This is a genomic window from Thermoanaerobaculum aquaticum (assembly GCF_000687145.1).
GTDB lineage: Bacteria > Acidobacteriota > Thermoanaerobaculia > Thermoanaerobaculales > Thermoanaerobaculaceae > Thermoanaerobaculum > Thermoanaerobaculum aquaticum.
This window is the reverse complement of sequence record NZ_JMFG01000025.1, coordinates 1-57,671: the sequence shown is the minus strand read 5'-3', so window position 1 is coordinate 57,671 and position 57,671 is coordinate 1. Positions and strand designations below refer to the sequence as shown.

The window sequence follows — 57,671 nt, the reverse complement described above, 5'->3', positions numbered from 1 at the left end:
TGGTACGAGCCGCCAATGCCGGCCACGATTTGCCGCGGCTGCCCTTCGCCCAAGTCCACCTCCAGACGCACCAGCTTTTTGGACTTGGGCACCCGCTCGGCGGTCACCACCTTGCCCACCACCAGCTTGATCCTTGCAAACTCCTCAATGGAAACCAGCTCGCTCTGCTGGGTGCTTCCCTGCTCACTTACCTGTTCGCTCACCTTGACCTCCGCAAAAAAGGCCTTGTCGTCCACCTTGGGAAACAGCGGCCCCTGGTCGGGACCTAAAGCGGCCGACACCGGCAGCATACCCCACGCCAGTTGCTTTTTCCCCGCGTCGTCGGTTGGCAACGCATCAAAAACCTTATCCGCCGTGCCCGGCATGACCGGACTGATCATCACCGCCACCAGGCGCAGGCTTTCCAGGCAGTTGTACATGATGCGGGAAAGCCGCCCTGAGGCACCTTCCGCTTTGAAAATGCCCCACGGAGCCTTTTCGGTGACGTAGCCGTCCACCGCGGATAAAAGCTCCCAAACCGCCTCCAAAGCCCGGTGAAACTCGTAACCCTCCATGCTTTCCAGGTAACGAGCCACCGCTTCTTCAGCTTTGGCCCTCAAGGTGCTTTCGCCACAAGCTTCCGGCGGGGTCTTACCGTCAAAATAGCGACGGGCCATGGCCATTACCCGGGCAAAGGTGTTGCCCAGGCCGTTGGCGAGGTCGGCGTTGTAGCGGGAAAGAAAACCCTCGTCGGAAAAGCTGGCGTCCTGGCCAAAGGTCATTTCGCGCAGGAAGAAGTATCGCAGCGGGTCAGCCCCGAACTGGCCGATGAGGTAATCGGGCCGCACCACGTTGCCCAGGCTCTTGGACATCTTTTTTTCGTCCTTGAGCCACCAACCATGCCCAAAAACCTGCTTGGGAAGCGGCAACCCCGCAGACATCAAGAACGCGGGCCAGTACACGCAGTGAAAGCGCAGGATGTCCTTGCCCACAAGGTGCAGATCCGCAGGCCAAAAGCGCTGGAAACGGTCCTGGTTTTCGGAGCCAAAACCGAGGGCAGAAATGTAGTTGGTGAGCGCATCAACCCACACGTAAACCACGTGGCGGTCGTCCCCCGGCCAGGGAATGCCCCAGCGCAGGGAAGCCCGGGAAATGGAAAGGTCCTTGAGGCCTCCCTCCACAAAGCGCACCACCTCGTTGAAGCGCGAAGCGGGGCGCACGAAGTCAGGGTTTTCCCGGTAAAAGGCCAAAAGCTTTTCCTGGTAGGCGGAAAGCCGGAAAAAGTAAGACTCCTCGGCGAGACGCTCCACAGGATGCCCAAAGTCAGGACAACGGCCGTCTTTCAGCTGGGTTTCGGGGTAAAAGGACTCGCAACCCGAGCAGTACCAGCCTTCGTAGCTGGCCTTGTAAATGTCGCCGGCTTCGCTCATGCGGCGGATAAGCTCCCGCACGCCAGCTTTATGCCGCTCCTGGGTGGTGCGGATGAAGTCATCGTGGGTAATGGCCAGCTCCCGCCACAGCTCGTGGTAACGCCCCACCACCTGATCGGCCAGCGCCTGCGGCGGAATTCCCTGCTCGCGGGCGGCGCGCTCGATCTTTTGTCCGTGTTCATCGGTGCCGGTGAGGAAGAAAACCTCAAAACCCCGCATGCGCTTGAAGCGGGCCAGCACGTCGGCCACCACCGTGGTGTACATGTGCCCAATGTGCGGCAAATCGTTCACGTAGTAAATCGGCGTGGTGATGTAAAAAATACGCGCCACCCGGCACCTCCGTCAGAGGCTAGAGGATACCACTGCAACGGACCTGACGAGCCATCGCAAGGTCCAGAGCTTCCGAAAGCCTGCTTCGCCAAAGAAAAAAGCAGGGGCCCTTACGCCCCTGCCCAAGTTTGCCGGAGCTCACCGAGTATCAACCAGGGTCCTGTGGTCTCATTCGCACGGGTTTCCTAAAAAGGTTCGCCATTGAGCCAAGCAGGCTGCCCCAAAACCGCTTCTACCGACGGTCGCTCGCAGCACTGCCTTCCGGCAACGGGGTGAGTTGACCAATCCGTTCGCCATGCTCGGGAGCCCCTAGCACCACCGAAATGACCAGACCCGTTTTCTGCGATGGATCCTCGCCTACCTTCACAAGGTTGGCGGATACCGCTTCCGGCTTGAGGTTGTAAATGGCTCCATCGGCTGCATCAATAATGATGCCGATGATTCCGCCGAAGAGCAGGTTGCCGAAGAGCCATCCCGAAATGTGACGGGTGAGGACCATTTCGTAGGGTTGATAGCCCTCCAGCTCAATGCGAATGCGGTGATCGGTCTTGCGAGAAAGCTCCGCAACCATTGGGGTTTTGCCCAAGAGCTGGCCGTTGTCGTAGACCGTAGCTGCTGATGGGATACTGGTTATGCCCACGCTTTGGCGGGTGCCGTGAATGATGCTGGCACAAGCTATCAGGACCACCACACCAACCAACAAAAGCCCAAAACGTGTTTTTCTCATCATGGTTCCCTCCCTTCGCCGCCTACGTTAGGGAGGCATGGGGCATACTACGTGCCCCGGGAGCGAAAAACGCGAGAATGTTTGGCCGGGGCCTGAATAGGCTCGTCAGACGTGCTTCTTGGCCTTCTTTGCAGCGAAAGGATTAAATGAGCCTTGCCAAAGGTAGCTTTTCCACCGTGACGTATGCCGCTTATGCTGACGCCACACGGCCAAACCAAGCCCGCAGGTCGAGCAACTTACATGTAGCGGGCATCCTCCATAGCTTCAGCAATTAAAGTTAGCGCAGCAGCCTTCATGGCTTCGTCATCGGACACCCCACGCCCAGACCAACTGGCAATCGCGTGGGCCAACTGGTCTCTCTGCGTGGCTAATACCTGCGGCAGCCACTCCCGCTCCAGCCGGCGGCGCCAATCTTCGCCGGCTTCCGCGGCGGCGCGGCACAACAGCAGCAGCTCCTCCAAAACGTCAGCGGGCATTAGCTCTTCCCCACTCGCCGCCAGAGCGTGCCGGAAGGCGTGTCTTCAAGGATGATGCCGCGGTCGGCCAGCTGCTTGCGAATGGCGTCGGCGGTGGCAAAGTCCCGACGAGCCCTGGCTTCCGCACGTTTTTGAATGAGCGCTTCCACCTCCGCATCGGTTTCCTCGGTGGTCACCTCGGGAAACACGCCCAAAACCCCGTTGGCCAGGCGCAGTGCGGCTTTGGTGGCGCTCATGGCTTCGGCGGAAAGGCCGCCGGCATCCAGAGCCTGGTTCACCTTGGTGAGAAAGGTGTGCAGGGCCGCCAGGGCGCGGGCGGTGTTGAGGTCGTCGCCCAGGGCCTTTTCAAACTCCGCCACAAACTCTGAAGCGGCGGAAACCGGCAAATCGCCTTCGCCGCCGGCTGCTGGCGCATAGTGCAAGCGCCGGAGGGTGTTGCCAATGCGGCTCACCGCCGCTTCCGCAGCGTGCAGGGCATCAAAGGTGAAGTTGAGCTTTTGCCGGTACGGCACGGAAATCAGCAGGTAACGGATGGCCAGGGGGTCGTGCCCCCGCTCCAGAAGGTCCCGCAGCGTGAAAAAGTTCCCGGCGGACTTGGCCATCTTTTGCCCTTCCACCACCAGGTGCTCGGAGTGCAGCCAGTACTTGACGAAAGGCTTGCCTGTGGCTGCTTCCGACTGGGCGATTTCGTTTTCGTGGTGCGGGAAGATGAGGTCCACCCCGCCGGCGTGGATGTCAATGCTCTCGCCCAAAAGGGCAATGGCCATGGTGGAGCACTCCAAATGCCAACCTGGTCTTCCCGGCCCAAAGGGAGTGTCCCAGTAGGGCTCCCCAGGACGGGCCGCCTTCCACAGCACGAAGTCCCGCACGTCTTCCTTTTCGTACTCATCGGCGTCCACCCGGGCCCCGGGCTTGATTTGCGAGGGGTCCACCCCCGAAAGCTTGCCGTAGTCGGGAAAAGCGGCGATGCGAAAGTAAGTGGAGCCTTCCAGCTCGTAGGTGTAGCCCTTTTCTTTAAGCCGGGCAATGAGCTCCACCATTTGCGGGATGAAGTCGGTGGCCCGCGGGTAGTACTCCACCCGCTCGCAGCGCAAGGTATCAATGTCCTCGAAAAACGCGGCAATGTAGCGGTCGGTGTAGGCCCGCAGGCTTACCCCCTCGGCGTTGGCACCGCGGATGGTTTTGTCGTCAATGTCCGTGAGGTTCATCACCTGCCGGACCTGGAAGCCGGCCACCTTGAGCGTCCGCCGCAGCACATCCTCGAACAAGAAGGTTCGGAGGTTGCCGATGTGCACGTAGTTGTAAACCGTAGGCCCGCAGGTGTACATGCGCACCTCTCCCGGTTGCAGTGGGGTAAAGCGCTCTGCGGTGCGAGCCGCGGTGTTGGTGAAGAAAAGCTCCATGCCCCCTCCCGCGGGCATTCTAAACCGCTTCCCTTCAAAGCTACGGCAGGTAGGCGCCGGGCGGTGGCTCCTCCAGCCACTCGGTGGTGTAGCTTTCGGTCTTGGGAACCACGCACAGGAACTCCACCGGCTCCTGCCCGCGGTTTTCGTACCAGTGGGCACACCCTGCGGGAATGAAAACGGCGGCCCCTGGACCCACCACGTGCTCCTCACCGTCCAGAGCAATGGTCATGTGCCCGCGGATGACCACCTGTTCGTGCTCCAGGTCGGGATGCCGGTGTTCGGGGATGCGCCCCCCGGGAGCCAGGAAAAACCTGCGGGTGATAAAGTTGGGGACGCCAATTTCCGGCCCCAAAACCACGGCCATGGATGCCCCCCGTGCCCGGGCTACCGGTTTTGCCTCCACCTCCTGGGGGAGAACCACCCTGCCTTCCTTGGCCATCTCTCAGCCCTCCACCACTAGCATACTGGCCCCTGCCGAAGGTTGGTACACTGCGGGAGGAGGAGGGCTGGAAGTGCCGGATGAACAAAAGGTCATGGCAAGCTTTCCACGAAACCCCGAGGAAACCATGCAGATCTCGGTGTCCACGTTTAAAGGGCGAACTTACGTGGACATCCGCCTTTACTTCACCGATGCCGATGGGCAACTGAAGCCCACCAAGAAAGGCGTCACCGTGCCACCTGAGCTCTGGGACCAGTTCCGGGCGGGCTTGCAGGCGGCCGAAGCGGAGCTCGTGCGCCGTAACCTCTGGCACCCGGCGGACGAGGAATAAGGCGAAACCTCAGCCGACCGCGCGCGTAGAAGGACCGCGAGGAGGTCTTGGGGGGATGACCAAAAAACAAACGCTGGCGTGCTTTTCCTCGTGGGTTCTGGCGGCAGGACTGTGGGCTCAGGCCCCAAGCCCCACGCCAATCCCGGACTTTGCCGCCCTTGCCGGCAGCAGCAACCTGGCTTACGAGCGCTTGAGCTACCTTTGCGATCGCATCGGACCACGTCCAGCATGGAGCCCAGCCTATGCCCGCGCCGCTTCCTGGGCCGCTGAGATCATGAAGCAGGACGGCCTGGAAAACGTGCGGCTGCAACCGGTGGAGGTGCCGGTGTGGGAACGGGGATCCGCGCGCTTGCTCATGCTCCAGCCCACCCAGAGGGAGCTGCCGGTTCTGGCCCTGGGGGGCTCGGTGGGCACCCCAGGGGTGGAAGCACCGGTGGTAGTGGTCAGGAGCCTGGACGAGGTGGGCCCGCAGGTACAGGGGGCCATCGTGCTTTACGCCTTCCCCATGTCCAAGCCCCAGGATTACGGGGCGGGCTCGAGGATTCGCTCGCAGGGGGCCTCCCGCGCCGCGGCTTTTGGCGCCAAAGCCATGCTTTTGCGTTCGCTGGCCACCGCTAGCCTGGCCACCCCCCATACCGGCATGCTGCACTACGAAGAGGGGAAGCCGCAAATCCCCGCTGCCGCCATTAGCCAGGAGGACGCCGATTGGATTGCGCGGCTGGTCAGTTCCGGGGTAATACCGGTGCTGCGCCTGGAGCTGGGTTGCAAAACCGGTGGCAAAACCCTAGCCCACAACGTCATTGGCGAAATCCCCGGGGAAAAACGGCCCGAGGAAATCGTGCTTTTGGGTGCCCACCTGGACTCCTGGGACGTGGGACAGGGGGCCCACGACGACGGTGCTGGATCGGTTCACGTGCTGGAGGCCATGCGTCTTTTGAAGCTGGCGGGGGTACGACCCAGCCGCACCGTGCGGGCGGTGCTGTTTGCCAACGAGGAGTTCGGCATTGACGGTGGTAAGGCGTACGCCCGCGAGTTTGGGGCGCAAAAGCACATTGCCGCCATCGAAAGCGACATGGGGGGCTTTCTCCCGGCGGCCTGGAGCATCAACGCCCCACCCCAGCTGATGGGGTGGCTCTGGCCGCTTTTGGCCACCACTTCGCTTTCAGCACGTCCCGGGTGGGGCGGGGCTGACATTTCCCCGCTGGCCAGCCAAAGCGTGCCGCTCATTGGGCTTGCTCCCGATCCCACCCACTACTTCGACTACCACCACACCAACGCCGACACGCTGGACAAGGTCAACCCCGAGCATTTACAAGCTGGGGCTCTGGCTCTGGCTCGCTTAGCGTGGGTTCTGGCCAACGCCCCCGAGGTTAAATGACGGGCCTCCTGCTGCTCCTGGCTCTTGCTTCCCCCTCCCCCACGCCGGCCCCGGCAGCCAGAATCGTGAAGCTCACCGCCGATTTGCCCGACCGAAGCGTAGTTTTGGTAACCCTCCAGGCCCGGGGAAAGGTTCAAAAGCTTAAGGATTTCGCCAAGCAAAAGCTCTACGTAGGGACAAACCCGATCAACCTTCCGGGTTCGCCCGATGTGAGCTTGACCGGCGATGGCTTCGAGGCCCGGTTTCAGCTCCCTTACGCCTCGGTACCCGAAGCGGTGTTGAGCCACGATCCCCACGCCCTTCCCCTGCGCTGGGAAGCCCTCGACGCTTCAGGAAAACCCGTTCTCGCTGCAGAAGGCTCAGTAGATCTGGGGGATCCGGGGCAAGTTTCATTTTCACCCAGACGGGCGTACGAGCTCTTTGCCCGTTTGGACCGGCTGCAGCTTGCTCCAGGCCTGGCTCAAGTGGGTTTTTCAGCGCTCCTTTCCCTTTACAACCCCTTTAGCTTCGAGCTGGTGGTGAAGCGCATTGAGTACGAGGTCAAGGTGGGGGAAACCACGCTCCTTTCCGCAAACAGGCCGGGCATGCGCCTGCGACCGGGCCGGGCCAACGACGTGCTTTTGGAACAGGAAGTCCCGCTGGCTTCCCTAGGGGGTGCGGTGCAGTCCTTGTTGAACAACCCTTCCGTTGATTTCTCCGGCAGGCTGGTCCTGCGCACCCCTACGGGAGACCAGGTGATCCCCCTCCAGTTTGGCAGCCACTGAGGAAGCCTGGGAACAAACTGGTGCCTCGGTTGGCCACGTCGAGGCCTGCCCTTGTTGTTTTAACCGATTTTCGGCTCTTTCCAGTTGCGGCGATTTCACAAAAAACCCGCCACAGAGCGTGGGTCCCGCATTTTCTGAATCTTGGCTGGGCTCCGTTCTATTGAGCTTCTGCTGCACGCTCGTAGTGCTCGGTCCTGCAAAATCCCCGTTTCGGTTTTGCCAGATGAAAGGTGCTGCAGAAGTGGTGCCCAGGGACGGACGGGCGAGCCGCGGCGTGTACGCGGCGAGCGGGGGGTTCGGGGGGGTTCAAGGGCGCCGGGCGGGCGGATGGCTGGGCGCCCGCTCCCCCGAAAAGGAAAGCAGCGCCGACGCAGGGATTTTCCCCTTCGCTCCTCGCTCGGCTGCTCCGCTCCGGGACGTCCCTCGGCATCTGTTCGGGGGGACACTCGCGCGCTTCGCGCGCTCGCGGGCATCCTACGCGGGGGGCACGCTCGCAGCCCTCCCTCCCACCCGCGAGCGGCTTAGCCCCCCGCGCCCCCACGCCGGCGCCAGCAAAGCTGGACGCCAGCTCCTCTTCCCGCGCCCCCTCGTAGAGCTCGGTCCTGAAAATCCCGTTTCGGTTTTGCCAGGTAAAAGGTGCTGCAGGAGTGGTGCCCAGGGACGGAATCGAACCGCCGACGCAGGGATTTTCAGTCCCTCGCTCTACCGACTGAGCTACCTGGGCCCGCCAGGCGAGGCGAAGTATGAACGGATGGGGGGAAGTTGTCAACTGCGGGGTGCGAAATCAGGCGTCTCGGGGGCCTTGGACGCTGGCCAAAACCTCGTCGGGAACCTCCACCTCCACGCGCAAAAGCCCCTGGGCGTGGGTTTTCCCCTGGGCATCGGTGAGCAAGCTTTCGCTGCCCCCGCCTCCCAGGGAATCGTGCAGGATGAAGTTCAACGCCAACAGGTTGGGAACCTCGTAGCGCACCACCGGGCCGCGCACCACCTGCCCAAACACCTGCTTGACCCATTCCGGCGTGAGGTTTTCCCGCATCCACTGGTACGCCTGCGGGCTTCTGGCAATGAGCCCAACGTTGGAGGCACTGCCCTTGTCCCCAGAACGCCCCAAAGCAATGGTCTCCAAAGGAACCCGCACCATAACATCCCCCGGACCAAGAGTGTACCCCACGAGGCCCAACGCGAGGCCGCAAACTGGGCCTACAATGCCGCCGTGACCGAGGGTGATCGCTCCTTGTTGGCCTGCTCGCTGCTCGTGGTGGTTTTGGTGTTGTTTTACCCAGCGTTTTTCCTCGGGCAGGTGCTGGCACCCCAGGCAGCGCTTTGGAGCTATCCCCCGTGGAGCGAGCTGGGGGGACCCAACCCCTCTTTGCACCAGCCCACCAACCGCCTGGCCTTTTCCCTGGCCCCGCGCCTGGCCCTGATTCAAAGGGAAGGTGCGGCGGTGGCCCTGTGGAACCCGTATATCGGGGGCGGACGTATCGGCTGGTTGGGGATGGCCGCTGACGGTTACGGTCCTTTTTCGGTGCTGGCTGCACTTTTTGCCCGGGATGTGCAGCACTTTCAGGCTTTGGCTCTTTGCGTTGTGATTTTTTCCTTTGCCGGGATGTTCCACCTGGCCCGGAGGTACCTCGCTCCTTGCCCGGCAGTGGTGAGCGCTCTCGTGTACACCCTTTCCGGGCCGGTGGTGAGCGCGTGGCTGGACGTCCCCGGCACCGTGGCAGTAGTTGTTCCTTGGCTTCTGGTCTTCACCCTGGACCTTCCCCGCTGGGGAGCAGTAGCGGGGGCCGCGCTTTGTGCAGCCCTTCTGTGGGTCAGCGGCGGGTACGGTTTGCCGTGGCTTGTACTTCCCCTTCTGGTCGGCTTGCTGCGAAGCTCCCACCGCGTTGCCACCATGACCGCAGCTTTCTTGGCGGTAGTGGCCGGGTTAGCACTGGCTTTTCCGAGCCTTTTTCTCGCCTATTTCGGCGGAGAATCCCCGGGCTTTTGGTGGTTAGAAGGGCGTCCGCTCGCCGCTGCTTCGCCCTCCGATCTTCTCGCCGGCAACATTTCGGCTTTTGGTGCAGATAGGCCCTGGGTGTTCTTCGGGTGGCCGGTGGTGCTTTTGGCGGTAGTGGGCGTTGTTTCGAAATCCAAAGTTCGAGCCTTGGCGGTAGGGCTTGCCTTTCTCGGTGCCGTCGCTGCCTTTGCACCTACGGCTCTCTTGCCTGTTTTTTTTGCTTCTTTTAGGCCTACCCTGGCCCTGGCCTTGGGCCTTGCGCTCCTGGCTGGAGTGGGGAGCGAGCGCTTGCTGGCCCGGACCCCCGGCTCCTGGCAACCGGTGGTGTCCGGGCTTGTGGCGCTGGCCGTGCTGTTGCGGGCATTGCCGGCGGCGAGCCTGTGGCTTCCGTGGCATAGCCGGGAGCGGGCGCAGCTGCAGTGGGAAACCCCTGCCGTTCAAGGTTTTCAACCGGGGGACCTGGTGCTTCCTCTGGTGACGCTTTTTCCTGCCGACTCGGCGGCCATGGCGGGGCTCGCCGATGTGCGGGCCCGGAGCTTCTGGGGGGAGCCCAAGCTGCGCAGGCTATTGGCTCCGGCTCCTGACGGTTCCCTGCACTTTTCCCGGCTTTCCGATACCATGCTCGCCAAGCTGGGAGTGCGCTGGCTTCTGGAGCCCCGAGAGCTTTCCCTGGTAAGCGGCGAGCTGTTTTCCCGCCTGATTTTGGCCGAAAGCCAGGGCCAAAATTCCAGGTTTCCAGTTACGGTGCCAGAAGGAGCTACCCGCCTGGGCCTTAGAGCCCCCGCACCGCCTTCCTTCGTCCATTTGCTGCAAGGAGACCAACGCTGGGTGCTGAAGAGCGACGGAGCCCTGGCCCAGGAAGCCGAGGGTTGGTGGTGGTGGCTGGTGCCGGAAGGGGTGAAGCCGGGTCAAGCGTGGCTGGTTTTGGCCTCGCCCCGCCCCACCTGGGGTCGTGAGTTTCAGCTGGCCTGGGACTGCTCGGGATGGGAGCTGGCCCATGAAGCTAGCTCCTTGCGGCTCTGGCGGCAACGCTGGGCCTTACCCCTGGCTTTTTTCGAGGGTGAGGCCAAAGAGGCGAGCTCGGTCGAGCTTGTAGTGGCCACACCCCAAAAGCTGGTGGTGCAAACCGAAAGCCCTACCGGGCAACGTTTGGGGATCCGCTGGAAGTTCAGACCGCACATTCAAAGGGCCTTTCTCGATGGGAAACCCGCCGCTATGCAACCGGGCTTTTTTCCCTGGTCTGCTGTGGAGGTTCCGGCGGGAAGCCACCGGATCACCGTAAAGGCGTCGTTACCCCTTGCCGTTTGGCTTGGGCCGCTTGCGGCTCTCGCCATCCTCGCTGGCGTCCGAAAGGTGCGGCTATGAAGCTTGTGATCGTGATACCGGCTTTTAACGAGGAGCAAACCCTACCCCAGGTGCTGGCTGCCATCCCGCCCGCCATTCCGCCTTTTGCCGAGGTGGAAACCCTGGTGGTGGACGACGGCTCCACCGATGGCACCGCCAAGGTAGCTGTCGCTGCGGGCGCCTCGGTTCACCGTTTGCCGGTGCACCGGGGTTTGGCTGCCGCTTTTACCGCCGGGCTGGAGGAAGCCCTGCGCCGGGGGGCCGACGCCATCGTGAACTTGGACGCCGACGGTCAGTACGACCCCGCGGAGATCCCCAGGCTCTTGGCTCCGATCCTGGCCGGCGAGGCAGAGATGGTGCTGGGAGACCGGGGTGTGGGCACCCTCGCCCACTTTTCCCCGGCCAAAAGGGTGCTTCAGCGCCTGGGGGCTTGGGCGGTGAAGAAGATTTCGGGGTTGCCGGTGACCGATGCCACCACCGGTTTTCGCGCCTTTTCCCGCCGCTGTGCCGCCCGTCTTTCCTGCTTCACCACCTTCACCTACACCCTGGAAACCCTCATTCAAGCCGGCATTGCCGGCATGGCGGTGCGCTGGGTGCCGGTTTCTGCGCGGCCTACACCACGCCCCTCCCGGCTTTTCCGCTCCAACACCCGTTACGTGCTGATTTCCCTGGCCACCATGCTGCGTTTGGTGTTGCTCTACCGGCCCTTGCGGGTGCTGCTGGGGCTTTCGGCTCTGGGCGCCACCGCCGGTTTGCTGCTTTTTGGCAGGTTCGCGTACTTCTACTTTGCTGGCATTTCCCCCGCCGGCCACGTGCAGTCGCTGATCGCCGGCGCGGTGCTGCTTTTGGGAGCCTTTCAGCTGGCCGTTTTAGCGGTGCTGGCGGACCTGGTGGCGGTGAACCGCCGGCTTCTGGATGAGCTCCGCAGCCGGGAGCGGGAGAAGAAGTGAGGCGCTTCCGCTGGAAAGCGCTGCTGCTGGTCCTGGGCACCGTGCTTGCACTGGCGCTGTTTCTCGTGGCCCAACCCCAAGCTGTTCTGCAGCTTTTTACCGGCATTTCGGGTCCCACGCTGGTTTTGGCGTTTGTTTTGCACCTTGGCATTGTCGGCACCCGCGCCTGGCGCCTTAAGCTCCTGAGCGACCGCACGCTGGGTGTCGCTTCGGCTTTTTTCCTGTTTACCGCCTCCCAAGCCGTTTCTTCCCTCTTGCCCTGGCGTTTGGGGGAGATGGCTTTGCCGCCTCTCGCCCGCTGGACGATGCGCAGCAAGCTGTCGCAGGGGGCTTTTTGGTGGCTGGCCGGGCGTTTTTTTGACCTCTGGTCGCTGGCTGTGGCCGTGGCGGGGCTGGCGCTCTTGGGTTTGCTCCCGCTCGCCCTCGTTTTTCCAGCGCTTTTCTTGCTGTTTTTTCTTGTCCTCGCTGCCTGGGCTTCAGCCCACCGCCAAACCTGGCGGGTGGTGGTGCGCTGGCTCCCTACCCGACGTTTGGTACGGGGGGCCCTTCGCATGCGCCAGTTGCTGGTGGATCTGGGACATCGGCCGGCGGTGGTGGCCGCAAGCTTCGCCCTTTCGCTTTTGGCCTGGGCGCTCATTGTGAGCTTTACCGCGGTACTTTGCCGGGGGATGGGTGCCAGCCTTTCCCTTGGGCAGGTGCTGCTTTCGGTGCTGGGCGCGACCCTGGGAGCTGCGATACCCATTGCCGGTTTGGGAAACCTGGGACCCTTGGAAGCGGGCTTTGCTTCGGCTTTAACCGTCACCGGTGTGCCCACCGCCCAAGCGTTAAGCCTGGGATTTGCCCTTCACTTTTGGACCCTGGCCTTCCAGCTCATCCTCGGCTTTCCGGCCATGGCGGGCCTGGTGCTGAAAGTCAAAAGGTAACCTTTAGGTCAAGCGGCTGCGGCGCTATACTCTCCCGCAGACACCGAAGGAGGGAGGTGCGCCATGCGAAACCTTATCCTGGCCTTGATTATCCTGGCTGCTTTGGCCTTCGTGGTGGGCACGGTGGCCGCCTTTGGGCAAATCACGGTGCTTGGCAAGCCGCCGGTGACCTTCTGGCGGGGCGCCGTGGGGTTCCTGCTGTTTGCCATTGCCCTTGAGCTCTGGCCTGGGGCTAAGGCTTAAAGCTCCTCCCGCTCCCAGGCCGGAGGGTGAAAGGGCCAGAGCGAGCGCAGAAACACCCAGAGGTCAAAGACCGCCACGGCAAAGGGCAGAAAGCCCAGGTAGCCCAGCACCGGCATCTCAAAGACCTTGAGGTGTCCGGCAAAGGGGACCGTGTACACCCAGCGCGCCGAGGCCAGAAAGTTCAGGCTTTCCCAGATGAACCCGCAAAGCGCACCCGCCAGGAGCAGAGCCACAAAGCGCGAGCGGTCCCCCTTTTCAAAGTCCCGAAGAAGGCACGGTCGCCCCCGCAAGAAGTTGACGCCTTCCAGCAAAAGCGGCCAGGCCAGCCACACATCGGCGGCAAAGTAAGGGGATGGCCAGACCAGGGGCAGAAAAGCCAGCGGGAAACCCGTCAGCATCAGGACCCAGGCGACTTCCTTTGGGATGCGCCCTCCTTCCCCCCTGGGCAGGCGCTGCAGCAAGTCCCGGAAGAGCTCGGCTAGCAACAGCATGGCGGGGGTAATGGTGGCAAAGGCCCAGGCGTAGCCGAAACCCCGCTCCGGCCATGGGGGAAGCCCCTGGTAATGCCACCAGAGCTCGGGTCCATCGGCGCGCCAAAAGCGCGGCCGGTTGTAAAGCTCGAACAACAACCACGAGGGGATGGAAATGACGGCCGCCAGCAGCAGCTCCCGGGGGCAACGCACAAGCCAGGAGCGGCCCCGGGAAAAAAGCAAGCCATCGGCCGCGAGGATCACCCCGGTCCAGCCCAAAGGCGTGAGGTTGCGGGCAAACCATGGGACCTGTAGACACGCTCCGGCCACCCCAAGGGCCACAAGCCCCACCCCCAGCCAAAACCACCAGCCCACGCGGCCCATGGCGTTATTCTAAGGCCAGGTGTAGCCTTGTGCGGGAGGCACCATGTGGTTAGGCGTTTGCGTTCTCTGCATGCAGGCGTTGCAGGCACCACCTTTGGCGGTGGTCGTGCGCAGCGAGGGCGGCATCAACCCCAGCGAGGAGAAGGTCACGTTTTTCCAGGACGGCAGGGTGGTCGTGGAGTCCTGGTCTTTGGCCCAACGGGACAAGCGCCAGAGCTCCGGACGCCTTGATGCCCAGCAATTGGTTAAACTGGACGAGCTCCTGGCCAAAGCCCAAAAGGCCAACTGGCCGCCCACCCTCAACCAGACCCGAGGACCGCAAGTAGCTTTTGCCGTGACCCTCACCTGGTGGTGGCAAGGCAAGGAAAATAGCGTCCTCGGCTACACCTTTGGCGAGCCCCCGTTGCCTGACGAGTTCACCGAGCTTTCCCAAGAGCTTTTCCAGCTGGCTCAAAAGGCGGTTTCCCAGCCGGCCCGGTAACCCCTGGCGATGGACGTCGTAAACTGCTAAGGGCCGCAGGGCCTGGAGGCAAGGACGTGAAAAACAAAACGAAAGCCATACTGGGTGTGGTCAGCGTTGTGGTCATTGCCGCGTTTGTGTGGAGCTTGGCGGGAAAAAAGACAGGAGAAGCCGCGCGTTTCCTTACCGCTCCGGTAACTCGAGGGACGGTGATTCAGTCGGTCACCACCACCGGCACCCTGGAAGCCCTCACCACCGTAAAGGTGGGTTCGCAGGTTTCCGGCATCATTGCGGAAATCCATGCGGACTTTAACGATCGGGTGAAGAAAGGGCAGGTGCTGGCGGTTTTGGACCCCACCCCGTTTGTGGCCGCGGTGAACCAGACCAAGGCCCAGCTGGAGAGGGCCCGCATCCAGGCTCTGGATGCGGAAGCCAAGTACAAGAGGCAGCAAGCCCTCTTTGAGGCCAAGCTGGTTTCCGAAGACCAGCTGGAAACCGCCCGCGCCGCTTACCACCAGGCTTTGGCGCAGGTCACCGAGCTGGAAGCCGCTCTGGAGCGGGCAGAAACCAACTACCGCTACTCGGTAATTCGCGCTCCCATTGACGGCGTGGTGGTTTCCCGGGACTACGACGTGGGGCAAACCGTGGCCGCTTCTTTCCAGGCCCCGACGCTTTTCACCATTGCCGAGGACCTCACGCGCATGCGCCTGACCTGCGACGTCTCGGAAGCCGACATCGGTCAGGTGAAGGTGGGCCAAACCGTGCTCTTTTCCGTGGACTCCTATCCGGAAAAGCAGTTCACCGGTCGCGTGGCGCAAATCCGCCTTTCCCCCAAGATCACCAACAACGTGGTCACCTACCCGGTGGTGGTGGAGGTTGAAAACAACGAGGGTCTGCTTTTGCCGGGGATGACCGCAGAGGTCCACATTCAAGTGGCCAAGGCCGAAGACGTGCTCCGCATTCCCGCTTCCGCCCTGCGCTTCCGGCCGGAAATGCTGGGGCTGGCGGTAGGGAGCAACCGGGCCAACGGAAACGCGCCCGCCCAGCGCCGGGAACCCGGGAGGGGCTCTGACCGGGGTGGGGCCTCCTCGCGCCGCGAGCCCCGGCCAGCAGGTGGCGGGACTGAGGACAAGCTGGCCACCGTGTATTTGCCTGGTGAAAAGCCCAGCGACCCGCTGCGCCCGGTGCGCTTCATGCCAGGCCTCACCGATGGCCAGTACGTGGAGGTGCGGGGCGGGGAGTTGGCCGAAGGGCAACAGGTGGTGGTGGGCTTGGCCACCGCCCAAGCCGAAGAAGCCGGTGGACTGGCCGGTATGACGCGTATGGGTCCCCCCCGGCGGTAGGAGGAGACCATGGTCAACCCGTTAGAGGTTTACAAGGTGTCGTTGGTGGCGCTGCGGCGCAACCCCATGCGCACAGCGCTGACCATGCTGGGGGTCATCATTGGCGTGGCCTGCGTGGTGGCCATGGTGGCTATTGGCCAGGGGGCCTCATCGGCCATTCAAAACCAAATTGGGGCCCTGGGCACCAACTTCATGATCGTGTTTTCTGGCTCCCGCTCCGCCGGTGGGGTGCGCCACGGCATCGGCTCGGTGCAGTCCCTGACGGTGGAGGATGCGGAAGCCATTGCCCGGGAGTGCCCGTCGGTGGCGGTGGCCGAACCCTCGGTGCGGACCGTGGCGCAAGTGGTTTACGGCAACCAAAACTGGTTCACCACCATTCAAGGGGCAGGGCCCAATTACCCCACCATTCGCGCCTGGGCCGTGAGCAAAGGCACTTTCTTTACGGACGAGGACGTGAAAGCCTCGACGAAAGTAGCGGTGCTGGGGGCCACCGTGGTGGAAAACCTTTTTGGCTCCGCCCAGGCCAACCCCGTGGGCGAAATCGTGCGCATCAAGGGGATCCCGTTTCGGGTAATCGGGGTGCTGGACAAAAAGGGCGGCTCGGCCATGGGCCAAGATCAGGACGACATTGTTGTGGTCCCCTACACCACTGCCCAAAAACGGCTCATGGGAATTACTTACATTCAGGCCATCATGGTTTCGGCCGTATCCCCCAAGGCCATTGACCGTGCCGCCGACGAAATTACTCAGCTCCTCCGGCAACGGCACCGCATTGGCAAAGGCCAGGACGACGACTTCGTCATCCGCAGCCAGCAGGACATCGCCTCCACCGCCACGCAGATGAGTCAGGTCCTGACGCTGCTTTTGGCCGCCATTGCTTCGGTTTCGCTTTTGGTAGGTGGCATCGGCATCATGAACATCATGCTGGTTTCGGTCACCGAGCGGACCCGGGAAATTGGCGTACGGCGCGCCTTGGGCGCCCGCCGGGCCGACATTCGCTGGCAGTTTCTGATTGAAAGCTCGATGATTTCCGGGCTGGGAGGGGTTGTCGGCATTGGCCTGGGCATCTTCATTGCCAGGCTCATTTCCCGCATTGGCGGCTGGCCCACCCTTGTGCAACCCCAGGTGGTGGCGGCGGCTTTCCTCTTTGCGGGGGCGGTGGGGATTTTCTTTGGCCTGTACCCGGCGGCCAAGGCCGCGCGTTTGGACCCGATTGAGGCTTTGCGTTACGAGTAAAAACCGGCTTTTGATCGGCTAGGCCTGATCTGCCCCAGGGGTTTTGGCCGCTAACCCTTGGCAGGCTTGCAAAAAGCAATGTGCGGTTTCTTCATCCCAGGCCACCAGGTGAATTTCCCTCACGAACGTTGCCTCCTGCAAAAACCTGGCGCACTCAAAGGCAATGACCTGGCAGCCGGCCGCTTTCGGGTAGCCGAAAATGCCGGTGGAAATGGCGGGAAGCGCCACGCTTTGGGCTTGCCGCTCTTCCGTCCGCAAGAGCGCCTGCCGCACTGCCGACCGCAGCTTGTTCTCTTCGTCCCCTTCCCCCCAAATCGGCCCCACAGCGTGAATGACCCACCGGCAGGGGAGCGCCCCTGCCGAGGTGACCACTGCCCCTCCCACCGGTACCGGCGCCAGGCGGTTGGACTCCTCCTGGATGATGCGTCCCCCCTTGCGCACAATGGCACCGGCCACCCCTCCCCCGTGCGCCAACTGGGAGTTGGCAGCGTTCACGATGGCGTCTACCCGCTCTTCGGTGATGTCCCCCTTGACCACCACCAGCTGTCCGCGCCCAACAGCCTGCTGCCAAAGGATTTGCCCCATAGGCCCCTCCGCGGTCATTGTAACCACCTGCTTTGGCCCCCCGGGAGGCTCGGGTAGAATCCCCCTGTGTTGGCCCTGACCCTGTCCGTGACTCTCTTGGCGTGCCCCCTCCACCCAGTTTCCCTCGACCTGGAACTGGGAAAACGAGCCTTGCCGGGTCTTCCCCCGGATTTGGCCCGGCAGCTGACCAAGCACCCGCAGGCCTACCGGCGGGGCGCGGAAGCGGCCTTTGCCTACCCTCAGGCCATTCACGTCATGGGCCCCGGCAACTCCCTGGAAGAAGCGGTGCTGGCGCAGTGCGAGCGGCTGGTGGCCGCCATCCGCGGGCAAGCCAGTTTTGAGGCGGTGACCGCCGGTTTTGGGGCGTTAGCCCACCTGGTGTGGGACATCAACTTCCCGGTGGAAGCCTCGACGGAAGCTGAAGCCCGGGCCTTTGTGGCTTTTCTGCAGTCGCGTGCGCCGCGAATCCCGGTGGTTTTTTACTCCGGCTACGAGTCCCTGCCGTTTTCCTCCCGGGAAACCCTGTGGGGTTTTATTCTCGCCGAGGCTTCCCGGGTTTCGCCACTCCGGCAGGCCCTTTCCGAGGATTTCCGTCGGGTGGGAGGTCCGGGCTTTTGGAACTTGCTGGATGACCGCTCCACCGCATTTGGGGTGGCTTCGGTGAGCTTAAACCGCGCCATTTCCCAGTACGTGGCTTTGTCTTCGTGGGTCTGGCATCACGCCGGAGGCCTGGTGGTGCCTTTCCCCGGTGACGGCAACAGGATTCTGGTTTGGAAAGGAGAGCTGAAACCCCGTGAAGCGCCTTTGCCTCGTCTCGGTATCCGATAAAACCGGTGTGGTGCCGTTGGTGCAGGAGCTTAAAGCCTTGGGCTTTGAGGTGCTTTCCACCGGCGGCACGGCGGCGTTGTTGCGAAGCTCCGGCCTGGAGGTCACCGACATCGCCTCCTGGACCGGCAGCCCGGAAATCCTTGGCGGCCGGGTGAAGACCCTGCACCCCAAGGTTTTTGCTGGCATCCTTGCCAACCTCGAGGATCCCAAGCACCGGGAGGAGCTGGCGCACATTGGGGCGGAACCCATCGAGCTGGTAGTGGTCAACCTCTACCCTTTCCAGCAGGTGGCCAGCAACCCTGCGGCTACCCCCCATGAGGTCATCGAAAACATTGACATTGGCGGCCCGTCCCTGCTCCGGGCGGCAGCCAAAAACCACGCCCGGGTGACGGTGGTGGTGGATCCCCAGGATTACGGTCTGGTGCTTTCCCACCTTAAAAGCAACGGGGGCGTCCCGCTTTCCCTGCGGCGCACGCTTGCCCTCAAGGCCTTCCGCCACACCGCCTCCTACGACGCCTTCATTGCCGGCGAGCTGCCCCGCTTTTTGGATATGCCTGCACCCAAGTTGCCGGCGGCCCTTGCGCCGTGGCTTTCCGCCGAAGAAGAACCGCTGCGCTACGGGGAAAACCCTCACCAGTGGGCGGTCTTTGCCCGGCCCAGGCAGGCCACCGGCTTTGCTGGCTTTCGCCAGCTCCAGGGCAAAGAGCTTTCCTACAACAACCTTATGGACGCCGATGGCGCGTGGAGTGCGGTTTGGGACCTTCCCGGCGCTGGCGTGGTGATCGTGAAGCACGCCAACCCCTGCGGGGCAGCCGTAGGGGAAAACCCGGAAGAGGCGTACCGCTTGGCGTTTTCCTGCGATCCGGTTTCGGCTTTTGGAGGCGTTATTGCTTTTTCCTCGCCGGTGGACGGCCCGGCAGCACAAGCGGTGGCCGAGCAGTTTGCCGAGGTGGTCCTGGCGCCGGAGTTCACCCCCGAAGCCCTGGCGGTTTTTGCCAAGAAGAAAAACCTGCGCGTGCTGCAAACCCCACGGCCTACCGGCGGGTTTCCCCGGCTGCGGGTGGTGGACGGCGGGCTTTTGGTGCAGCAAGCTGACGAAGGCTTCCCCGAGAGCTTCCGCGTGGTCACCCGGCGGCTACCCAGCGAGCAGGAACAGGAGGCTCTGGATTTGGCCTGGCGGATGGTCAAGCACGTGGCCTCCAACGCCATCGTTGTGGCCAACCACCGGCAAACCCTGGGGATTGGCGGCGGGCAGCCCTCCCGGGTGGATGCCTGCCGCATTGCCGTGAGCCGAGCGCAAGCCTTTGGGCATGCGCTGGCGGGAGCAGTGGCGGCTTCCGACGCCTTTTTCCCCTTCCCCGACGGGGTGAGGGTGCTGGCGGAAGCCGGCATTACCTGCATTGCCCAGCCTGGTGGCTCCATCCGCGATGATGAGGTGGTGCAGGTGGCCGACGAGCTGGGGGTTTCCATGGTGTTCACCGGTCGGCGTCACTTTCGGCATTAGCCCATGCTTGTTTTTTTGCTCCTCCTCACGCAGGCCACTTCCCCGCTGGATCAACTGGCCGCCAAGCTGCAGGCGGCACCCGCCTGGCAAGCGGAGTTCTCCCAGTCCTTCGTGCCCGCAGGCTTAACCCGGGGAAGCCAGGAGCACGGGACCTTTACCTTCGCCCACCCCTCCCGGGTGCGCTTTGACTACCAAAGCGACCCCAAGAGAACCTTTGCCGTAGATGGCTCTTTGGCGCGGATGGTGGATGCTGAAGCCGGCACCTGCCAGGCCCTGGAGCTCAGCCAGGGAGCTTGGGCCAGCTTGCCTTTGGTGACCCTCACCGACCCCGGTGCCCTCCGTGGGTTTTTTACGGTGGAGGAAAAGGCGGAAGCGATCACGCTTTTGCCCCGCCAACCCAGCCCGGAGCTGGCCCGGGTGGTGGTTCACTTGGGCCCCGACGGCCTCCCCCAGGAGGTTCTGGTGGAAGACGGGAGCGGCAACCTAAACCTTTTCCGCTTTTCCCGCTGGAGGGCGCAAAAGACCGTGGCCCGGGAGCTCTTTTCGCCCAGCTTGCCGGGGCAGCCTTCCTGCCTCCCCGGTGGTGACAACCCGCGCCCGCAAAGGTAGGATAGCCATGGCCGTGAGGCTGCGGAGGTAGCTTGAGCACGCAATCTCCATCGGGTTCGAGAGCAGCGCTCCTGCGCCAAGCCATGGTGACGGTTGAGCCACGCCTCAAGCTGGTGGAGGCCTTCATTACCAGGGAGCTGCAAGCTGGGCCGGAGGCCATCCAACAAACCGGCTCCTACGTGTTTTCCGCCGGCGGCAAGCGCTTGCGTCCGGCCCTTTTGCTTTTGGTTTCCCGCCTGGTGGGCTATCAAGGTGACAAGGACATCCGCTACGCCGCGCTCATCGAGATGGTCCACACCGCCACCCTCGTCCACGACGACATCATTGATCACGCCAACCTGCGCCGGGGACGGGCCTCAGCCAACAGCCGCTGGGGCAACCAGCTCACGGTGCTGTTGGGCGACTGGCTTTACACCCGCTCCATGGAGCTGGCCCTGGAGGTGGACGATTTGGACATCATGCGGGTGCTTTCCCGGGCCACCATCGAGATGATCGAGGGCGAGGTCCTGGGCTTGAGCCTCAAGGGGCGAACCGACATCACCGTGGAGCAGTACCTGGAAATTGCCCGCCGCAAAACCGCTGAGCTCTTTTCCGCGGCCTGCGCCATCCCTGCCCTGTTCGCGCCGGAATATGCCGGTTTTCGCGCAACCCTCAGCGAATACGGTCGCAACCTGGGCTTGTGCTTCCAAATTGTGGACGACCTTTTGGACCTCACGGGGGATCAGGACCACCTGGGCAAGCCGGTGTTTTCCGATTTGCGGGAAGGCAAGCTCACGCTGCCGCTCATCCTCGCCCTGCCGAAGTTTTCGCCCGAGCAGCGCCAGGCGGTGGCGGAGGTGGCCAGGGAGGGGGCTTTTTCCGGCCTCGAACCCCAGGAGCTCCAGCAGTGGTTGAGCGAAACCGGGGCTTTTTCCCAAGCTCGAGAGGTGGCTTTAAGCTTTGGCGAAAAGGCTGCCGCGCTTGCCTCTTCTCTCCCCGCAGGCTTTGAGCGGGACGCGCTGGTGGCCGCACCGTGGTTCGTGCTGGAAAGGGACCATTAGCCAGAGCTTTTCGGCAAGCGCGAGAAAGACGAAACGCCTGGTGTGTATAATTCCCACTCACGGCCATGAAAGGCCTTTTCGATTTTTTGGCAGGCAGGAAACGCCGACAGCAGGTGTGGGCAGCCACCCTGCGGCGGAACATCCAGCGCGCCCTGGAGGAAGGGAGGTACCCCTTCGCCCTGAAGTACTGTCAGGAGCTGCTGGAGGTGGCCCCCCAGGACGTGGAGGCATGGTTGCTGCGCGGCCATCTCGCGTGGAAGCACGAAAACAACGTGGCCCTGGCTGTGGAGTGCTACCGCAAGGTGCTCATTCTGGGGGGTTACGATAGCTCCAACGCGTCCGTGGCAAAGGCGCGTGCTTGCCTGGCACAACTCCTGGCGCCCGAGCCCTAAAGGGCTCCGCCACCGGCCAAACTTCCACAGCCCTGGGCTTGCCCTTTGCCACCACCAGCACCTGGCTTACCCACCGGGGTTCGGGGTCCAGCAAAACCTCCGGAGCCCCAAGGAAGGGTTGCAGGCGCTCCTTAAGCGCAGCCAGGTCCTCCCCGTTGGCTCCCGCTGCGTACCACACCCACCCGCTCTCTTCAGGGTGCACCACCACATACCCGAAAACCGGGGTTTCCAGGCGATAAAGGTAGGTCTTTGGCCCCATGGGCGTAGGTGGGCCAAAAGCCACCGGCTCCTCCACCAGGAGCTGGTCCAGGGTGCGGGGGCGGGAAAAGGCCCGGGGGAAGGACCAGGGGTAGCGAGGGGGGCTCCCCCAAACCACCGGCGGCGGCACCGGACCTTCCCTGGTCTCCAAAAGGAAGTCCCGACCGGTGACCACCGCGTTGGTTTTCTGCCCGGGCAAGTCCACTGAAGCCAAGAGCCCTCCCACCGGCGTGGGGGAGCGCACCTCGATGCGCACGCGGTTTTCCCCCGGCCGCAGGAGGTGGCTGATGCCGTACACATCCAGGCGAAAGCCGGGACGGGACCACCCGCAAGCCGCCGGCACGTTGTTCACCCAGGCCACGTACTCGCGGTCAGCGGCAACCTTCAAGAGAGCCCCGGGCCCGGGTTCAGCCACCGCAAACGTCGCCACAAAAACGCCGCGGGTGGGGTACGGCCGCTCCAGCTCGGCGGTCACCCAAACCCACCGGGCCTCGCCGGTGAGGTTGCCCACTTCCTGCCGCCAAAAACCGTGGAGCCAGGCCCACCCCAGGAGCAAAAAGCCCCAGGAAAACACCCTCCGCCAACGGCTGCCGCTCCACACCGGCTCAGTTTACCCCGCACCTGCTGGCTTTTCCCCGAAAAGACGCCCCACGCCCAGGGGGCCCCATGGTTTGACAAACTCCCCGCTCTCCCGTAGCATGCCGCCACGTGACGGCAAGAAGGGCTTTGGCGGTGATCCCGGCGCGAATGGGGGCTACCCGTTTTCCGGGCAAACCTCTCGTGTCCCTGTTGGGCAAGCCCATGGTGGCCCACGTGGTCAGCCGCGCCCTGGAAGCTGGAGTTTTTGCGGAGGTGATCGTGGCCACCGATCACGACGAGGTAGCCCGGGTGGCGGAGGAGGCCGGGGCGCGAGCTGTGCTCACCGGCCCCGCCCGCAGCGGCACCGATCGCGTGGCCATGGCGGTAAAGGAAATCCCCGGTGAGGTGGTGCTCAACGTGCAAGGGGACGAGCCGGCGGTGCCGCCGGAGAATTTAAGGCTTTTGGCTGGCTTTCTGCTTGAGCACCCGGAGATCCCCATGGCTACGCTGGCGCTTCCAGGCTCGCCGGCAGATTTAGAAAACCCCAACGTGGTGAAGGTGGTTTGCGACGATGCCGGTCGCGCCCTTTACTTTTCCCGGGCGGGTATCCCCTTTCAGCGCCACCCTGCCCCGGAGCTGGTGCAAAAGCACGTGGGGCTTTACGGGTTTCAGCGGGAGGTGCTGCTGCGCTTTGCGGCGCTCCCCGAACACCCCCTGGAGACCTGCGAGGGCTTGGAGCAGCTGCGGGCTTTGGCCGCCGGCATTCCCATTTACGTGCTGAAAGCCCAGGCGGAATCGGTGGCGGTGGATACGCCGGCAGACGTCAAAAGGGCGGAGAAAGCTTTGAGGCAGTACCAGCAGGGAGGTGGGTAATGGCCACCAAGTACGTGTTTGTCACGGGCGGCGTGGTGTCGTCGTTGGGCAAGGGCATTGCCGCCGCCTCCATAGGGGCGCTCTTTGAAGCCCACGGCTTTTCCGTGACGCTCATGAAGTGCGACCCCTACATCAACGTGGACCCCGGCACCATGTCGCCTTTTCAGCATGGGGAGGTGTACGTAACCGATGACGGGGCCGAAACCGACCTGGATTTAGGGCACTACGAGCGCTTTACCTCCGTGACCACCTCCCGCAAAAACAACATCACCACCGGCCGGGTGTACCTTTCGGTCATCGAAAAGGAGCGGCGGGGCGACTTTCTGGGCTCCACCGTGCAGGTGATTCCGCACATTACCGATGAAATCAAAGCCGCCATTCGCGATGTGGCCGAAGATCACGACGTGGTCATCGTGGAAATTGGCGGCACCGTGGGTGACATCGAGTCGCTGCCGTTTTTGGAGGCCATCCGCCAGTTCCGCCAGGATGTGGGCCGGGGCAACGCCGTCAACGTGCACGTCACACTGGTGCCCTACTTGGCGGCCTCCGACGAGCTCAAGACCAAACCCACCCAGCATTCGGTGAAGGAGCTGCGGGCCATCGGTATTCAACCGGACATCCTGGTTTGCCGCGTGGATCGCCACCTTCCCGAGGAAATGCGGCGAAAGATCGCGCTCTTCTGCAACGTGGAGGAACGCGCGGTCATCCCCGCCCGCACCGTGGAAACCATTTACGAAGTGCCGCTGCGCTTTGCCGCCGAAAACCTGGACCACATCCTCCTGGAAATGCTCAAGCTGCCACCGGGCCCGCGGGACCTGTCCAAGTGGCAAAAGGTTGTGGACCAGCTCAAGAACCCGCGCCACCGGGTACGCATTGGCATCGTGGGCAAATACGTGAACTTCGTGGACAGCTACAAGTCCTTGAACGAGGCGCTCATCCACGGCGGCATGGCCAACGATGCCAAGGTCGAGCTGGTTTTCATTGATGCCGAACAGCTGGAAGGGGAAGCCTATGTGGAAGAGCTCTTCCAGGTGGACGGCATCCTGGTCCCGGGAGGCTTTGGCAAGCGCGGTATTGAAGGGATGATCCGCGCTATCGAGTTTGCCCGCGGCCACAAGATCCCCTACTTTGGCATCTGCCTGGGCCTGCAAACCGCGGTGATCGAGTTTGCCCGCCACGTGTGCGGCCTGACCAAGGCCAACTCCTCGGAGTTCGTCCCCGATCCCCCTTACAAGGTGATCTACAAGATGCGGGAGCTGGTGGGAGTGGATACCCTGGGCGGCACCATGCGTTTGGGCAAGTACCCGTGCCAGCTCAAGCCCGGCTCCAAGGCCTGGGAGGCTTACGGTGCCGATACCGTTTGGGAGCGACACCGCCACCGCTACGAGGTGAACCAGGACTACGTGCCCATCCTGGAGCAGCACGGGCTGGTGGTTTCCGGACGCTCTCCGGACCGAATCTTCGTGGAGGTCATTGAGCTGCCGGACCACCCGTTTTTCGTGGCCTGTCAGTTCCACCCGGAGCTCAAGTCCAAGCCCTTTGCCCCCCACCCGCTGTTCGTGGCCTTCGTGAAAGCGGCGCTGGCCTACCAGAAGCAAAAGCGGGACGCGCTTTTGGTTGGGGAAACGCAACCTGAGCCGGCGGAAAAGCCCCAGGAGGAGCAAGCATGAAGCGGGTGGCCGCTTGCCCGGTCGCCGACCGCCTCACCATTGGGGAAGGCCAGCCCCTGGCCTTTATTGCCGGCCCGTGCGTGCTGGAATCCCTGGAGCTGGCCCTGGACACCGCCGGTGCCCTGGCGGAAATGGCCAGGGAGTACGGTATCCCCCTCATCTTCAAGAGCTCCTTCGACAAAGCCAACCGCTCCTCGCTGGCCTCCTTCCGCGGACCGGGGCTGGAAACCGGCCTTTCCTGGCTGGCAGAGGTGAAAAAAGCTACCGGGTTGCCGGTTCTCACCGATGTGCATGAGCCGTGGCAAGCCGAGCGGGCCGCCGAAGTAGTGGATGTCCTCCAGGTCCCGGCTTTTTTGTGCCGGCAAACCGACCTCATCCTGGCCTGCGCCCGTACCGGAAAAGCCGTGAACGTGAAAAAAGGGCAGTTCATGGCCCCGGACGACATGAAAAACGTGGTGCAAAAGGTGACCTCCACCGGCAATACCGCCGTAACCCTCACCGAACGGGGAAGCTCCTTCGGCTACCACAACCTGGTGGTGGATTTGCGCTCGCTGGCCATCATGCGGCAGTTTGCGCCGGTGATCTTTGACGTCACCCATTCCCTGCAGCTTCCCGGTGGTCTCGGTCACGCCACCGCTGGCGACAAGCAGTTTTTCCTGCACCTGGCGCGGGGGGCGGTGGCCTGCGGCATTGACGGGCTTTTTGCCGAAGTGCACCCCCAGCCGGAAAAGGCGCTTTCCGATCCCACCACCCAGCTTTCGCTGCCCGAGTTCCGGAAGCTCATCGAGCAAGCGCTTGCGGTGCGGGCTGCTGTGGCTCCTTTTACCGAAAGACCGTAAAGCGGAGGTTCAACCGTGCTCACCCCTGAGGATCTCTTGCCCGAGTTTTTAGGAACGCAAAAAACCTACGCCCCCGCCCAGCCCATCGAAGGCGTGCGGGTTTTCCCCCTCCGGCGTTTTGTGGACGACCGGGGTTTGTTTCTGGAGCTTTACCGGAACCAGGCCACCCACCCGGGAAGCGAAGAGCTTGCCCGCTTTTTTTCCGGCGTTGAAGTAGCCCAACTCAACTACTCGCTGGTAACGGTGAACGAGCACATCAAGGGCTTGCATTACCACCTGAAGCAGGCCGACGTGTGGTTTTGTCCCCCGCCGTTTAAGCTCAAGGTGGTGCTCCTGGATTTACGCCGAAACTCCCCCACTGCGGGTAAAACGCAGGTTGTGGTTTTGGGCGAGGGGAAGGACGCCTGGGTTTACATCCCTGCCGGTGTGGCCCACGGCTACCGCCCTTTGACCAACCCCTGCGGGCTCTTTTACCTGGTCACCCGCTGCTTTGACCTCAACGACCCCGACGAGTACCGCATCCCCTGGGACCACCCGGCGGTCAAGGAGCTCTGGGAAGTCAAAAACGAATAGAGCACTTCTGGGACCAGCGCCAAGGCGATTCGGTAACCCGGAATCTGCTTATTCCGGTCGAAACTCGTCCACCGGAACCGGCGCGCTCCAGCCTTCCCCTTGCTTTTTCGACACGAAAATATCCCAGTCCAACTCCCCCGGCGTGTAGCGCGGCAAGCGGTAAAAGAGCAAGGAACCGTCGGCGGTGGGGGCCGCTTCCAAAAGCGGCAAGCGCTGGTTTCCCGGCAAGCGCACCTCGCTCACCGTTTGCTTGGCAAACAAAAGCTGCCGATCCCCCCGGCAGAAGTAAAGGGTGGTGTTGGGGCCCAGGCGCGGCGCCCATTCCGCGCCCAACGTGTTGATCCTGGGTTCCACCGGTTGCCCCGCCTGGTTTTGGAACTTCAGCCAGAGGTCGGAAGAGCCAAACTCGTACACAGTCCAAACCATGGCACCCAGCTGTTTGCCAAAGCGCTGGCCGTCCCCGGCCGCTTTCCCGGCGGCCTCGGGCACAGCCTCCAGAGGCCCCCAGCTCCCCTTCCCCTGCCGCGTGCTTTGCACCAGCTGGGGTTCCTTTCCCGTAAAGCGCAGCTCGGCGAGCAGCGCGCTTTCGTCTTCGCTCACCCAGGTGACCCGCAGGGAAGCATCCTCAGGCAGATCGGGAAACACCAGCTGCTGGGGAGGGGTCCACGAGCCGCGGGCAAACTCGGTGCGGTAGGGCCGCAAGCCTCCCTTTTCTGCCCAGGGCAAAAGCGCACCACCCCGCACCATCCCCGGCCGCAGGGCACCGCGAGGGGACTCCCCTTCCCTCACCGGAGGCAGGAGACCGGCGGAAAAGTAAAGCACCTTCCCGGCGGCCAGCGGTACCGGCGAGACTTCCTTCCCCGAGGAGTTCACCTTGGCGGGGTCCCGGCGGTCGTTAACCCAGCTGGGGATTTGCTCCAGGGATTTGGTCAGGAAGCGCACCTGGTAGGAGCGGAAGTCGTAAACCTCCGCGGCATCCGCCAGGAGCGTTTTGGCTCCCACCATGGCGCAGCTGCCGGAAATCGGCACCGCCACCACCTCCTGGCCCACCCGCAGGCGGCTTACGTCTCCCGCCACCCCATCCACCACGCACACCGTGGAGCGGTCCACCCGCACCTTGGCCATCATTTCTTCCTGCGCCTCGGCAATGGGCCGTCCCTCCTTGCGCATGACGGGCTTGATGCTTTCCGGCATCGCCAAACGGATTTCCAGGGTCACAACACCCGGTTCCTGCGGCGACTCGTTGGCCGCCGCCAGCCGCCCCACCACCAGCACGTCCTCCTGGGGCACCGGCGTTTTTGTCACATCCTTTGGGCACGCCGAAAGGCCCACCACCAGAAAAATCCAGAAAAACCGGCGCATGTTCGCCTCCTAAAGTAGGATACCTGCAATGGCTGCGTTGGCGAGGTTGGCCAAGGTGCCCGCGGCCAGCGCCCGCACCCCCAGCCGCGCCAAATCGCCCTGGCGGTTGGGGGCCAGCGCCCCAATCCCGCCAATTTGAATGGCCACCGAGCCAATGTTGGCAAAACCGCACAAAGCGTACGTCGAAATGGCCACGGTTCTGGCCTCCAGTGCCCCGCCCACCATGGGGCTGCCGTTTTCCAAAATGGCCTTCAAATCCAGGTAAGCAATGAACTCGTTGAGGACCGTCTTCTTGCCCAAAAGCACACCCACCTGTGCGCATTCGCTCCAGGGGATCCCCAAAAGCCAGGCGGCCGGGGCAAAGAGGTAAGAAAAGATGAGCTCCAGAGACAGCGTGGGCAGGCCCACGGCCCGTCCGAGAAGGCCCAGAACGCCATTGAGCAAGGCCAGAAGCGCCAGGAAGGCGATGAGCATGGCCGCCACGTTGAGGGCCAGCTTCAACCCATCGGTGGCACCGGCAGCCGCTGCATCCACCGGGTTGACCCAGCTGCGCTCAATGGCGGTCTTAGCCTTGCCCCGGGTTTCCGGCTCTTCGGTTTCCGGGAACATGAGCTTGGACATCACAAGCCCCGCCGGCGCTCCCATCACCGAGGCCGCCAAGAGGTGCTCGGCGGGGATCCCAAAGCCGATGTAAACCGCCAGAACCCCTGCGGCCATGGTGGCAAAGCCGGTAACCATCACCGCGTGCAGCTCGGAGTTGGTAAGCCTCGGAACGTAAGGGCGAATGAACAACGGTGCCTCGGTTTGCCCAACAAAGATGTTGGCCGCCCCACACAGGGACTCCGCCCCGGAAGTGCGCATGGTGCGCATCATGAGCCAGCCAATGCCCTCCACCACCCGCTGCAAGACCCCGTAGTAGTACAGGAGGGTCATGGTGCTTGAGACGAAGATGATGGTGGGCAGCACCTTAAAGGCAAAGAAGTGCTCGGTAAAGGCGTCGCCAAACACGAAGCGGGAACCGGCATCGGAAAACTCCAGGAACTTACGGGCAATTTTGGCGAGAAAGGAAAAAAAAGCGAAGCCGGCAGGCACCTTGATGATGAGCACGGCCACCGCCACCTGCAAACCCAAACCCCAAAGCACGGTGCGCCAGGAAATCGCCTTGCGGTTCACCGAGAAAAGGTAGGCAAGCCCCAAAAAGCAAAGCAGGCCCAACGCCGCCACCAAACGCTCCATGTCCCCTCCTCTCGCTTCCCCCACGGGGAAGGCATCGGTGCTAGAGCTTACAAGAAAACCGGCCCTTCTTGCCAAGGTGTAAGCCCGCTATGATGCCCCTGTGAGCTGGTTGAGCCCTGGGGAATTCGACGCTTTAGTGGAAGAAGCCCTGGCGGCGCTGCCCCGCCGTTTCCTGGAGCTGGTGGACAACGTGGCCATTGTGGTGGAAGAGGAGCCTTCTCCCGAGGATCTGGCCTCCCTGGACCACCAAGAAGGTGAGGAGCTCCTGGGCCTTTACCAGGGCTTAAGCCTTCCCGAGCGGGGGGCGTTTTATTCCAACGTGCTGCCCGACCGCATCGTGCTTTACCGCGGCCCCCTGCTTCGCCGCTGCCGGAACCGCCGGGAGCTCAAAGCGGAAATCCAAGCCACGGTGATCCACGAGCTGGGTCACTACTTCGGCCTGGACGAAGACGCCATGCCCTAAGCCCTATTCCCGATCGGGGTGGCCAAAATCGGTGTCCGGGGGCTCTTTGGCTGCCCGGGTAAAGCCCAAAGCCAGGACCACCACCGCCAAGACCGCGTACGCCGAGGAAAACTGGTAAGCCAGCGAGCGCTGCATGGCGTCGGCGAGCTTCCAGGGCAGGTACATAACCCCTTCCGGTGATGCCGAGTGAATGGCCCCAAAGAACGTCATCACCGAAAGCACCGCCAGATACAAGGACGCCGCCTTAAAGCGACGGTCAATGAGCTCCGCCAAAAACCCGCCCCAGAGCATGGCGGTGAGGATGAAGCCGTTGCCCAACGCCACGGTCACCAGAACCTCGGGCAGCTCCTTGCCGGGCGCCTGCAAGAGCGCGGAAAACTGCGCCGCCGGCACGATTTGCGGGTTGGAGAGCTTGATGGCCAGGAGCCTGGCCACCGTGGGGAAGTACGCAAAGGCCACCGCCGGGGCATGCCTGGCGGGACAAGCCAAAAACGCCTGCACCATGATGTCCAGCGCCACAAAGATCAAAATCGGCGCTAAAACCGCCCGGGGGATGAGCTCCACGATGTAGCCGATATAGCCCAAAACCCCACCCAGGCCAATGAAAAGGCCGGTCAAAAGCGTATAACCGGCCCGTGCACCCATGCCCTTGTAGGCCGGTTGCCCAATGTAAGGGGTGGACTGGGCAACCCCACCGCAAACCCCAGCAATAAGCGTGGCCACCGCTTCGGTGAGCAGGATGTCCCGGGTGTTGAAATCGTCCCCGGCTACCCGGGCGCTTTCGGTGACGTTAATGCCGCCCACCACGGTGAGGAGCGCAAAGGGAATGGCAATGGGCAGGTACGTAAGGGCCGGTACAAAGCCCTTGATGAAGTCCAGGGTCGGAATCGGGAAACCGCCGTGAAACTCCGCCGGCGGCAGCGGCTGGAACGTGCCCCCCACCCAGCCCAGAGGGCCAAGCGTGTAGTAAAGGGCCGTCCCCAGCGCAATGGCCACCAAAACTCCCGGGGCATGCCCCGGCAGGCGCACCCTGGCCACCAGGTTGTAAAGGATTAGCCCCAGGGAAACCAGGCCCACCAGCGGCATGCCGAAGATGTCCACCAGCGGAATGAAACCAATGAGCGCCAGGCCAATGCCCGCCAGCGAGCCCAGCAGTCCGGCCTGCGGCACCACCTTTTGCACCCAGCGCCCGGCAAAGGAAAGCGCGGTTTTGACAATGCCAATCATCACCATGGTGGCCATGCCGATGTACCAGGTCATCATGGCCGCTTCCCGCTCCGGCATCCCCTGGGCTTTCAAGGAAACGAAGGCCGGACCCAAAACCACCAGGGCAATGCCAATGGTGGACGGGGTGTCCAACCCCAAAGGCATGGCGGTGACGTGGGGGTTGCCGGTCTTTTTGGCCAGCCGAAAGGCCATCCAGGTGTACACCATGTCACCGAAAAGCACGCCCAAAGCAGTGCCCGGGAACATCCTCTGGTACACGATGTCGGCGGGAAACCCAAAGCCAAAAACCAGGATCCCCGCCAAAAAGGAAAGCACGGTCATGTTGTCAAACATCAGCCCAAAAAAACCGTTGAGATCACCAATGGCAAACCAACGATAGCGAGCTTGGTCCTTCACGGCTTCCCTCCGTTATGGGTTTTGTGGGGACGGACAAAAGCAGCAACCGTCCGGTGGTTGGCAGCAAGCGGTGTTTCCGGCCACAAGCTTTTCACGGCGCAATGCTAGCAAAAGCCCCCGGAAAAACGCCAGAAAGCGCCCCCGCGGGGGTGGCAATCAGGTGGCGTAGCGCGTGGGGTCAGGAAGATTGGCTTCGGCAAAGCCTTGGCGCCGCAAACGACAAGCGTCGCAGGCCCCACAGTGGATGCCTTCTTCCGGCGGGTCATAGCAGGAAAAGGTCAGCTCGAAGGCAAGCCCCAGCTGGTAACCCAGGCAAACGATCCCAGCCTTGGTGAGGTGGAGAAGCGGGGCGTGCACCTCAAAGCCTGCCCCTTCCCTTCCAGCCTTGGTTCCCAGGTTGGCCACCCGCTGGAAGGCCCGCAAAAAGTCCGGCCGGCAGTCGGGGTAACCGGAGTAATCAAGGACGTTGGCCCCCATCACCAGGTGACGGGCACCGCGGGTTTCGGCATAGGCCAGAAGCAACGCCAAAAGCACGGTGTTGCGGGCAGGCACGTAGGTCACGGGGATGCCTTCCCCAATGTTTTCGCGGTTTTTGGGCACCGCAAGCTCGTCGGTCAGTGCCGAACCACCAAAGGCCCGCAAATCCACCTTGATCACGCGATGCTCGGAAAGCTTGAGGCTTTCCGCCACCCGCCTGGCCGCTTGCAGCTCAAAGGCGTGCCGCTGGCCGTAGTCCACCGACAAAGCCCCCACCCACGGCCACCGCGCCCGCGCCCAGGCCGCGGCGGTGGCGGAGTCCATACCCCCCGAAAGCAAAACCACAGCCTTGTCCCCGCTCATGCCTTCCCCCACCGCTGGCGCACCTCCGCCGCCCGCTCCTGCGCCTCGGCCCAGCTCACGGGGGAAACCGTGCCCCGGGCAAAGCGGCTCACCCGAAATGAGGCGCGCTCCAGGGCAGCTGCCAACGCCGGATCCTTTTCTGCCCAGAAATCCACGTAGTCGGCCACTGCCTGCCGGGCTTCCAAGGCATTGCACAAAAGCACCTGGTGGCACCCCGCCATGAGCGCGGCGGTGGCCCGCTCCTCCAAGCTGCCCCAGGCGGCCAGAGCCCCCATTTCCACGTCGTCAGCCATGATCAAGCCCGCTTCCCTTGGCACCAGACTCACGATTTTCCGGGACAAGGAAGCCGGGGCCACCGCTTCACCAAGACCTGGAGCCAGAGCGTGGGCCACCATCACCGCCCGTTCCGGCGACGCCAGCTTGCCGAAGGCCTCCCGGTGCAGCTTCACCTCATCGCCCAGGACCGGCAGCTCCCGGTGGGAGTCCACCGGCCCGCTTCCCAGCCCCGGAAAGTGCTTGAGGCATCCCGCCACCCCAAAGCATTCCAGGCCCGCAAGAAAGGCCCCGGCCAGGCGGGCCACATCCTCCACGCTGTGGCCCCAGCAGCGGCCCTCTTCGGCCAAAAAAGAAGCTTCCCCCGCCACATCCACCACCGGTGCCAAATCCACGTTGATCCCCAGCGCCGCACAGGCGGCACCGCAAGCCTCCCCCAGCGCTCGGGCGGCTTCCTCACCGTGGCGGGAAAGCTCCTGGGGGGATGGAAGCTCGCCAAGCAGCGCCCGCAGGCGGTTCACCCGGCCTCCCTCCAGGTCCACGGCTACGTAAGGGCTTCCCGGAAGCTCCCGCAGGCTGGCCACCAGATCTTGCGCTTGGGCAGGCGATTGCAGGTTGCGGGCAAAGAGGATCATGCCCCCCGGTTGGAGCGCCTGCAAAAGCGCCCTCTCCTCCGGGCTCAGCTGCAGCCCCGCCACACCGCACACCAGCCAGGGATGGCCGCTCACGACGCCACCTCCTTCTTGAGCTCCGCCAGCAGGTTGAGCGCTTCCAGCGGCGTCAGTTTGTTCACATCCAGCTGCCGGAGGCGCTCCGCCAGCCACTGGTAGTCGCTGGCAAAAAGGGTTAATTGCCGTGGCTCGGCAGCCGGCGAGTGGGGAACCTTGCCGTTGGCTTCGGAAATTTCCGCCAGGATCTCATCGGCTCGCCGGCACACGGCTTCGGGCACCCCGGCCAGGCGGGCCACGTGAATACCGTACGAGCGATCGGCAGGACCGGGCACCACCCGATGCAGGAAGAACACCTTCCCCTGCCACTCCTTCACCGCCATGGAGGCGTTAAAAACCCGGGGCAAGCTTTCCGCCAGCTCGGTGAGCTCGTGGTAGTGGGTGGCAAAGAGCACCAAGGGCCCGCCGCCCGGGGCGTTGTGGAGGTGCTCCACCACCGCCCAGGCCAGCGAAAGGCCATCGTAGGTTGCGGTGCCCCGCCCCACCTCGTCCAGAACCACCAGGGAGCGGCTTGTGGCGTGCCTCAAGATGTGCGCCACCTCGCTCATCTCCACCATAAACGTGGATTCGCCCCGGGCAATGTCGTCGGCGGCCCCCACCCGGGTGAAGATGCGGTCAAAGGGCCCAATTTCCGCCGCATCAGCCGCCACAAAGGAGCCAGCCCTGGCCATCAGCACCGCAAGCGCCACCTGGCGCAGAAAGGTGGATTTGCCTCCCATGTTGGGGCCGGTGAGGATGAGGATTTGCCTTTCCCCCGCCTCCAGGTGCACGTCGTTGGGGACAAAAGCCTCGCTGGAGATGGCCTCCACCACCGGGTGACGGGAAACCTCCAGCCGCAGCACCGGCGCTTCCACCAGCTTGGGCCGGCAGTACCGCTGCTCCCGCGCCCGTTGGGCAAAGGAGGCCAGCACGTCCACGGTGGCCAAAAGCCGGGCGGTGGCCGCCACCCGCTTGGCTTGCGCCGCCAAACGCCGCAAAAGCGCGGCAAAAAGCTCGCGCTCCCGTTCTTCGGCCCGCTTTTCCGCGGTGAGGATTTGCTCCTCCAGCTGCGAAAGCTCCTCGGTCACGAAGCGCTCCGCCTGGGTTAGGGTTTGCCGCCGCACCCAATGGCCGGGGACCTTGTCCAAATTGGCCTTGGAAACCTCAAAGGCGTAGCCAAAGAACGAGTTGTAGCGGATCTTCAGCGACGAAATCCCGGTGCGCTCGCGCTCCCGGGCCTCCAGCTCCGAAAGCACTTCCTTGGCACCGTGGGCCAGCCGCCGGGCAGCATCCAGCTCGGGGTCCACCCCGGAAGCGATGGTTCCTGGCCCTAAAACCGCCGGCGGGTTTGCCGCCAGGGTCCTTTGCAGGTCTTCCGCCACGTCCGCCAGGGGGTCCATCCTTTGCCCGATTTCCAGCAACAGCTCGCTTTCCGCCGAAGCCAGAAGCTCGCGAATCAAAGGGACCGTGGGCAAAGCCTGCCGCAAGCCCACCAGCTCCGCCGGCCGCGCCTGGGAAAACCCCAAACGCGCCGCCGCCCGCTCCAAATCCCCCACCCTGGGCAGGTGCTGGCGGAGGTTGTGGAGGACCTCCAGGTTGTCGCAAAGCTCCGCCACCGCGTCCAACCGCCGTTCCGCTTCCGCCGCCGAAGCCGGACGCACCAGCCATTCCCGCAAAAGCCTCGCCCCCATGGGCGTGCAGGTGTGGTCCAGCACCGTGGCGAGGCAGGCTTTTTTGCCGCCGCTTGTGTCCCTTAAGATCTCGAGGTTGCGCACGGTGGCAGCGTCCAGCACCAGCCCCTGCCCCATCCCCAAACGGGTAAAGGTCACAAAGTGCTCGGGAAGCCGCCCCTGGGTTTCCTCCAGGTACGAAAGCAGCGCCCCCAGAGGACCCAAAAGCTCTTCCTCAGGCTCCAGCCCCAGGGCCCGCACCGAGCCGACGCCAAAAGCCTCCTTGAGCCGTTCCTCCCCGCGACTCGCTTGAAACCACGCTTTGCTTCTCCGTGTCACCACCGGGTTGGGAAGCTCCGGGGGCCACAGCCCCGAAAGCTCAAAAGCTTCCTCCGGAACCAGCACCTCCTTGGGCTGGAGCTGTGCCAAAAGCTCCCGCACCTCTTCGCTGGTCGCCGCGGCCAGCCCCGAAAGCTCCCCCGCCGCCGCATCGGCCACCGCCACCGCAAAAGGCCCCTTCCCCGCCAGCGCCACCAATAAACGCTTTTCCCCGCCCGGCAAAAGCTCGGGCTCGGTGACCGTGGAAGGGGTAAGCACCCGCACCACCTCCCGCCGGACCAGCCGCTGCCCTTGCGGTTCCTCCACCTGCTCGGCAATGGCCACCTTGAAACCGGCCTCCAGGAGCTTGCCCACGTAGCTGGTTAACGCATGATGGGGAACCCCGCACATGGGGGACTCCACCTCTTCGTTGTGGCGTCGCCGGGTGAGCACCACACCCAAAACCGGTGCGGCTTTTTCGGCGTCCTCAAAGAAAAGCTCGTAAAAATCCCCCAGCCGGTACAAGAGCAGCGCATCGGAGTGCTGCTGCTTCAGCTCCAGGTACTGCTGCAGCATGGGGGTCTTCTTCATACCCCTGGCATTGTAGTGGAGAGGGCAAGCGCCGCCCACGGCGCCCTCCATCCTGGGCGTTTTAAGGTTTCAGCTCGAAGGATTTGCTAATCAGCCAAAAACCGGCGGCTCACCGCCAAACCAGCGGGAAAGACGTTGGGAAGCTTCGGCCACCAGCGGCGAATACTCAAATAACGCCATCTCCAGCTCCCCAAAGGCCTCCCGCACCTCGTCGGGCCTTCCCCCCCGCACGGCCGTCAGGGCCCGGTGAAGCCCCGCTCGCGCTCCAGGGGAAAGCTCGGCGCTGGCCATTTCCTTCACCAGCACGGTCTCCAGGTAGGCCAGGAGGTTGGCCCAGGTTTGCACCGCCGGTTCCTGGGCGGAGGCCGGTTGCCATGGCTCCTTTTGCTGGACCTCGCTGGAGGCCACCTCCACCGGCTTTTTCTCCTCCGCCGGCGGCAGCGCTTCGGCAACGCTGGCTGCCAGCTCCGCTGCTGCTTCCTGTCCCACCGGGCTTAAGCCCTGAGGCAGAGCCTGCAGCTGCTGGGAAAAGCGACCCAAAAGCAGGTAAAGCTCCTTCTCGGAAGCGAAGTTCCCCACCAGGCGGGCTGTCTTATCCAGCTCGAGCTGTTCCGAATCGCGGATCACGATAAAGGCCTGTGCCCCCTTTTCCAGCACCACGCGCCTGGCCTTCACGTGCCATGCGGTGAGCGAACCGGCAATAAAGCAGGTATCGGCCACCTGCACCGTGACCGCATCCACCTTCACATTGGGATCAATCCGCAGCGAGCCGGAGGTGGAAACGATATGGGAGTAGTTCCCAGGGTTTTGGATGATCAGGTTTCCCGGCGTGCGAATCGCCAGCTGCCCGGCGTCGTTCACCGTGATTTCCGTCCCCTGGGGGATGATCATCGTGGGTAACGCTTGGTTTTCAGCCATGGCCAGTGCTCCTCCTCCGGCAGCAAATCCAGGGCGGTGTCTTCCTCCCCACCCACCGCCTTTGCTCCCTCGGTTACAGGATAATCCAACATGAAGAAAAAGGGGTCGGTGGGAACGAGCTTGTTGTCCCCTACCTTGCGCCGTACCTCGTAGTGCAGGTGCGGGGCCGTGGACCAGCCGGTGCTTCCCACCGCACCGATCACATCCCCGCGCTTCACATGTTGCCCAGGTCGCACCAGCACCTCCTTGAGGTGCGCAAAGATCGTTACGAACCACTCCCCGTGGTCAATCACCACCACGTTGCCCAGCCGCGCCCAGGGGGGATTTTCCGGGCCCACCCGGCCGGCAAACAGAACCACGCCCTTGCCGGTGGCCTTCACCGGCAAACCCGCCGGTGCTGCTAAATCCACGCCTTTGTGCCGCTCGTAGGTGCCGGTAAACGGCGACACCCGCACCCCAAAAGCGGAGCTCACCTCGAAGCTTCCCCGGGGCAGCGGACAAATGGCCGGCAGTGAGGCCACCATCTCCCGGTGGTTGGCGGCAAAAGCCAAAAGCTCATCGGCGCGGGCCAGGAGGTTTTTGGCTCCCTGCAGCAAATCCTCGGAAGCCCAGAGGTCTTCGCTGGCCGCCGGCGCAAACCCCAAAATCAGCCCCAAACGCCGCAGCTCTCTCCCCGCAGCACTTAGCTTTGCCTCCAGAGCCCGTTGCTTTTGAAGTAGTGCTTCCCGTTCTCGCGTAAGCTGCTGATGGACACGCTTGGCCTCCTGCAACTTGGCCCACAGGACCACCGCTTCCACCCCTCGGGGCACCTGCCACAGCCCCGCCACCACCACGCCCAATACCACCACCGCCAAACCCGCACCCCACCACAGCTGCCGCCGGTCGAGGAAGAAGTACCTCGCCGTGCGCGACACATCCGCCGGGTGGAATTGCACCTCAACCATAGCTCACCTGCGGATAGCTTATCACCGCCGGCCACGCCCAACATCGCTGCACAGGCCCCCGGACCCCTCCAGAACCTCGGCCCCCTCCAGGGAAAACCAAGGAAAACGTAACTCAACTTCCCGCCACAGCCTGCGGCGATGAACACGGCCAAAAACGGGGTTGGCTTTATCCGCATTTAGCCGAAAAGAAACCAAGCGGAAGAAAGTCAAAGCCCGATACGAACCGCAATTCCTTAAATCACCACGTGCGAATCACACGCGACAGCACCACCAGAGCAATGCCCGAAAGGACAATGAACAGTTGGAACCAGGACGAGAGACTTCCCCTCTTGAGGGCAATATAAAACAGCCTCAGGGTGCCGACCTCCGGAAAAGATGCCAGCAGCTTGCGCGAATAAAACGGCTTCCAGGGCTCGCGTCTGGCAGGCTGTACGCCCAGAGCGATCCATCGGGAACCTGCCAGCAGGGACTTGCCATTGGTGAGGATCGTACTTTGCGGCACGGACCAGGTCTGACCCCTGGGGCTTTTAATCCACAGCCGCTCCCCGTCCACAGCCAGAGCAAAGCCGAGGCGGCGGAGCCTCAGCCCAAAAAGCACACCAAGGCTCACGACCCAACAGCTCGGAAGAAGCTCCCACGGTGCTACGTACCCCTCGTGGAAGTAGACCATCGCAGGAGCAGCAGCAGCCACAAAAACCAACCACCCCGCAGCCCACAGGTAGCGAAACCGAGCCTGGCGCAGCAACTTCGGGTTCGGTTCGAACCAATCCATATTCCCCCGTGCGCCTCCATTCTCCCGGAAGTCTAGCCGAAGCTTTTCCAAGACCCCCGCGCTTTTGAATGCTCGCCTCCCTCGTTTCCCCACTGACTAGCACTGGCCATGCTTAGAAAGCTGTGTCTGCCCACTCGGCGCCACCACTGCCATAGCGGTACAAACCGGTGGAGCCACACGGCCCGCTTTCACCCCGGAAGCTGGGGTTTTTTAGCGCCGACCGGTTCCCTGCAATTGTTTCTTTATCTCAAAGAAAGCCGGCCTAAACGAGCCAAGACTTGTGTGGTTCGATATCGGCACGAGTGTAGGGCACGACTACCGAAGTTGGAGCCTGGGGAGGGAAAAGTTTTCGAGTCCCAGGTGGCACCCCGTTACCTTATGTTCGGAACCACGGCAGTAAGCCCTATTATCTGCGTACCCTTCCTGCGCGTACATTTGCAATGAACAGGACAGGCGCCGAGTGGCAGGTAAGACCCATGGCCTCTTTCTGAAAATACAAACACTCCGCGGTCTCAAGTGACCTGGAGAGACGGTTGATTTTTGAACACTTACGCTGGCATCCTAGAATAGAGTTTGGACGTCGTTCGGAGGTGAAACAGCATGCTTGCCAAAGCTTATCGTGGACGTGGCGGCTGGCTGGCAACACCTTTTTTGATCGTCAAAGACAACGAAGCCTTCGAGGGCGGAAACGGCTGGTTCGCGGAGCCAGTCTTGACCTTCGAGGGCAACGAGATTTACCGTGGCCGCAAGGGCTGGCTTGATGAACCGATTGCCACCGTAAAGGGAAACGAGGTCTATGAGGGACGCGGCGGCTGGCTGGATGAGCCTATTGCCACCCTGGAACCAACCGACGAGGGTTGGGAAATCTACCAAGGGCGCGGGGGCTGGTTTTCTGAACCTATCGCATCGGTGGTGGGCGGGGACCCTATGGCCGCCGCTAGCGCCGCCGTCTTCTTGCTGTGCCTGTCTGAATGAGAGACCGACACCAATCTGGTTACCACCCGGGCCCGAGGACAAGCGCTCGGGAGGGGAAAAACGCGCCGTTAGTTTCGGCCTTAATGATGAACCCCGCGTGGTCGGAAGGAGGCTCGCGGGATTGATGCAATCTTGGGAGGAGCGTCATGGATGCCCTATTAAGCCATCGTATTTTGTTTCTTGGCGAACCCATCACCACAGAAGTGGCGAACCGGCTTATTTCCGGGTTGCTGCTTCTGGATGCTGACGATCACCAGGCACAAATTGATTTGTACATCAACTGCTCGGGCGGAAATGTGTTGGATGGGCTGGCAATTATCGATGTGATTCAGTGCATTCAAGCTCCGGTTAGCACTATTTGTGTCGGACGGGCGGCTTCAATGGCGGCTTGGATCTTGGCAGCCGGAGCCAAGGGCAAACGCTACGCCGCCCCCAACGCCGAGGTAATGCTTCACCAGGTAGCCGCCAGTTTCGCCGGGCAAACCAGCGACATCCGCATTTATACCCAGCGCATGGTGGGGCTTCAGCAGCGACTGGTGGGCATGTTAGCCCGGTGGACAGGCCAGTCCCGGCAACGTATTACCAAGGATATGGAGCACGAATTCTTCATGACAGCAGAAAAGGCTAAAGAATATGGCATCGTGGACGCCATTTTAGAGCCTTATGTGAGGGAGGACGGTTAATATGACCTCCGAACAAGGTAGGGCCAAGGGTCAAGAGCCGTACATTCACCTGTTTCGAAAGCCGGGTGGGGGTTGGTGTGGTATCTGCGCCTTTCAGTTAATGGCTTGCCCAGCAGAGCGGAGCGAAAGGTTGCGCACGGATGAACTGGTAACGCGCCATCTTAGCCGGCAGGTGGACCTGATAAACTCTCTATATAGTCCTTCGCCGCCTCGCGCCTACGCCCTGCGGTACTTGAGTCGCCCTCATCCCTCCTCTTTTTCTGCCGGTGAAATCGCGATCGTGCTTTTTGGCAAAGCGGAAGATTCAGAAAAGTTCGGGTGTTACCGGCGGGCTCATGCTCTCTATCTCGAACTCAGCGCAGTTCTGGGTGGAATGATGCCCCATCACGCATGGTCCACTGTGACAGACCAAAAGCACTTCGAAAGTCTTTGGCAGCCCATGGAATGGGAAATGAGTTCGGTGGCGGAAATCCGGCGTCGGGAGGGCAGGGTTTCGCTCGAGACTATCCGCCCGCGCCCTGTCCTCGGAAAGACTTCCACAAAGCAAGAGGCAACAAATGATCACGGCGAAACCGTGTATTTCATCCACGCTTTTTTGCCACGTCCCAGCACTATGGCGCGTTTGCTTCGCACCATGCTGCTGCAACCCGCTCCTGTGGTGCTTCAGGTGGCGTTAGCGCCGGTCCAGCTCGCGCCACAGGAAGAAGAAGCAATGGTTGCGGAAATTGCGCGTAGCGAGCAATACCTCCAGCGGCGGCATACGCTGGTCAGCGAAGGTGCCATTGCCGTACCAACAATTTTGTCAAGGCGAGCAGAAGCCATTTGTGAAGGGCTACTCGGCCAGCTTCTCCGCCTGCAGGACGCGCCGTTCCTTATGCATATCCTCGTTGCTAGCCCACAGCCCCTTTCCCCTACACTGCTGGAAACCGTAGGCGTGGAGGTGACCCGGCCCGTGGGAGAGCAGCTGCAAGGAAATCTTGCCGGCTTGCAAATGGGCGGGTACGATGTCGCCATCCCGAGCACCCCAAGCGACCGCGCGATCTTGCTTGGAAACCTTCAGCACATCGAGTTCACACCTTGGGGTAACAGTTCGGCACCACCTTCCCTCCGCCGCGTCCGCTGGCTCGTTGATGCGCAGGAAGCGGCAGGGGCGTTCCGCTTCCCGGTGGCTACCGCGGAAGGGCTTCCAGGATTGGGTGTGCAACACGTGCGGATGCAACCTGTGCCCCGCGAGGCTTCGATCTACTGGCAAAAATGCCCCGCAAAAAAGCGGACGCAAGTTGGTGAAAGCTCCTACCTTGGTCTCACCGAGCCGGTGTACCTCGCGGAGCAAGACCGGCGGCAGCACGTTTACATCGTCGGCCAGACAGGCACGGGTAAGACAACCCTAATCAAGAAGATGATCGTCGCGGATATGCAAGCCGGCAACGGTTTGGCCGTGATAGATCCGCACGGTGACCTTTTTGACGAGTTGCTCTCGCACATCCCGCCCCATCGCCTCGACGACGTTGTGATTTTGGACCCCACCGACACTGAATACCCCGTTGGGGTGAACCTGCTAGAGTGCGACCCTGATCAACGCTACTTTGTCGTGCGCGAAATGCGTGCTATCATGGAACGACTTATTCGCGACCAATTTGACCAAAAAGCAGCTGAATACGCCGGCCCTGCTTTTTACCAGCATATGCAGATGAATATGCTGCTCGCAATGTCAAACCCAGACAATCCAGGCACGCTGTTGGAGTTCTACGAGATTTTCCAGCACCCCAACTATTGGAAGCGATGGCTACCCTTGCGGTGGTCTGATCCCCAGTTGGCGCGCTGGACTACGCAAAACTTGCGAAACCTCGACTACACGCATCGGTTCAATGACTCAATGACCTGGGGCGAATACCTGAGCAGCAAGTTTGAAGACTTCGTCTTTGACCCCAAACTGCGATTAATCTTTGGTCAGAGGAGGTCCACGATCAACCTACGGCAAATCATGGACGGTGGACAGATTTTGCTGGTAAACCTTGCCAAGGGACAGCTGGCAGAAGCAAACTCACGCTTCTTGGGCATGGTACTCATGTCTAAGATCCTCGCCGCAGCAATGGAACGCGCCAGTCTCCCGCCCGGGCAGCGGCGTACTTTCTACCTTTACGTGGATGAGTTTCAAGCTCTGGCCACGGAAAGCTTTACGCTACTACTCTCAGAGGCCCGAAAGTTTGGGGTTGCTCTGGTATTGGCCAACCAGTTTTTGTCACAAATCAGGGATCAAAACATCGTGCAGTCCATATTCGGTAACGTCGGTACAGTCATTAGCTTCAGAGTAGGACAAGCAGATGGGGAAATTCTGGAGACGCATTTTTCTCCCTATTTTGACGTACTCGACCTAACCAGCCTGCCTAACTGGAACGCTTGTGTTCGCCCGACCGTTGGAGGGAATCGCGTCATCCCCTTCACGATGCGGACGATCCTGCTCGATGCACCGCGCCAGAAAGCGACCGCCCAAGCTGCGAGGGAGCGCTCCCGGGCACTTTACGGGCGCCCCCGAGAGCTGGTGGAAGCGGAAATCCGCGGCCAGCTGATGTGCGAGGATTAAAGGGTTAGCCCGCTCCGTTCCAAATGGGATCGTTTTGCGCTGGAACGAGCGCGGAGCATGGCCGCTGCTACTCACCGCCGCCGGTAGGTAAGCGCTTGAGAGGTCTCACGAAACAACCCCACCTGACGACACCATCTCAGGGTTGGCCGCCCAGCACCCCTCAAAGACCCGATTTATCTATGTTGCCGGCCAAAAGGATAAGGACTACCTCCCGGCCCTTGCTGTTCGGTGGATTCCTCGCTAAAGGTCGTCCAGTAACTTTTCCTCCCCTATCCCGTTTCCGTCGGCCGACACTAGTCGTTGGACCCTGTTCCGGTTGGCACCCACGTCGCCCCAACGGTCTCCCTAAGCTCATTACGCTTTATCGAAAATAACACCAGTCTCACCTTCCGCCAGCTCCCCTCCCGAAAACACACAAGCCCCTCGACCGCTTGCTTCGCCCCAGGTCCAAAATGTCTCACCTCCTTTCCGAGACACAGAATCTGCGCCGCTTGACACAACGCCCTTTCTGTAGTTATAAATGACATAGCTGCATAGCGCTGGGAGGAATATGACATCCTATTTCACGCAAGCGCAGCTAGATGACATACGTTGCCCAAAAGACCATTTTCCTGCTAGCCTGAGTCCCGTGGCGGAGAGGGCTGCTCCCGCTGTTTTCTTTGGGTGTCTGAGGTTATTCATCATCCTCCTTCTTCCGCTTTTCCTTGCGCACGGCTGTAAAGTAAAGAACGAGACGAAGCACCAAGCCGTCACTTATCGCCAGGCAAGTCAGGAAATTAGCCTCGGCTCCTGGGAGAGAGAGCTACCGGCTGACATCGTGCTACTACTTGACCAGTCTGGGAGCATGAGTAAGGGGGACCACCCTACCGATCCCACGGGCTTACGGGCGACAGGCAGCCGTTCGTTTGTCGAGTTCCTTGCACAGCGCTCTTCCAAGGAACAACCTAACCGCTTTGGAGTTGTGAACTTCGGGAGTCATGCACAAAGAGATCATGCATGTCCGTTGACCGCTATTCGTTCCCACGACGACCCAGCCCTTCAAACCATTTTTGCGAAGCTTAAAGAACTCGACTTGGGCGATACCAACATCATTGCAGCCATAAGGCTGGGGATGCAGTTACTTCGTGAAGGCGGTTCCTTTGAGCAACCCCGGAACCGGGCTTTGGTGTTGTTCACCGACGGCGAGCCAGACGACGCACGGAATCTCTCCTTGGCGCAATACTTCGCTGAGTTATCTGAGTTCTTTCAAGACCAACTCAAACCTTCAGGTGTGAGCCTATTCGTTGTGGGCATTGATACTGTCGGAACAAGATGGAGCGCCACTGTGCCTTACTGGAAGGGGCTTGCGGGGAGCCAGTATGTCTTCACAACGCCCAACATGACCGCTTTGAAAGCTCAGTTCAATCGCATTGTCCAGCGTATATGGCATCTTCCGGAAGTTGAGCCGGTGGCAGTGTCCTCACTAAGTCCCGTGGGTTTTGAGCTGGAGCCGTATTTGGCTTCCGTCGAGTTTCACATTTTCCCAACTCGGGAAGGGCTTACCCTTAACGTGCGCCGGCCTAACGGTAAGATTGTGGAACCGGGCAAAGATCCCGACACGCCGCCGATCAAGCGCTTGACCACTTTCGACCTCCTCGTAGTTCGTGACCCAGAGCCGGGCCGATGGCTCTATGAAGTTGTCGGGGGAGCAGGAACTGTGGAGGTCCTCCGCAACCCGATCCCGCTGCACATGCGGTTGCTGAGCCCTAGAGCTATCCACCCTCAAGGTAAACCCATGCGCCTGATTGCCGAGTTCAGGCGGACTGATGAAAAGCCCGTGCCGTCGCATCGAGACTATCCGTTAGCCCTCACCGCTGAAATAACCACCCCCTCTGGCAAGCGCGAACTCATTGAGTTCCCTCTGGACAAAGGGCGTAACGGCGTTTATGTCGGGCAGCCTGCTTTGGAAGCGCCGATGGAGCTCGGGGAGTACCAGGTACTGCTAAAAGTAAGCGGCGGTGACAGGTATCATTCCGACCACGCCGTGGCGGTGCAAGTGAAGCCGGTCCCTTACCTTCTAATCGATGAGCCAGGCGAAGACCAACCACGACCTCCCGCAGCGGCAATCCCTCTTCGTGTCCGTTTGCTGCAAGGTGGAAAACCACTGAAGCCTCAGGAAGCTTTTACCAACCATCCTGACCATCTGGTCATTGCTCAACTTGTGGAGGACCCGGAAGGTCAAAAGGGCCAAGCCATCTGGCTTAGCCTCGCCAAGGAGGGGGATACACCAGGCCAGTTTGTCGGTGCCGTACCTGTGCCAAAGCCCGTGGAAGGACGCTATATTCTTGCCGTCAGGCTCGCCCCGGAGGAAGCTTCCAAGCAACCAGTGGCAGACCAAACGATTATCGAGCTAGTCGCACGGCGCCCGCCAATGCCAGGATGGCAAAAAGCGCTTTGGAAATTGCTTGGTCTGGCGGGCGCCGGGTTGTTTGCTTTGACGCTATGGTTGTTGAGTTTGCCCCGCGCCTCAGGCGGCGTTGAGGTGTTGGTAGATACCGGCAATGGGGAAGATGTATGTGCTTCATTCCGTTTGGTTGGACGCAAGTTTCGGCTGATCCGCATCAAGGCTCATTCAGGCATCAAAGGGCGATGGCTGTTCGTAAACGGCACGAAACGCAATGACCGGGTCACCGTCCGTTTCTTTCACAAGGGCGTGCCCTTGTGGAAGCATGTCACGGACGGCGGTGAGGTTAGAATCGGAAAACATATCGTTCGTTACTATGCTTGAGAAACCTCGGAGGTAAGGACCATGGCACAAGCATTTCTCATCGTAGGGGTTGGAGGTGGTGGCAGGGGCGTAGCCAATTGGGTAAAGAAGCGCTTGCAAACCGATACATTCCCCTTTTCTGGACGCGTGTATACCCTTGTTCTCGACGGTCCAGAACGAGACCAGTACATCCTCCCGGGTGATTTTCAAATCGACACATCGCCGGGGTCACCAGAGTTTTATCAGTTCACCCAATCGCCCGTAACTCCAATCCAAATGCGTGCCAATGGGCAGCCCGTGCCTTTTATTGACACTTGGTTAAGCGAACATGATGCACAACGAGTCCCTGCAAATCACATCGACCCACGGGATGGCTACGGGATGGTGCGAGTGGCTGGCAGAGTCGGCTTTTTCCAGGAGGTCGCCGGCGTCGATGCGAAATTAACCAACCTGCTCAAAATGGCGCTTGCCACCGGAGATACCGCCACCCAGCAGGGAACTATAAACGTTTTTTTGGTCGGTTCCTTCTCCGGGGGTACCGGTGCCGGAATGCTGCTAGATGTTGCCCATTTACTTCGCAGTCGATTAGACAGCCTTCCAGGGGTCAACAAGCATTTTATCGGCATCATATTGATGCCTAACTCCTACGATCGTGTTTTTTCAACAGCCAGCGAACAGGTCGCTCGCGATGCTCGCTCTTTCGCCGCCCTTCGGGAGTTGATGCGTGCCCAAGGAGCAGGCTCCACCAGGGAAATCAATATCCAGTATGCTGATAACATTCGTGTCAATAACAGCCAGCTTTTTGACCTATGCTACCTTATAGACGGGCAGGGAGCTAGCTTCCAACTCGCCAACACACTTCCTCGCGACGGCGTCTGTGCGGCCGCTGCCGACTTTCTTTTGACCTTAGTCAAAAACGAGGATCCCTGGTCAGCAAGCATAATCGCAACATATAAGCCCGGCACGGCGGTGCAGCCCAGCACCAGGCGCTACTCCGATTTTGGGATCCACTCCTTTATCTTTCCCGAAAAGGATCTTCTCGAGACCATGGCCTTACGCTTCGGAGTAGAGCTTTACAACCTGCTCATCACGCCGCCGGCCGCTGCTGCCGAAGAAGGGAAGAAGATGGCAGAGGAAATGCTAAATGGTATTAGATTTACCGAGCTTCTTGTTTTCAACCAACGAGGACGCGACATCTACTCCCGTCCTCCGATCAAGAGTGAACCACAATGGCGTAATGATCTGCTCGAGCTCATCAGGCACTTTGCCGTTGGCGGAGATAGCTACTCCTTCCCACGGTCACCCATACTCAACCTTGCTGACGTTGTTCCCGTAGATCAATGGTACAATAACATAACTAACGTCGAGGTGATCACCAACTGCGACAAAGAGGACAAAGCCTACATAGGCGCTGAGGACTCCACAAGGGTCCAGCAGGTTTACGGCTTCCTCAAGGAGACAAGCAACAAAATTGCTTCTGCCTTTGCCGATTCGCTTATTAGCCGTATCAAGAATCTTTTTTACGACCCCACAACTGGAGAACCCATACCCTTAAGTGTTAAGCCATACTCCCTTGCCGTCCTGGGCGACTTTCTTTCCACTCTTGACCACTACATTGATGCCTTACGTGCTGCCTACCAAAACGCACTCCACCAGTTTGACCAGAGGCAAGATGTTGTAGGGTATCAAAAGATGGTTGTGGATGAGTTGGCGAAGAAGATGCAGCAGTCGGACGTCGATGGTGACCTACAACGCCAATACGTGGGTGACAAAAACACCCTTGGCGAATATCAGCGTTTCATGGAGCTGAAGATATGGCGCATTGTGCTCAATTCGTGCATTCACCTGTTGGATACTCTGGATGAATTGGTCGAGATCGTTGACCGAATGGTTGGGCGAACCACGCACGCATGGCTCAAGTACCTCGACCGTGATTGCCGCCAGGCCCTTTCCGATCGCCTGAACGGCCTATACAATGCCCGTCACACGTTTTCTAAGGTACCCGTTCGCACATACTTCCCCATGCCAGAGGACCGCGCCGAAGCCCAAATTTATCAGGAACTGGTTATTGGAAATACCGGTGGCACACAACCCGCCATCGGGCAAATGCACATGAGCTTGCTAAGCAACATGAAGTGGAGGTTTTACGCTCCGGCAAGCAGCCAAGCAGGTTGGACACCTCGCGAAAAAGTGGAAGCCTATGAGTTACTTCTCGAGTTTCCCAAGGTCGAGGGATTCGATGAAACTCTTTACCAGCAGTTGGCGAAGCAGAGACTCCGGCACGTACAGACGGGAAAAATTGAGGAGCTCACCGTTTATCGGCATTCTCCCGACCAACCGGTTCAATATGCAAGAAACCAGCTCAAAGACCCTCTTGCGAAGATGGGCATATGGGACGCCCTTGCCTATGACTTTCAATTTAACTGGTTGCCGGACCATCGGGACCTGGACCAAACCCAAGCACTTCAGGACTATGTCGCCGACAGAGTAAACCTCTTAATTCAACGCTCCAATCATTTGCTTAGCCATACGGATGTGGGAAGGCCAAGCCAGGTATTTTGTTTCTCTGAGTTTTCCCCCGAGGCTGGCACATTGGCTGCCCAGATTGCACAAGCTTTTCGCGATGAGCTCAACAAAAGAGGCGGAATCAATGACAACCCGGCACTTCGCAAGGAGATCATCCGCGTCCAGTCGGAATACTACATTGACATCAACAAGTGGGGATACCAATCCACGTGCCACACGAACTATCGGCAGTATTTAAATGATCTCGCCCAGCGAAGAGACTATATCCAACCAGCGGTTTGCCCGGAAGAGAGGCTAGCGGCGCAAATCGAGGGATGGCTGTTCTCACAAGGGTTCCTCAACCCAATTCGCCCCTTGGACCCCACGGTGGTCGCGTATTTGCGCAATGAAGAAGCGTTCACCAACCTCGCACTGGTTTACGCAATGAAACTCCTTGCCGTTCAAACATCCAATGACCCAACCAAGAGTGATTCTTTCGTTGTGGATACGGGGCAAGCAGCCGGTCCCGTTGTGCTTGGAGAGGTCTGGAATATGGGCCAAGTGCTTTCGGTTTACTTCTCAAACGAAAAAGTGCAGGCCAAGGTGAACGACCTTTGGCGCACCTACCTTAATGGTTTTGCAGGCAATTTTTCTAACCTGAAGGAAACGCTTACGACAGCTGCGAAGCAACTTAATTTCCACGACGTACCGACCGGTAAGATAGATGACATTCACAGGGATGACCTGCTCCTGGCGATGAAAGCTGCTATTCTTCTTTACGCGGAGAAAATTCGTTAGAACCAAACAGGTTCGAATGCGATGGCCCCGGGACAGCCCAGCTAACCAGTGAGACGGTTCAGGCCTTTGCTGCGGTGAATTTCGCCCAGCAATCTTCCAACTCCTAACGACTGGGCAGCTTGGCGATGGTCATAAACGCCGATCTGGTCCAGGGAGCTTTTCAACCCAGACCTCCGTTGCCAACATCAAGAGTCCAATTTGCGAGGCGGGCCTATTCGCTGCCCTTTACAGAACCCCAAGATTTCGCCGGGCCACAGAATGTAACGCTTTTAACGTTTCTCGCCCTTGTTTCGGGGGCGAAAGGCTCTTTGAACCTGCTCAAAATGCGCCGCAAGCTGAGGGAAGCGTTCTAGCAAGCGTCGCACACGCCGCGTCAACACGAAACGGTCGTTGAGACCGAGGAGCCTCCAGGCTTCACTTTTCTTCCCCCCGCAAGCTGAAAGAGCGCGTTCGACTTCGGCAAGCTCGGCTTCGGCAAGAACCTCCTCGAGGGGGCGTGGCCCACGACTGCTCTTTGTAAGAGCCGCCGGTTTCGTTTGACCCTCAAGTCTTCCCGACGCCCCCGTGACCACGTCGAGAGGCAAATCTTCCAGCTCGATCCGCTCATGGCGCCGAAGACTCGCTTTTAGCATCGCCGCTTCTAGCACGTTACGCAGCTCCCGAACGTTCCCCGGCCAGTCATAACGCTCAAGGGCTGCTTGCGCCTCGGCGCTTAAACCAGTAAGGGCATGTCCCTTTGCTCTAAGGGTAGTTAAGAAGTGCTCCACCATCAAAGGAATATCCTCGCGTCGCTCCCGCAAAGGCGGCAAATGAATTTCGCAGACCTTAAGACGGTAGTAAAGGTCCTCTCGGAATTGCCCCTGACGGATCGCGGTTCCAAGATTCACGTTGGTGGCAGCGATAACCTGCACATCCACATGGATTTCCTCGCTTCCCCCAAGGCGGCTTATCGTGCGTTCCTCCAGAAAGCGCAGCAACTTCACCTGAGTTTCCGGCGGTAGTTCACCCACTTCATCCAGGAACAGCACCCCTCCACGAGCTCGTTCAATGAAGCCCAGATGTCTCCGTTTTGCATCAGTAAATGCTCCTGGCTCATAGCCGAAAAGTTCAGCCTCTACTGTGGTGGGCGGCAGGGTTGGGATTGCCACGGGGACGAAGGGAGCTTGCGTCCTCGGTCCACTGGCGTGAATGGCCCGAGCGACCAGTTCCTTGCCGGTTCCGGTTTCGCCGGTGATCAATACGGTCACCTGGCTGTCGCGAGCAACGGCCGCGATCATCTCTTTGACCTCGCGCAATGCCGCCGACTCCCCTATGAGCTGGCGCGGCTCCACAATCGCAAGCTCTTCCTCGAGCTGACGAAGCCGCGTGGCCATCCTGGCTTGCGCCAGTGCCTTTTCAATACGCGCCCTTAGCTCGCTAAGCCCTTTACCCTTCTCGATGAAATCAGCGGCGCCAAGGCGCATGCACGCTACGGCTTGATCGATGTCACCGTATGCGGTAATGACTAAAACCGGAGAATTGGGAAGCCTCTCACGCAACTCCTGAAGTAGGGACAGAGCAACGGACGTATCGTCGCTATCTGGAATCAGCCGAAGATCTAGCAGGATCGCGTCTGGAGGGGGCGAAAGGTGTTCCAGGGCCTGGGTGGCGTTTTGCGCCGTCTCCACCCGGTACGTACTCCGAAGCGCCCTCGTAAGGGAGGCTGCGTACTCAGCCGAGTCGTCAATGAGAAGAAGCCGTGGTGCCGTCACTGGCCTCCAAGCTTACCATTCGTCGCCAGCTGCGACCCCGCGGATCGCAAGTAGCGTCACAATGATCACGGCCGTAAGGCCAACAATCGCAACCATGGTTACAGCCGCGGCCGGCCACGACGGGTTCGCCTCGGCTGCAACGCTGACTGTTCGGCCCGCCGCTCCGGCAACCTGGACTGTCGGCTCATGAACCGCCTCCTGTCCTCCCGCCGCGGCCGGGATCAAGTTTGTCAGAACCTGTCCGCGGCTCAGTTGGCCAAAAATAGACAGCTCCCACGCGGCAAAAACCACAAGAAGCACCGTTGCAGCGATCCGCACTACGGCCTCTGGCGCCACGAGCGGTCCCCAAAGGGAATCTTTAGCGGTGTCTTTCCTGATCCACACGAGTAACAATCCAAAACCAACCAACAAAAAAAAGAAGGCTGCAAACAGTGCAAACTTCAGCAACACTTCCTTTTCATGCAACGCCCAGTTAGCTCCCACCACGGCCACAAGGATCCCGAGGATCAGCACGCCAATGAGCGCCAGGACCCCGACCCATCCGCCAAGATACTTCACCCGCGGCCAGTCGGACTGAGGCCCCGCTTGGCTTGGGGACTTGTTCGTGGCCCCGCTTTTAGCCACCCGATTGACGGCGTCTGGCATAACTCACCTCCTTGAAACCGTCAAATAAAGATGCGAGATCAAAAGTCCAAGGTTTAAGAACGCCACACACCCTTGAAACGCGAGCACGGCATCCACAACGGTGCGATGGCTGATCCCCTCGCAGGGTTGCAGGGTCATAAAGAAATACGCGGAGGAAGCGAGAGCATGGACGAAGCCACCCCCCGCGGACTCCGGCGTCATGTGAAGGAGATAATGGACAACCCCAAAGAAAAAGATCCACGCGACAACCGCAACGACGAAACGCGTCAACGAAGAAAGCGCAAACGCCACATACCGCAAAAGCAGCCACAACGGCCACCGGTACCAACGCTCCCTCACCCAGAAATCAAAGCGCAGCCGCCGAGCCTCGGCGAGGCATGCCATTTCCTCCTCCACCTGGTGCAAATCCGAAAACCTCTTTGCAAGCCGCTCGATAATCGTCAGCCGCGCATTCAGCTCAGAGCGGCGACGGGTCCTGGGGTGGAACCATCGCGCCACCATTTTCACTTCCTGTTCTATTTCCCGAAAACGGTCTTTAAGGTCTAGGTTGTACTCAACTCCAAGGAAAAGGCTTTCGGCAACCACCTCCCCTTCGTGTTGGAGGGAAATCGCGTCTAACGCAACCGTTGGCGTTTTGCCACCCAAGAGCTCCTTGGCCTCTAGCGCCAGGGTGGCGGCGTGAATGGCATCAACAACCGTGAGATTAGAAGCGCCAAGGAGTTTCGCAGCGCGAGCGATGAGAATTTCGGCCACGGACAACAATCGTCCTGGGGAGCTGTGGCCTTGCGGTTCATCCGCTGCTTTCGCCTCGGGCGGCCAGCAGAATGGAAGCTCGGGCGATAGCTTCCGGGCGCGTACGGGACGCTGTGCTTTTGCCCACGTACGGTGGAGACCGGGTAGCGGTTTAATCAGGAAAGCGTAGTCGAACCCCGAGGCGCGCAGGTACTGGCGATTGCGTTGGGCTATTTCCTTGCGGGTGGTACCTCGTGTGTGACCCACCGTAACAAAAACCCGCCGTCGTGCACCCTCCAGCCCCTGGAAGCTCTCGTCCCGCTTTTCGAGAGCGGAGAGATGTCCCCCCGAACGGTCTGGAAAGCCAAGATAGAGATCCTCGAACGTGAGGTTCGGCTCGAAACCTCCTCCTTTTCCCAGCGTGGCGCGTAGGAGAGACTCGCTCGTGATCATCAGCGAGCGATAGCCGAACCGATACGCCACGAACGCGTTAAAGGCGGCGTACGCTTCCTCTTCGTCAACGGCTGCCGCCAGGAGCCTGCGGCGGGGCAAATGGTCGCAAGAGCCTTGAGCTTCCGGCTCGTTGCGTAGCCAATCGCGGATGGTTTCCCGTAATCCGGAGGGGTCAAAAAGCGCCGGGAATCTTGAGCTGTTTCGCCCGGCAACCCTGGACAACGCATCGGGCCACCGTTTCGAGCCAAGAGCGCCGAGAAAATGCGAATCAGGCACGTGGGGGACGTACGGGAGCCAGTGAATCTCGGGAAAGACCAGGATCAGGAGGGAAGCCAACGCCACCATCGGAGTTTCTTGGCCAATTATTTGAGCCGTGCCGGCCTGCAGCGTTGCGCAGCTTGCATCGTAAAAGTCCACGAGGCCGACGGCGTCGCGCAAGACTGCCGGTCCACCGCGTTGATCCGCCTCTCTCTCGATCCAACCGGCCAAATCCCGGAACTGAGCCGCTACCCAACGTGGCCTTTCGTCGGTAGCGAGCCGATCGAGGGGTTTGATCGTCCGGCAGCACACATCCTTTTTCTGCGCCCCCCAGCCGTTAATCAACCAAGCTTGTGCAGCACGGGCAAGAGGCAGAGCCTCGGACTGAAAAAGGACAAACGCCAGCTTGGGCATAAGGTCATCCTTGCGTCTGTTCTCTTTTGCCTCTTCTCGATCGCTCGAGCGAAGAGACCAACTCATCAACCCAGCCTTTCAGCTCGGAATGAACGGACGCGAAGCGCTCCTTGGGCCAATTCGCCGCGGCACTCCCGTACAACTTGGCACGAATGCCCTCAACGCCTTGGAGGCTGCTTTGGATGCTTGTTTTAGCCTCCTCACTGCTAAGCAGAGGGCTGCCCTCCTGCGGCCACCCACGCCTCTCCGCCCAGGCCCTAACGTCTTCTGTGGGATTCACCCCTCCACCCGCAAGAAACCGCAGGCGAGCCAGAGCAGTTTCGATGTTCTTTCTGGCCTCGTTCTTGACTTCTTCGGTCCAAGACTCAGGGTTTTCCTGGGCGGTTTGAAGGTCTAAAAGCACCGCATCAAAGCCCGACACCACGTCGTGGATAATTGTTGCAATGGGGTCGGCGGGCGCCGCGGTCGGAGCTTTCCGAGGTAGTCCCCGTTTCTTCCGCTGCTCCGGGTCCCCGAGAACTGCCTGCAGAGACTTATCCATAGGGTTATTTTGGCACGCAGCGAGGATAACGTTAAGAAGCTGTCGGAAGCTGTGCTGATTTCTGCCGTTCGCGTACGTTCCGAGCTCAATCAAGGAGTTTCGAACCGCAGCGCCATCGCCGACGGTCGAAAAGTCGCGCGCGCATACTCTTCTCCACGGGTCACTTTCTGGCCACTGGGAACCCACAAACTCGGCAGCTGACATCGCTGCGCCTCCAGGATGCACAAAGAGGCAGATATCGTCAACCCCGGTATCTTTAACGGCATTTTTGATTCTCGTCCCTACGTCAACCCCTGCGTTAATCTGAGAATCACCTCGAAGGATTACGACTGCCAGACCATCCTTCGGGAGGTCAGTGCTCCCCGTGCCCCGTTCGTCGAAATACCACGGGCCCGTATTTTCTGGGTCTACCCCCCAAGTCCTCAGTAGATCCTTATCGACATCCAAACCTGCCACTCTCGTCACGATCAGCAAGACACGCGGTGCCATGCGATCACCTCCCGCTAACGGCCATGAGCACGCTGCCCAGGCTCGGTTTGGAGAGTTCCCGCACGATGGTAGCCTCGAGCGTCGAGTACTCGACGAAGGGATACTGGCCGTACGGACCTTTCACCTGGGCTCCTCGCCCGGACGTCACGATCACGCGGGCTGCGACACGGTGAAGAGCATCGAGGAAATTGCTGAAAAACTGCTCGTTGCCGCCCACCACCGCGGCCAGAGACTCCATAAGCCCCCGGTGAATCACCACGACGTCACAGGGCGGACCATTTGCCAATTCCAAAGAAGAACACCAGCCGTCCTTACCAATGACAGTGCACGAGCGCACCTCTACATTGCCATTCTCTCCAACAGCGAATTCTAAACTCGGAAGTTCATCCTTACCTCTGAACTTTGTAGGCGTTGTCGAACTCTTGAGGTGGCAAAGTCTCATTTCACCCAATTGAAAAACAGGTGCCAAGCGCAGTCCGGCTTTCCAGTGCATGGAATACCAAAGCAACTTTCCCCCTTTGAAATCGATTTCGTCGTTCGCTACGGTCAAAAACACGCTCGCCACCCGCTCGTCCAGCACCAGCACCTTCAACAGGCAGCTTTCGATGAGTTGAAGCAAAAACAGCACGCCAGTAAAACCTGTAGGAACGTTCGCAAGGCGATCGAAGGCCTCACGGTTATTCTGGAAGTCCTTCAGGCTACCGATGTGCTGGTAAAAGCACCGGTTGCTCTCGTCCAAGCCACTCGGCATGCCCTTGCCGTGGTTATCGAACAAGAGCCAGGTGCCTGGTTGACCAGAGCCCTCACCAGCGCGTGCGCAAAGTTCACCCCACTCTAGTGTTGAGCTCCCCGGTGGACGAGCGAATTCCCGTGCCACCTTCCATGCGCTAAGGCTTGCTGGGTTAGGGACTCTCCCGTTTGTCTGTTTTTTGTGGACAGGATAGACCCGAATAAAGTTTTCAGTTCCAATGCCGCACTCTTCCGCGTGGGCCTTGAGCTCAGCCCATCGCCTTGGGAACGTGTCGTCGTCCCGATCGAAGTAGATCACGAGGTTAAAAGGCCGCTGATAGCCACGCTCCTTGGCAAAGGCAACGAGCCACCGGCGGTAAAGCTCGATGATCAGGCGCGGCTCCGGTTTGCAACTGTTGGTGTTGCTTTGTCGGAGAACATCCGCCGGCGACTGCGATTCGTAGTCCACCCGCACGCGATGGGCAAGGCCCACTGTCTTCAATTCGTTGAAGAGCTGATCCGCATTATTTTGTGGTGGGCGGAGCAGGATGCGCGCCGGCAGCCACAGGCGGTTGGCTTTGAGCTCCTCTAGCAGTTCTTGCCTTTGGTTGTTTCCGCTCGGCGCCTCCAGGTAAATAAGCCCCGGGGAGCGTTGCTGCACGAGCTGGCGGAGATCCTGGAGGGACCCGTTAACTTGAAAGGTTTCGATGCCGTAACGCGCAAGCTCGGCGGCCTCTTTGTCGTTCACAAGGGTTTCAGGCACCAACGCCAGGCAGGGGCGCTGCAGCCCAAAGATGTAGGTAAGGAGTTGCCCGCGTGCTCCGCCACCGTTGACAAGCGGGTCTTGCGCTTTAGCACCGAGAGGTCCAGGCAACACTCTTGGGCATTCCGGCGCTTGCCACTCGCTGTGCGGGTGAGCCAGGTACTGCGCGTACACCTTCATCTCTTGAATTCCCCACCCTTCCGCCACGAGCTCGCCCTTCTCGTCAATCAGGTCCCTCTCCAAGTGCTTCTGGATTTCAGTGGCGACCCTACCAGGGCTGAGGTTGTCCTGGTAGGTTACCGTGTAGAACCTCTTGTTGTTTTTGTCCTCTTCCACCTGCAGCGTGACCTCCAAGTTGTTACCTGAGTTGTGCTTCGCGGCGTTGCGAATGGCGTTTTCCAGAAAGCCGTAAAACGCCTGGCGCCCTACCCGCCCACCCGGGATGGCAACCAGGCAATCTTGGTACCCGTCTCCGAGGCTAAATTCTGAGAACTCATCTTCCTCCGTTGATGTGGCTGCTGCCCCGTTCGAATTTTTTGCCGCAGCGCGCCACGTTGTCTCCACGAAGGCCGCGTCCGCTGGCCCTTTAACCCTAAATGTCACCTTGCTAGCCTCAAAGCCCTCGTCGGCTACCAGGTTGTCGAGCAGTAGTCCTTGTTTTAAAAAGCCGCGCAGAAGGTCGGCAAAGAAAAGTTCTGGCTCCTGCCACGTTGGCCATTCCGTAGCCACCCGTGCCAAAAAATCCATACGCTCCTGCATGTATTGCAGCAGACGCTCACCATCGTGGGCGCCGCCGGCGCGACCGCTGGCCGGCCCCGCCAATGTCCCCGCGTGGATTCTGGCCAACGCGTGACTCCCGAGATTATGCGACATGTTGCGGGACATAATCGCAGCCCTTGCCGTTTGCTTCCGTCTCCGTTCGAGTTCTTTCTTGGTTTGAATCACCGACTCCGCGAGCTGTTTCAAACCGTCCTTCATTTCCTTAACAGCGGACTTTAAGCCCCCCCTGGCTCAATGGAGCGCCGGGACGGGAGCACCCGCTCGACCACGCCCTCTGCTTGGTCGGTGGCCTTCGTTTCCTCAAAAATTTCCCCTCCGAGAAGCAGGGCCACCACCGACGTCATCTGCGGCAGCAGTTTTCGAAGGTAGCGCTCCGCATCCTCCATCTTCCGTAGAGCTTCCTTTAAGGCCTGATCGTTGCCTTTCTCATAAGGGTACCAGACAAAAAAGAACCCGCTTTTTCTCCAAAGAGGGCTCAGCGGGAAAATCGAAACCACCGAGGTCGTCCCCTCTGTAGAGAGCTTAAGATACTCATCTTCGAGGACTTGCATTGCCGCGTATGCCACAAGGTCTTCCCAATCCTCTTCCTTGGCTTTCTTTTTCTTGGCTTTCTTTCTCAGTTCCTTTGCCAGGTCAGAGATCTTCCGCGACGGCACCAAAGCTACGTCGAAGAAGCGCGCAGCCTCGTCCACGTTAATGACTTGTGGAGCGAAGCCGAGCGACGAAGCTTGGTAGACACATGACAGGCGAAACAAAGACGCAACAGTTCGACTGCGGTTAGCGCCTGCCTGCTTGATCGCGTTTTTTAGCTGCTCCCAAGTTTGTCCAACGTACACCGGGGGAAGCCCAGCGCACTTGTTTGTGAATGAAATCCTCAACTGCTCTTCGTCCACGAGCAAATCCTGATCCGGATAAAGTGTCCTGAGGACCGCCTCGAAGAGCTCGTCAGTCCCCTCGTAGCACAGGCGAAAGCTAGACGGGTCCCCACCTCCGCAACTCCCTTCTTCATTAGAAAACAAAACTCGATTAAAAAGCACACGAACATGGGTTTCCTTAACGATTTCGACTACTACCTGAGAAAGAAAATTCCATGCTCGATCCTCATAAGTCACCATCGATCCCTACCTCTCGTCATCAACCTTCATGGGGTAGACCGCAACACCACCCTCGAACGTTTCAAACCAGTAGCCGTCTGGATCACGTTCCAGAAGATAGTCTGGCATATACATTACCTTCCCACAACCCCTCGGCAGGTACACGATGTAGGTTGGGTTAGCTAACCCCGAGACATGGCCCCAAAGACCCTTTATGATTGCGCGCCCCTTTTCCAGAGATGCCCGGAAATGAGCCGTAAACTCAGTAGGAATGTAATGAATAAGGTAGTACGGCCTGACCCTTACCTCGATAAGGCCAAGAAAGAGATCGCGCAGAATTTCAACTTCGTCGTTCACCCCGCCGAGGAGCGGTGTATGCGAACCGAGACAGACGCCAGCGTCAGCAAGGCGCTCACATGCATCCCGCACGTCATCGTTAAGTTCGTAGGGATGGACAAAGTGAAGATTCATATAAACCGGCTTGTATTGCCGAACCATCTGAAGAAAAGCCTCTGTAACACGGTAGGGGTTGACGGCTATCATCTTTGTGTCAAAACGAATCAGCTTCACATGCGGAATCGTGCGCAAGTCGGCGAGCATTTGCTGGAGTCGTCCATCAGCTAGGACAAGGGGATCCCATGATAACTCGCGC

The 57,671-nt window shown here is 60.7% G+C and carries 50 protein-coding genes and 1 tRNA gene (1 of these 51 running past the window's edge); 25 read left to right on the top strand and 26 right to left on the bottom strand.

What is annotated here, in order from left to right; genetic code table 11:
• From metG to EG19_RS09965, 5 genes are all read right to left on the bottom strand, one after another.
• Positions 1–1,739, bottom strand: partial view of a methionine--tRNA ligase gene (metG, locus tag EG19_RS09985; RefSeq protein WP_038050042.1) — the 5' portion only. The gene continues 169 nt to the left of window position 1, outside the view; the window shows 1,739 of its 1,908 coding nt (coding positions 1–1,739); it begins with the start codon at positions 1,737–1,739; its stop codon lies beyond the left edge, outside the window.
• Between the two features lie 232 nt (positions 1,740–1,971).
• On the bottom strand, positions 1,972–2,469 hold the full coding sequence (locus tag EG19_RS09980; RefSeq protein ID WP_053335197.1) for a PEGA domain-containing protein: 498 nt from the start codon (positions 2,467–2,469) through the stop codon (positions 1,972–1,974).
• Between the two features lie 233 nt (positions 2,470–2,702).
• Entirely contained in the window at positions 2,703–2,942 is a 240-nt protein-coding gene (locus tag EG19_RS09975; protein ID WP_038050041.1) for a hypothetical protein, read from the bottom strand.
• Positions 2,942–4,345: a cysteine--tRNA ligase gene (gene cysS / locus EG19_RS09970; RefSeq protein WP_038050040.1), complete on the bottom strand. Its 1,404-nt coding sequence runs from the start codon at positions 4,343–4,345 to the stop codon at positions 2,942–2,944. The genes EG19_RS09975 and cysS overlap by 1 nt, the downstream gene beginning before the upstream one ends.
• A gap of 40 nt (positions 4,346–4,385) precedes the next feature.
• Entirely contained in the window at positions 4,386–4,787 is a 402-nt protein-coding gene (locus EG19_RS09965; protein WP_053335196.1) for a cupin domain-containing protein, read from the bottom strand.
• Positions 4,788–4,860: 73 nt separating this feature from the next.
• Here EG19_RS09965 and EG19_RS13435 point away from each other — a divergent pair, with 73 nt between their 5' ends.
• From EG19_RS13435 to EG19_RS09950, 3 genes are read left to right on the top strand one after another with little or no spacing between them, the layout of a single operon-like run.
• Complete coding sequence (locus EG19_RS13435; RefSeq protein ID WP_053335195.1) at positions 4,861–5,118, top strand: transcriptional coactivator p15/PC4 family protein; 258 nt, start codon at positions 4,861–4,863, stop codon at positions 5,116–5,118.
• A 55-nt stretch (positions 5,119–5,173) separates the two neighbouring features.
• Positions 5,174–6,496, top strand: coding sequence for a M28 family peptidase (locus EG19_RS09955; RefSeq protein ID WP_053335194.1), 1,323 nt, complete (start codon positions 5,174–5,176; stop codon positions 6,494–6,496).
• Entirely contained in the window at positions 6,493–7,260 is a 768-nt protein-coding gene (locus tag EG19_RS09950) for an LEA type 2 family protein (RefSeq protein ID WP_038050039.1), read from the top strand. The genes EG19_RS09955 and EG19_RS09950 overlap by 4 nt, the downstream gene beginning before the upstream one ends.
• A 648-nt stretch (positions 7,261–7,908) precedes the next feature.
• Here the strand turns inward: EG19_RS09950 and EG19_RS09945 are convergent.
• Positions 7,909–7,984, bottom strand: a tRNA-Phe gene (locus tag EG19_RS09945).
• 60 nt (positions 7,985–8,044) lie between these two features.
• On the bottom strand, positions 8,045–8,401 hold the full coding sequence (locus EG19_RS09940) for an AtuA-related protein (protein WP_038050038.1): 357 nt from the start codon (positions 8,399–8,401) through the stop codon (positions 8,045–8,047).
• A gap of 72 nt (positions 8,402–8,473) precedes the next feature.
• Here EG19_RS09940 and EG19_RS09935 point away from each other — a divergent pair, with 72 nt between their 5' ends.
• From EG19_RS09935 to EG19_RS09920, 4 genes are all read left to right on the top strand, one after another.
• On the top strand, positions 8,474–10,624 hold the full coding sequence (locus EG19_RS09935; protein ID WP_038050037.1) for a hypothetical protein: 2,151 nt from the start codon (positions 8,474–8,476) through the stop codon (positions 10,622–10,624).
• Positions 10,621–11,553, top strand: a complete 933-nt coding sequence (locus tag EG19_RS09930) for a glycosyltransferase family 2 protein (RefSeq protein WP_038050036.1) — start codon at positions 10,621–10,623, stop codon at positions 11,551–11,553. Before EG19_RS09935 ends, EG19_RS09930 begins: the two co-directional genes overlap by 4 nt.
• Complete coding sequence (locus tag EG19_RS09925; protein WP_038050035.1) at positions 11,550–12,476, top strand: lysylphosphatidylglycerol synthase transmembrane domain-containing protein; 927 nt, start codon at positions 11,550–11,552, stop codon at positions 12,474–12,476. The genes EG19_RS09930 and EG19_RS09925 overlap by 4 nt, the downstream gene beginning before the upstream one ends.
• 63 nt (positions 12,477–12,539) lie before the next feature.
• A complete protein-coding gene (locus EG19_RS09920; RefSeq protein ID WP_038050034.1) occupies positions 12,540–12,719 on the top strand; it encodes a hypothetical protein in 180 nt (59 codons plus the stop codon).
• Here the strand turns inward: EG19_RS09920 and EG19_RS09915 are convergent.
• Positions 12,716–13,573, bottom strand: a complete 858-nt coding sequence (locus tag EG19_RS09915; protein WP_038050033.1) for a hypothetical protein — start codon at positions 13,571–13,573, stop codon at positions 12,716–12,718. The two genes, EG19_RS09920 and EG19_RS09915, sit on opposite strands and share 4 nt — an antisense overlap.
• A gap of 43 nt (positions 13,574–13,616) precedes the next feature.
• Here EG19_RS09915 and EG19_RS09910 point away from each other — a divergent pair, with 43 nt between their 5' ends.
• The 3 genes from EG19_RS09910 to EG19_RS09900 are packed head-to-tail and all read left to right on the top strand — an operon-like array spanning position 13,617 to position 16,612.
• Positions 13,617–14,054: a hypothetical protein gene (locus EG19_RS09910; RefSeq protein WP_152544027.1), complete on the top strand. Its 438-nt coding sequence runs from the start codon at positions 13,617–13,619 to the stop codon at positions 14,052–14,054.
• Positions 14,055–14,110: 56 nt separating this feature from the next.
• Positions 14,111–15,376, top strand: coding sequence for an efflux RND transporter periplasmic adaptor subunit (locus EG19_RS09905; protein ID WP_038050031.1), 1,266 nt, complete (start codon positions 14,111–14,113; stop codon positions 15,374–15,376).
• Positions 15,377–15,385: 9 nt separating this feature from the next.
• A complete protein-coding gene (locus EG19_RS09900) occupies positions 15,386–16,612 on the top strand; it encodes an ABC transporter permease (RefSeq protein WP_038050030.1) in 1,227 nt (408 codons plus the stop codon).
• Between the two features lie 18 nt (positions 16,613–16,630).
• Here EG19_RS09900 and EG19_RS09895 read toward each other — a convergent pair whose 3' ends face one another.
• Positions 16,631–17,197 carry a macro domain-containing protein gene (locus EG19_RS09895; protein WP_038050029.1) on the bottom strand — a complete coding sequence of 189 codons (567 nt, stop codon included), beginning with the start codon at positions 17,195–17,197 and terminating at the stop codon, positions 16,631–16,633.
• Between the two features lie 66 nt (positions 17,198–17,263).
• Here EG19_RS09895 and EG19_RS09890 point away from each other — a divergent pair, with 66 nt between their 5' ends.
• The 5 genes from EG19_RS09890 (at position 17,264) to EG19_RS13430 (ending at position 21,570) form a co-directional block, all read left to right on the top strand.
• Complete coding sequence (locus EG19_RS09890; RefSeq protein WP_038050028.1) at positions 17,264–18,025, top strand: hypothetical protein; 762 nt, start codon at positions 17,264–17,266, stop codon at positions 18,023–18,025.
• A complete protein-coding gene (gene purH, locus EG19_RS09885) occupies positions 17,991–19,529 on the top strand; it encodes a bifunctional phosphoribosylaminoimidazolecarboxamide formyltransferase/IMP cyclohydrolase (RefSeq protein ID WP_038050027.1) in 1,539 nt (512 codons plus the stop codon). The genes EG19_RS09890 and purH overlap by 35 nt, the downstream gene beginning before the upstream one ends.
• A 3-nt stretch (positions 19,530–19,532) precedes the next feature.
• A complete protein-coding gene (locus EG19_RS09880; RefSeq protein WP_038050026.1) occupies positions 19,533–20,138 on the top strand; it encodes a LolA family protein in 606 nt (201 codons plus the stop codon).
• A gap of 32 nt (positions 20,139–20,170) precedes the next feature.
• A complete protein-coding gene (locus EG19_RS09875) occupies positions 20,171–21,178 on the top strand; it encodes a polyprenyl synthetase family protein (RefSeq protein ID WP_152544026.1) in 1,008 nt (335 codons plus the stop codon).
• Positions 21,179–21,243: 65 nt separating this feature from the next.
• Positions 21,244–21,570 carry a hypothetical protein gene (locus EG19_RS13430; RefSeq protein WP_152544025.1) on the top strand — a complete coding sequence of 109 codons (327 nt, stop codon included), beginning with the start codon at positions 21,244–21,246 and terminating at the stop codon, positions 21,568–21,570.
• Here the strand turns inward: EG19_RS13430 and EG19_RS09870 are convergent.
• Positions 21,485–22,429, bottom strand: coding sequence for a hypothetical protein (locus EG19_RS09870; RefSeq protein WP_152544024.1), 945 nt, complete (start codon positions 22,427–22,429; stop codon positions 21,485–21,487). The two genes, EG19_RS13430 and EG19_RS09870, sit on opposite strands and share 86 nt — an antisense overlap.
• A 107-nt stretch (positions 22,430–22,536) precedes the next feature.
• Here EG19_RS09870 and kdsB point away from each other — a divergent pair, with 107 nt between their 5' ends.
• From kdsB to EG19_RS09850, 4 genes are read left to right on the top strand one after another with little or no spacing between them, the layout of a single operon-like run.
• Positions 22,537–23,280 carry a 3-deoxy-manno-octulosonate cytidylyltransferase gene (gene kdsB / locus EG19_RS09865; RefSeq protein WP_081800103.1) on the top strand — a complete coding sequence of 248 codons (744 nt, stop codon included), beginning with the start codon at positions 22,537–22,539 and terminating at the stop codon, positions 23,278–23,280.
• Entirely contained in the window at positions 23,280–24,950 is a 1,671-nt protein-coding gene (locus EG19_RS09860) for a CTP synthase (protein ID WP_038050022.1), read from the top strand. Before kdsB ends, EG19_RS09860 begins: the two co-directional genes overlap by 1 nt.
• The gene (gene kdsA / locus EG19_RS09855; protein ID WP_038050021.1) at positions 24,947–25,789 is read left to right on the top strand and encodes a 3-deoxy-8-phosphooctulonate synthase; all 843 of its coding nucleotides are present in this window, start codon (positions 24,947–24,949) and stop codon (positions 25,787–25,789) included. The genes EG19_RS09860 and kdsA overlap by 4 nt, the downstream gene beginning before the upstream one ends.
• 15 nt (positions 25,790–25,804) lie before the next feature.
• A complete protein-coding gene (locus EG19_RS09850) occupies positions 25,805–26,362 on the top strand; it encodes a dTDP-4-dehydrorhamnose 3,5-epimerase family protein (protein WP_053335193.1) in 558 nt (185 codons plus the stop codon).
• Positions 26,363–26,410: 48 nt separating this feature from the next.
• Here EG19_RS09850 and EG19_RS09845 read toward each other — a convergent pair whose 3' ends face one another.
• Together EG19_RS09845 and EG19_RS09840 are read right to left on the bottom strand one after the other, a co-directional pair.
• Positions 26,411–27,724, bottom strand: a complete 1,314-nt coding sequence (locus EG19_RS09845) for a hypothetical protein (RefSeq protein WP_038050020.1) — start codon at positions 27,722–27,724, stop codon at positions 26,411–26,413.
• 9 nt (positions 27,725–27,733) lie between these two features.
• Positions 27,734–28,960, bottom strand: coding sequence for a NupC/NupG family nucleoside CNT transporter (locus tag EG19_RS09840; RefSeq protein ID WP_038050019.1), 1,227 nt, complete (start codon positions 28,958–28,960; stop codon positions 27,734–27,736).
• A 100-nt stretch (positions 28,961–29,060) separates the two neighbouring features.
• Between EG19_RS09840 and EG19_RS09835 the strand changes: the two genes are divergently transcribed.
• The gene (locus tag EG19_RS09835; RefSeq protein ID WP_038050018.1) at positions 29,061–29,423 is read left to right on the top strand and encodes a metallopeptidase family protein; all 363 of its coding nucleotides are present in this window, start codon (positions 29,061–29,063) and stop codon (positions 29,421–29,423) included.
• A gap of 3 nt (positions 29,424–29,426) precedes the next feature.
• Here EG19_RS09835 and EG19_RS09830 read toward each other — a convergent pair whose 3' ends face one another.
• The 7 genes from EG19_RS09830 to EG19_RS09795 all read right to left on the bottom strand — a co-directional run bounded on the left by EG19_RS09830 (position 29,427) and on the right by EG19_RS09795 (position 38,079).
• Positions 29,427–31,046, bottom strand: a complete 1,620-nt coding sequence (locus EG19_RS09830) for a SulP family inorganic anion transporter (protein WP_200867142.1) — start codon at positions 31,044–31,046, stop codon at positions 29,427–29,429.
• A gap of 156 nt (positions 31,047–31,202) precedes the next feature.
• Positions 31,203–31,886, bottom strand: coding sequence for a 7-cyano-7-deazaguanine synthase QueC (gene queC, locus EG19_RS09825; protein WP_038050053.1), 684 nt, complete (start codon positions 31,884–31,886; stop codon positions 31,203–31,205).
• Positions 31,883–32,887 (bottom strand): glycoside hydrolase family 3 N-terminal domain-containing protein, encoded by a 1,005-nt coding sequence (locus EG19_RS09820; RefSeq protein WP_053335192.1) that lies wholly within the window; start codon positions 32,885–32,887, stop codon positions 31,883–31,885. Before EG19_RS09820 ends, queC begins: the two co-directional genes overlap by 4 nt.
• On the bottom strand, positions 32,884–35,445 hold the full coding sequence (mutS, locus tag EG19_RS09810) for a DNA mismatch repair protein MutS (protein WP_038050015.1): 2,562 nt from the start codon (positions 35,443–35,445) through the stop codon (positions 32,884–32,886). The genes EG19_RS09820 and mutS overlap by 4 nt, the downstream gene beginning before the upstream one ends.
• A gap of 90 nt (positions 35,446–35,535) precedes the next feature.
• Positions 35,536–36,363 carry a hypothetical protein gene (locus tag EG19_RS09805; RefSeq protein WP_038050014.1) on the bottom strand — a complete coding sequence of 276 codons (828 nt, stop codon included), beginning with the start codon at positions 36,361–36,363 and terminating at the stop codon, positions 35,536–35,538.
• On the bottom strand, positions 36,333–37,307 hold the full coding sequence (locus EG19_RS13425; RefSeq protein WP_053335190.1) for a M23 family metallopeptidase: 975 nt from the start codon (positions 37,305–37,307) through the stop codon (positions 36,333–36,335). The genes EG19_RS09805 and EG19_RS13425 overlap by 31 nt, the downstream gene beginning before the upstream one ends.
• Before the next feature lie 238 nt (positions 37,308–37,545).
• A complete protein-coding gene (locus tag EG19_RS09795) occupies positions 37,546–38,079 on the bottom strand; it encodes a hypothetical protein (RefSeq protein ID WP_038050013.1) in 534 nt (177 codons plus the stop codon).
• 600 nt (positions 38,080–38,679) lie between these two features.
• On the opposite strand from EG19_RS09795, the gene EG19_RS09790 reads away from it, so the two are divergent.
• From EG19_RS09790 to EG19_RS09770, 5 genes are all read left to right on the top strand, one after another.
• On the top strand, positions 38,680–39,054 hold the full coding sequence (locus tag EG19_RS09790; protein WP_038050012.1) for a hypothetical protein: 375 nt from the start codon (positions 38,680–38,682) through the stop codon (positions 39,052–39,054).
• A gap of 146 nt (positions 39,055–39,200) precedes the next feature.
• Complete coding sequence (locus EG19_RS09785; RefSeq protein WP_053335189.1) at positions 39,201–39,737, top strand: ClpP family protease; 537 nt, start codon at positions 39,201–39,203, stop codon at positions 39,735–39,737.
• Positions 39,738–39,867: 130 nt separating this feature from the next.
• On the top strand, positions 39,868–42,321 hold the full coding sequence (locus EG19_RS12845) for a type IV secretory system conjugative DNA transfer family protein (protein WP_161685554.1): 2,454 nt from the start codon (positions 39,868–39,870) through the stop codon (positions 42,319–42,321).
• Positions 42,322–42,949: 628 nt separating this feature from the next.
• Positions 42,950–45,088 carry a vWA domain-containing protein gene (locus EG19_RS09775; protein WP_161685552.1) on the top strand — a complete coding sequence of 713 codons (2,139 nt, stop codon included), beginning with the start codon at positions 42,950–42,952 and terminating at the stop codon, positions 45,086–45,088.
• 21 nt (positions 45,089–45,109) lie between these two features.
• Complete coding sequence (locus tag EG19_RS09770; protein ID WP_081800099.1) at positions 45,110–48,370, top strand: tubulin-like doman-containing protein; 3,261 nt, start codon at positions 45,110–45,112, stop codon at positions 48,368–48,370.
• Positions 48,371–48,639: 269 nt separating this feature from the next.
• Here the strand turns inward: EG19_RS09770 and EG19_RS09765 are convergent, their stop codons facing one another.
• The 7 genes from EG19_RS09765 to EG19_RS09735 all read right to left on the bottom strand — a co-directional run.
• Positions 48,640–50,121 carry a sigma-54-dependent transcriptional regulator gene (locus EG19_RS09765; RefSeq protein WP_038050007.1) on the bottom strand — a complete coding sequence of 494 codons (1,482 nt, stop codon included), beginning with the start codon at positions 50,119–50,121 and terminating at the stop codon, positions 48,640–48,642.
• 12 nt (positions 50,122–50,133) lie between these two features.
• The gene (locus tag EG19_RS09760; RefSeq protein ID WP_038050005.1) at positions 50,134–50,766 is read right to left on the bottom strand and encodes a hypothetical protein; all 633 of its coding nucleotides are present in this window, start codon (positions 50,764–50,766) and stop codon (positions 50,134–50,136) included.
• A 3-nt stretch (positions 50,767–50,769) separates the two neighbouring features.
• Positions 50,770–52,623, bottom strand: coding sequence for a hypothetical protein (locus tag EG19_RS09755; RefSeq protein WP_038050003.1), 1,854 nt, complete (start codon positions 52,621–52,623; stop codon positions 50,770–50,772).
• Between the two features lie 4 nt (positions 52,624–52,627).
• A complete protein-coding gene (locus EG19_RS09750; RefSeq protein WP_038050002.1) occupies positions 52,628–53,653 on the bottom strand; it encodes a hypothetical protein in 1,026 nt (341 codons plus the stop codon).
• A 4-nt stretch (positions 53,654–53,657) separates the two neighbouring features.
• Positions 53,658–56,123, bottom strand: a complete 2,466-nt coding sequence (locus tag EG19_RS13715) for a hypothetical protein (RefSeq protein WP_038050001.1) — start codon at positions 56,121–56,123, stop codon at positions 53,658–53,660.
• Positions 56,124–56,140: 17 nt separating this feature from the next.
• Complete coding sequence (locus tag EG19_RS09740; RefSeq protein ID WP_038050000.1) at positions 56,141–57,040, bottom strand: hypothetical protein; 900 nt, start codon at positions 57,038–57,040, stop codon at positions 56,141–56,143.
• A gap of 6 nt (positions 57,041–57,046) precedes the next feature.
• Positions 57,047–57,671, bottom strand: a 625-nt coding sequence (locus tag EG19_RS09735; protein ID WP_038049999.1) for a KamA family radical SAM protein, incomplete at its 5' end; no start/stop codon positions are given.

Bases quoted from the DNA above. Each gene is read 5' to 3' on its own strand.
- EG19_RS09980 (WP_053335197.1), bottom strand. From the start codon at position 2,469: ATGATGAGAAAAACACGTTTTGGGCTTTTGTTGGTTGGTGTGGTGGTC.
- EG19_RS09975 (WP_038050041.1), bottom strand. From the start codon at position 2,942: ATGCCCGCTGACGTTTTGGAGGAGCTGCTGCTGTTGTGCCGCGCCGCC.
- cysS (WP_038050040.1), bottom strand. From the start codon at position 4,345: ATGGAGCTTTTCTTCACCAACACCGCGGCTCGCACCGCAGAGCGCTTT.
- EG19_RS09965 (WP_053335196.1), bottom strand. From the start codon at position 4,787: ATGGCCAAGGAAGGCAGGGTGGTTCTCCCCCAGGAGGTGGAGGCAAAA.
- EG19_RS09955 (WP_053335194.1), top strand. From the start codon at position 5,174: ATGACCAAAAAACAAACGCTGGCGTGCTTTTCCTCGTGGGTTCTGGCG.
- EG19_RS09950 (WP_038050039.1), top strand. From the start codon at position 6,493: ATGACGGGCCTCCTGCTGCTCCTGGCTCTTGCTTCCCCCTCCCCCACG.
- EG19_RS09940 (WP_038050038.1), bottom strand. From the start codon at position 8,401: ATGGTGCGGGTTCCTTTGGAGACCATTGCTTTGGGGCGTTCTGGGGAC.
- EG19_RS09930 (WP_038050036.1), top strand. From the start codon at position 10,621: ATGAAGCTTGTGATCGTGATACCGGCTTTTAACGAGGAGCAAACCCTA.
- EG19_RS09920 (WP_038050034.1), top strand. From the start codon at position 12,540: ATGCGAAACCTTATCCTGGCCTTGATTATCCTGGCTGCTTTGGCCTTC.
- EG19_RS09915 (WP_038050033.1), bottom strand. From the start codon at position 13,573: ATGGGCCGCGTGGGCTGGTGGTTTTGGCTGGGGGTGGGGCTTGTGGCC.
- EG19_RS09910 (WP_152544027.1), top strand. From the start codon at position 13,617: ATGTGGTTAGGCGTTTGCGTTCTCTGCATGCAGGCGTTGCAGGCACCA.
- EG19_RS09900 (WP_038050030.1), top strand. From the start codon at position 15,386: ATGGTCAACCCGTTAGAGGTTTACAAGGTGTCGTTGGTGGCGCTGCGG.
- EG19_RS09895 (WP_038050029.1), bottom strand. From the start codon at position 17,197: ATGGGGCAAATCCTTTGGCAGCAGGCTGTTGGGCGCGGACAGCTGGTG.
- EG19_RS09880 (WP_038050026.1), top strand. From the start codon at position 19,533: ATGCTTGTTTTTTTGCTCCTCCTCACGCAGGCCACTTCCCCGCTGGAT.
- EG19_RS13430 (WP_152544025.1), top strand. From the start codon at position 21,244: ATGAAAGGCCTTTTCGATTTTTTGGCAGGCAGGAAACGCCGACAGCAG.
- EG19_RS09860 (WP_038050022.1), top strand. From the start codon at position 23,280: ATGGCCACCAAGTACGTGTTTGTCACGGGCGGCGTGGTGTCGTCGTTG.
- kdsA (WP_038050021.1), top strand. From the start codon at position 24,947: ATGAAGCGGGTGGCCGCTTGCCCGGTCGCCGACCGCCTCACCATTGGG.
- EG19_RS09845 (WP_038050020.1), bottom strand. From the start codon at position 27,724: ATGCGCCGGTTTTTCTGGATTTTTCTGGTGGTGGGCCTTTCGGCGTGC.
- EG19_RS09840 (WP_038050019.1), bottom strand. From the start codon at position 28,960: ATGGAGCGTTTGGTGGCGGCGTTGGGCCTGCTTTGCTTTTTGGGGCTT.
- queC (WP_038050053.1), bottom strand. From the start codon at position 31,886: ATGAGCGGGGACAAGGCTGTGGTTTTGCTTTCGGGGGGTATGGACTCC.
- mutS (WP_038050015.1), bottom strand. From the start codon at position 35,445: ATGAAGAAGACCCCCATGCTGCAGCAGTACCTGGAGCTGAAGCAGCAG.
- EG19_RS09805 (WP_038050014.1), bottom strand. From the start codon at position 36,363: ATGGCTGAAAACCAAGCGTTACCCACGATGATCATCCCCCAGGGGACG.
- EG19_RS13425 (WP_053335190.1), bottom strand. From the start codon at position 37,307: ATGGTTGAGGTGCAATTCCACCCGGCGGATGTGTCGCGCACGGCGAGG.
- EG19_RS09795 (WP_038050013.1), bottom strand. From the start codon at position 38,079: ATGGATTGGTTCGAACCGAACCCGAAGTTGCTGCGCCAGGCTCGGTTT.
- EG19_RS09790 (WP_038050012.1), top strand. From the start codon at position 38,680: ATGCTTGCCAAAGCTTATCGTGGACGTGGCGGCTGGCTGGCAACACCT.
- EG19_RS09785 (WP_053335189.1), top strand. From the start codon at position 39,201: ATGGATGCCCTATTAAGCCATCGTATTTTGTTTCTTGGCGAACCCATC.
- EG19_RS09770 (WP_081800099.1), top strand. From the start codon at position 45,110: ATGGCACAAGCATTTCTCATCGTAGGGGTTGGAGGTGGTGGCAGGGGC.
- EG19_RS09760 (WP_038050005.1), bottom strand. From the start codon at position 50,766: ATGCCAGACGCCGTCAATCGGGTGGCTAAAAGCGGGGCCACGAACAAG.
- EG19_RS09755 (WP_038050003.1), bottom strand. From the start codon at position 52,623: ATGCCCAAGCTGGCGTTTGTCCTTTTTCAGTCCGAGGCTCTGCCTCTT.
- EG19_RS09750 (WP_038050002.1), bottom strand. From the start codon at position 53,653: ATGGCACCGCGTGTCTTGCTGATCGTGACGAGAGTGGCAGGTTTGGAT.
- EG19_RS13715 (WP_038050001.1), bottom strand. From the start codon at position 56,123: ATGAAGGACGGTTTGAAACAGCTCGCGGAGTCGGTGATTCAAACCAAG.
- EG19_RS09740 (WP_038050000.1), bottom strand. From the start codon at position 57,040: ATGGTGACTTATGAGGATCGAGCATGGAATTTTCTTTCTCAGGTAGTA.